A 57,671-nucleotide genomic window follows, 5' to 3' on the forward strand; every position below is an offset into this window, starting at 1 on the left:
AATGCATCAGCAGCGTTTTTAGCTTTAGTCATTGTAACACGTACGTATCTTGCTTTAATGACATTCGGAAGTTTATAATCCTGCCATTCAGCTTTAGTAGGGTCAAAAGTTAGGGCAGTACCAATAGTGGTAAAGTTAATACCATCCACAGAAGTTTCCAAATTGTACTCCACAAATCCATTTGTATTCGTCCCTCTTCTTATCATTCCAATCTTTGATAGGATTTCTTCTTTACCAAAATCTATTTTAAACCAATGAGGAAAAGATATAGAAGGTGAGTATTGAGAATGCCAAAAAGTAGTGATATTACCATCAATTAGAGCAGCGGCACCTCCTCCATCACCAGCCTGGTTATCTGAGACTGTAGCACTCCATCCTGATTTAATAATTTCTGAAAGTGGCTTTACCTGAATAATTTGAACTGGAGATGTCGTTCCGTCCGTAGTTAATGTAACGTTTAAAATCGTTATTTTTCCGCCAACATCAAAACTTAGTTTACCAACTGCATCGGTATTCCCCTTTAAGTCTACGATTTTATTGATTCCGTTTAACTGATAGTTCACCTGGATATCGAGAGGATCTCTAGTTGTATTCTTCCAAGTAAGAATTGCGTCATTACCATCCACATAGGCTAATAAGGTGGGTAAAATCAATTTGTAGATCATGAGTCCTGGAGCGATTTGTTTATCACCTTTAATATTTCTATTCCATTTATCATCTTTGAAATTAATAGAAAAGTCTATAGGCTTTGTTTCGTCGGTTAAACCATGTACTATTACAGTATCTTGGACATTTCCTTTGATTTCCTGATTATAATTTTTACCATTAAAGCTATAACTAATAGTACCATGAATCTCCCTAGTTGAAGTAGTTGGAAATATAAAAGTTACACCACCCGGTATAGGTTGAACGTTTACATTGGAAATCTTATAATCTGCTTCAAATGGTCTGGGGGTTAGGCTTACCATCGTAATTTTAGACGCTGTTCCCTCAGAAGTAAAATATTGCAAATTAATAAGGTATTCCTTCATTTGGTCCAACTGTAAAATAGTCGCTTGATCAAACTTAACAACTTCTATTTTCTTCAACTCAACACCCTCATTATAAGTGATTTGCGCTTTAACTACGCGATCACTAAGATCTGGCCAATAAATCTCAATAGATTGATTAAATGCTGAGACAAAAGTCAAATTTGTTGGTCTTGCTGTCGGTCTATTTTCAGAGACTTCAACCTCCGTATTTGCATTTTTTGGAAAAACCAATTCCTCTTCTTTACATCCGTGTATAGCCAACATCATTCCTCCTAAGAGTATGAAGTGACGGATTGTCAATTTATTTTTTATTTTCATCATGACGGATTAAAATTTATGGCTTTAAAAATTCGACCTCATACTTATTCAAAAATACTTGACCTTGAAGATTCCATTCTTTCTGTGTCTGTAATTCCAGCCAATAGAATATTTGAGTAAAATAGTCTTGTGGCTGTATTAGCGTTGCATTTTCATCTACATATGGTAAGTTGTTTCCTGAGAGAATTAGTCTAGATGTCCCTTGAGCAGCGATTGAAGGGTTACCATTTACCTTATTCACAAACTTATCATTAACCAACCCATCCATAGGCCAATAACCTATCAAGTTAGGATTTGACAATTCTGCATCTGGAATACCTATACGGTTCGCATTTTTCTTAATGGTTTCCTCATCCATCGCTTTGTTGTAAATATGCACGTCGCATATTTGCATATCATTCGGGAGTCCTGAGAAAATATAAGGATAATACCCAAAAGTCAATCCTGTGGCAGTGACAACATTCTTAAGATTAATATTCGCATTACTAACCTGCCCAGTTTTTAATCCATTTACATAGAGTACAGCAGTAGGCACATTGTTTACTTTTGATATTACTGCAGTAAGGTGTGCCCATTCACCTGAAGAAGAGACTGGTCCCATACTTGTTTCCATAGATGCAGCACCATCTGCCATAAAGAAGGTTACGTTATTACCTGCTTTATAAAAAGTCCAACCAGAAGTTTGACCCGTTCGGGCTGCATTCTTTCCTAAAAATGGTGTGTTTAAAGCATAATTAAATACTCCATTTGTTGCATTCATCTTGATTTTGGCATCTACAGTCAATTCACCTGTCTTACCAACATCATACATAGATTCATCTGCTAATACTGGATTATTTCTTCCTCTAAAAGCATTTGGACCATAATATGCATAACTTGTTTGACCAGCATCATAAAATCCGAAAAAACGTATTGATTTCATCAATTCTGTTTTTAATTCTAATTGCTTAAAGCTATCATTTTGAAAAATGGCAAATGTATTTCTTTCTTGAAAAGAACTACCTCCATATGATTGATCTATTCCACCATGATTACTGGTTAATATTAACAACCATTCTTCACTTTTATAGTGTTTACGAGCCTTTAAAGCTGTGACAATCTCACCAATATAGCCATCTACTTTTTTAATTGCATCTGTATAAGCTGAAGAGTTAGCAGAGAATTCAGAGGCTAAACCGGCCTCTAATACACCTTTAAATTGAACAATTGCTACATCTGGATTTTTCTTTTCCAATAGATCGATCATTTTCGATTTCACCTCTTCATCTGATTTGTTTTCGTAAGTCTCATCTGCACTTACTAACAATTTATTTGTTAATGATGCATCTCTAGCCACAACATAACTTTTTGTCGTAGGTGAAATAGTTCCTATTCGATATAGCATGGACGGATAACCGGCAACATTTTCATGAGGATGGTTCTCATCTGGTTTTGGAATATAGGAATCATCCTCAATTTGATGCATATCATAAGTGACACCACTCATCATCGACATCCACGATGCTGCATCTTTCGTATTGTCATTAGCTATTGCATCAAATGTATATTTACTTGTTTTCAATAATGCCGCAATATTGGTTGGCATTATTTTCTTAATCTCCTGACCTACTGCTCCATCGACAGAAATAAACAAAACCTTTCGTTTTATCTGCTGCACCCCTTCTTGATCATATTCTTCATAAATAGCAGGAGGATTTTCATATTTTGTACAACTGCTCCATAACATTAAGATTCCTAATGCACAGATCACGGTTTTTATTCGGTTAAAATTTCTTTTCATAACGATTGATTAAATATCATAAAATACTCCAAGTTCAGCTAAAGCGACATGATTCTCTCCCCCAAGATTTTTATCCGGAAAAACAAACTTGACATATTGCGCTTCTACGACTTCACTAAAAGTAAATTCTCGTAAAACATTTCTTTGAGCTGCGGTTTCAGACGCTTGTGCCAGAGTGTAGGTACCCATTTCAGTCCAGTTTTTATTGTCGCGACTAACCAGCACTTTCACTTTTGGTTGGTATGTATTTCCTTGTCTATTTTGAATATAGACGCCTTTGAAAGCATTTACTTCTTTCATGTTGATGAGGACTTCAACTGGTAAATTGGTTGGGACACTACATCCGGAGTAACAGGTATGCCAATACGTAGCAGGATTACCGTCTGTCATGGCCGAGAATTTACCTGTACTTTCTCCTGTAGCTGTAGCGACATTAGATGTAAATTCGAAGGTGCCTCCAGGTAAATAATATTTAGGAGCTAATGGCGCATTGCCTCCAGAAAATGTTAAAGGATTATATTCCCAAATGGCTGTTGTCATGGGGGCATATTTATTGCGCATTTCTCTTTTTGCAGATGCACTCACTGGAATACCCCATGAAATAAAGAAGCGAATATAATCGACTGCTGAAAATTCACATAATTGACGATAGAAATAATCTCTTTTAGCCTGTTCTAATGCAGTTGTAAAGTTTTCGTTTCTCGCTTTACTGTAAATGAATGGGAAAAAATCCCATCCTGATTCTCCATTTTTACCTTTTACTTTATCAAATATTTGTAAGAAAGGTGTAATACGAGCGAAAGCTGCATTATCCTCATTGATACCAAAACCTGCAGGAAAACTAGAGAAGTTTTTTCCTCCAGTAGATTTTGCATAGGCTAATGCATTTGGAATGGCTGTTTTCAATGCTGGGTGAAAATCAATGCGGTTGGTCTCTCCACGATTGCGTGCAGCATTAAAAATAAAAATGTTATTTGTCGTTTCTCCTAAATCTGTCCAGCTCCAAGAATTTCCAGCTTGATAATTATGTCCAACTTCATGATAACTTCCCCAAGATGTCCCTTTTTTTATGGTTACTGGATTAGTCAATTCATCTAACCAATATTCATCTTCCTGCATAATCCATGGATTACCACTATGTGCATAACCTGCTGATGGATGAATATCCATCACTCCGCGTTCCCATAGTGTTGGATAACGGTTTTTCTTATCACTTCCTGTTGGTGAAAGCCCCATCCAATTGTAATAATCTTGTTCATAAGATTTGTCCCATAAACGTAATGCTTCATCAATATGATCTGCTCGACCTGATTGTATAAATTTAAGAATCAATGAACGAGGTACGGAGAAAGCTGTACGTTCGCCAATTAGATCCATCCAAGGGACATCGTTGGCAAGAACATCTTTTTTCCACTGATTCACATTGTCTCTATCCAGCACAAAATCATTGGCTTTGACTACACCTGCAAATTTTAGATTTACGGGTGTCGAACTTGTATTCTGATTGATAATCCAAATGGTTCCTCCATAGAGATTCATCACATAATTATTGCCTGGAAAAAGTTCTCTTCTTGTGTATATAATATTGTCACGACGAGGTGCATCTTTACCTGTAATATTGTCGGTATGAACACCTACTTGTACCGTCATCCCGATCACTCCTTGCGGAACAGTAATACGAACTACTTCTCCAGCAGGAGCATATAAACCTGTACTGTAGATGGGAGGTGGTGTATAACTTACTTTATATTGAAATGGACTGACATATTCACGATCCATCAACATGGATAGCGTTGTATCTTTTATTCGGTTTACATTATCTCCTACTAGCCCTGGGTAAATTCTAGCACGATGATAGAGACTTTTATCTGCTTTTCCCATGGTTGTATCGGTCAGAATGGGACTCTCTGTGGAGTCTCCTTTCTGATAACCATCTTCAAAATCAAAGCCGTATTTGCCACAGGAAGAAGCCAGTGCCATGATCGCACAAAAAGCTCCAAGTGTTATATATCGAATTTTCATATTGGTTTTATTCTAGGATTAGTTTCTGATTTGTGTATAGTTAGGACTCCAACTTTTTCCATCCAGGTTCCAAGAGCTTTGAACGGTAACTCCTAACCATTGGTATATCATAAATGGTACATCGACTGCGTTGGGTACTTGACGAAAGAATGAATCACTAATTGGTGGTTGGAAAAATGGCACTAGCTCATTAAAACTCACCCAAGATGTAGATCCTTTAAGAACAAAATTACCAGCCCCTTTACCTGTTTTTTCAGTTAATAGAGTTGTATTTACATCATCATATCCAGGCCAATATCCTTGCAAATTATTCCAGAAAGGATATTTCTCATCGATATGTGTGACACCCCCATACTGTTTTATCTCATCAAAAGTAAATGCTCTGTTGTAGATCTGAAGATTACAAATGGAAATATCAGGATTACCCGAATCACCTGCTAGGTAACCTATAGTAAAAGGAGCATTATTATCCAGATTATTTGAATTAGCTGATACTTGAGAATTCGTTACTGAAGCCTTTGTGCCGTCTGTAAACACATATACTGAATCTTGACTACCACTACGTTTAATGACTGTAGTCAATGCATGCCACTCGCCATCATTAATATTAGGACCAAATGCCTGTCCTGCAATCGAACTGTTAATACCCCAGTATCCTGCTTCTAAAAACATGTTCCAACCAGCTCCACTAAAACCCGCAGCTCTTTTGGATAAGAAAGAAGGATAATAATACGTTGCATTCGCATTATTAAACTTTAAAAACAACGTAATGGTCCAATCTGAACCCGTCCCCATATTAAACTTCGTCACATCACTAAGTTTACTCGTAGCTTGATTATTAGCTGCATAATTAAATCTTGTGGCATTTCCTGCAAATGGTATATCTTTAGCGCTTGGTCTCGGTAAGATCTTACGAGAGAACTTAGGTGAATACATTAATGTATATGTATCTCTTTTGGCATCTCCAAAGGCTGTGAAATCTGTAACCGGATCCGTGGATGTAGCGCCCTTTCCAGAGGTGACTACTACTAACCAGTTTTCATGACTATAGGACTGACGTGCTTTTATACTTTCAACCAATTCTTTTACTTGCTTGTCCACCTCTGTTACTGCATCTACATACTGAGGAACTGTTTTTCCAAAACCATATTGACGGCCAACTTGCTCTACTTGTGCTAAATGAACAACATTAAAATCAGCAGAGTCTGTACTTAGATTTTTTACTGCACTAGCAATAACGGTTTTATCATCTGCTCCTTTTGCAACAACTGCATCTTTACCCAAATAATTTGCATAGTTATCAGATGTTGTAAAAAAAGTAGATTTTCTTCCTGTCCCTATATTTTTTAGCTGACTAAAAATTGTTGGGTATTCTGCGGTATTCAAAACAGATAGATCATCAGTATTTACTTTATTTTTGACACTATTGACACCTGTTAATAGTGTTGCTGCCACTGAAGTATTGGTGACTTCAAAATCTGTTGTGGGATCTGCTAAGCTACCATAAGTCACTAATCCATTTCTTGTATATGTGGTTAAATTAGCTGGTTCAATATCTTGCACTGCAGGTCCTGATAATCCATCGACGATCACTAACAATACTTTATCACGTATTTCAGGACTATCTTTAGCTTCATTGAAATTTTGCAACAAATTTGGAAAATCCTTATTGCAGGCACCAAATAGTACGAGTGTCACTATCCCAACAGCAATTTTATTATATAAATTAAAAGACTTTTTCATATTTAGTTTCATAAAGGATTATTCTTTAACTTCCAATCGGAAAAAATTTCCGACGGTTTTCGCACCATATTGAAATATACTGCCCCCAATCAATAATGCGGGTTCGCCTGTTGATGATCTTGTTTCTACGATCTTTGATATTGAACCTGAAAATGGTGCTTGTGCATTGAACTTCTGTAATAATGATCCATCTTTTTCCAGAATCAACATGTTTGTTCTGCCAATATTATTATAGCTGGTAAAAGAACCATCAACAACCACACGACCATTGTTTAAAACCTGTGCGTAACTTGCAATACCGGTTCCGACCTCTCCCAATACAAATTGTTTATCTACAGAACCATCTGTATTTAGCAATGCCACTCCTTTTATATTGGCATTACCGCCCAATCCATTAAATATTCCAGCAAGAGCAATCTTTTTCTGCGCCGCATTGTAGGTAACACTTATCAATCGTGTAATGGTTCCAGATAAATTAAAGGAAGGATCGACAGATCCATCTGCATTTAAACACACAATTCCTGGTGCTGGCTTACCATTGTAAGAGCTAAATGTTCCGATGACGACGATTCTTTCTTGATCAATCATAGTCGCATCCATGATCATCCCATTGGCTCCTGCATTTTTGATCATATAGGTTGAATCTAAAGATCCATCTGCACGTAAACGAATAACATGTTTAGCATCTGTAACAATAGTACGTCTGTTTTCACGTGATGAATAATCATAATCGATCTTAAAATATCGATCAAAATTGCCAACCACCATCACCTTATCATCTTTTACGGAAAATACACGTAATACAGATCCACCGAACAATCCGGCATTAAAACTCGAAACGGTATCTAAAGAATTTTTAGGATTGTTTGTCGTATTGATGACATCAACAACTGTAGAATCTAATTGACCATTGCTATATAGTTTTGCAATACCGTAAACTTGTTTATTATTGAACGTTGAAAAATTACCGCCAATAATGAAACTACCAGAGCTCAACTTCGCAATTGAATTAACCCCTCCTGAAGAACCAATTCCTCTACCAAAGCTCATCGAAGTTGATGTTTTTCCAGATGCATCAATAAAATGGATTCCTCTTCTATAAACACGATTATTACCGGTTTCTACGGCCTGGTTTTCAAAATTGTTAAAGAATCCTGTTACAATAAACCCACCTGCATTGGGTAAAATATCTGAAACAGATCCTCTAAATCCATTGATCATTTCATAATTTGCATCGAGACTTGCGTTGCCGTCAATCTCCAATCGAGGTCCATAAAAAACTTGTCCATCAACGACAATTTTGGCATCCCCGGAAGATATTTCCATCGGCACCTTTATCGTAACCAATGAATCTTGTGCGGTCACGACTTCTACTTTTGTATTATTGACAAAAAAATCAATTTTACCAATAAAGGGTTTTAATCCTTTTACATAAAAATCGACTAATTCTCCCGGTTTGGCGAAACTAGGGTTTGGATAATTTTTGATAAATCCGATGCCTAAAGATCCCTTGCCTCCGGCATACGGATCTTCCCCTGTTACAATGTCTTTATTACATGCTGTAAAAGCAATGGAAGCCAATGCGAACAACAGATAAAAAGATTTATATAATTTAATTTTCATAATTATTCAGCTTTATGGTTGTTTTGGTAAAATGCCTAAAGTGAATGCTTCATTGGCAAAAAGATAGGTTTGAAATCCAAAAGCATGTTTTGAAAACTGCAATACATGCAATACTCCATTTGTCGGCTGTATATCTGAAGTTGCGACAGGAGCGGTTAAAAACGGAATAAAATAATCCTTAATATCTTCTGGAATGACCACCGAATAAGGAAAGTTTAAGTACAGCTGTCTGTATCCTGCATACTTAATAATTTGAGTTCCTGTATTGGAGGTTGTTTTAATATCATTGTATAATACGCCAATGTTCATATCGGTATTTTCAAAGTTTTTGTATACCCCACCTGGAAATGTAGCCAAATTCAACGTGTCCATTTGATTAAAATCTTTAGCAAGGTATTTTCCTTTAATAATATACCGCGACAAAAACTTACGCCAAACTTCGGGACGGACCTGATCTAGGCTTGTTATTGTATCTTGTCCCATCCGAAACAAACTCTCATTAAGTGTCCATACCGATTTTAAAATAGATACATCAGGTGGTGCAAAAAAAGTAACTTCCTCATTTTTGATTACCTCATCTAACTTCGCTATTTTGAGTGCGACCATAAGTGTATCAAAAAGTTCGGGTCTTGATTCTAAATATTGCCAGATAGTACCATTAAACTTAGGGTTGTGTATTCCGGTATCAATATAATCTTCCTTTTTACAAGAAAACAAAATCACACTGGTTATCAGCATCATAAAGCTGATTTTCATCAAATTCTTCATATCGCTACTTGCTTAATTCCAATAATTATTTAAACGCATATAAGGATTATTGTTCAAAGCCGATTTATCTATTGGCCATGTCCAACCTCCCGAATTAAAAGCTCCTACAGACATTGGTGCGGAGGTGTACTTAGAATTGATCACTTTCTTGGTTCTTACTAGGTCATAGAAAAAATTACCTTCTCCAAATAATTCTCGTGCTCTTTCCCACCATATCGCATCTTTCAGATCATCTCCACTTTCTGTTATAATGGCTGCCTCTGCACGGTTACGAATAACATTGACTACATCTCTCGCCTCGCCATCTCTATTTAATTCTGCTAATGCTTCTGCACGAAGTAAAATTGGATCTGAATAACGGAAGATCATCTGGTTATCATCGGGATTATTATCTTCTCCCTCTTCCATAAACACATTTAGGAATTTTAAACATTGAAACTTACCATCGGTAGCATAAATATGGTCATCAAACCAATAAGTTTTACGTAAATCTCCTCCGATTGATGGATAAAGTTGTTCCATAAATTTAGGATCATAATAGATATAGGAGTTTGTCGTTACCTTATTTGGAGCGCGAAGCACATAATCGGAGAATGATGCTGCTAAAGAAAAGCTTTCTCCGTAATTGAAGTTTTGTACGATCTCAAACAAACCTTCCTTGGTCCGACCTTTAAAGATTTCTTTAGTTTTTGCTAAACTGAGTAATTGATAAGCTCCATCATTTTGCTCCATCAATTCTTTACCCATCAGTTCAACTTTTTCATAATATGGTGCTTTGTCTTCATTCGCAAATCCCGCAATCCACATATTGATGTGCATATTTAGAGCCAGTGCACTGCCACGCATTGCTTTTACCGCAACCACTGATGGATCATCATAGGTCCAGGGTAAATTTTTATAATTAGCATCTAAATCTGCGGATAGATTTTTCAATACCGTAATCATATTGGTTCTCGGTAATGGATCCGTATTCACATCGGTATAATAAGGCACATCTCCAAACAGGCGTACCATAAAAAAAATAGGCTAAAGAACGAAGAAAAACAGCTTCAGCTTTATAAGCTTTCTTTTTTTCTTCGGATAAAAATGGCATATCCTTGTTATCCAATTGGTAACATATGATATTGGCATTTTGAACCATCTTATAGAAGTCGTTCCATTTGGAGATTCTTGGAAATCCAAAGTAACTGAAGTCTCCCTCACGAGCAAAAATACTATTGAGGTTATTCTGCCTTAAATAAACCAAATAATCTCTACCTGAATTATTTGTGGCACTTGTTCTATTGATCGGTGCGCAACGTAGGTCTCCACTTGCAGGGAAAAAAATATTGGACATGGTGGCTTCTCTGAATGTCGAATAGATCCCTCCCATATATTGTTCCACATCATTTTCAGAAGTCCAATAATTATTACCGGTCAACTTATCAATTTGTGTAATATTCAAAAAATCTTTACCACATGAGCCCAGTACTAAACTAGCTCCTAATAAAATTGTATAAATAAACTTTCTTTTCATGATCATTTTCATTTTAGAACTGTACGTTAATACCCAATGAATAAGTTCTTTTACTTGGATAACCGTTTGACCCATCTCGACCCACACCTGTTACAATCTCTGGATCTGGTCCTGAATAATGACTGAATGTGTAAATATTGTTTGCCGTAAAATTGAGACGAGCGGAACTAATACCAAATCGTTGTATCCACTTGCGATCAAAATTGTATCCTAACGTTGCTGAGTTAAACTTAATGTAAGATCCATCTTCTAAAAACATCGTTGAGTTATAACGGTATGGATTATATAAGGATAAGCGAGTAAAGTCTGATACATTAGGATAATCAGCATTGTCTCCCAATTCACGCCAAACGTTATAGGCATCTAATGGCACATAAGCTCCTGGCTGATCGTTTGGATTAGCATAGATTCCTGTTGGATTTGAATAATTACGGAATCGATCTGCTAGGGCTGTATTCAGGATATCGCGATCTAAGGTGTAAGAAAACTGGGTACGTAATGACCAACCTTTGTGACGAACAAATAGGCTTAAACCTCCTGTCATCTTAGGCTGTGAATTACCAACATACACTAAATCGTTATCATCTAAGATATAATCTCCATTTAGATCCGTAAAGATTGGATCTCCTGCACGGAAAAATTTCCCATCGGCAAACTCTCCGCCTGCACGATAGCGCAATCCGGTGAGCGGATTGACAGGTACCTCATCATCCGATTTGTAAACTCCTTTGTAATCGTACAATACGAAAGTTTGTGAATTTCTTCCTAATCTATAATAAGTCGGAAGATTATATCCTGAGCCATCTGCCTCTAACAACTGACGAGCTCCATCTGGTAATGATGCCATATAATCTTTGTTCATCGCAAAAGTGGCAGTACCCGATAATTCCCATTCTCTGTTTTGTAGACGTGGTCTAAAATTAATCGTTAATTCATGTCCCATATTGACCATTGCAGACTCATTAGTCAATACATTCCCAAAGGCATTGTGATTGGCAATCGGTTTCTTACGTAAAATTTTGTCTGACTGCTTATAATAGGTTTCATATACCACATACAAAGCGCTGTTAAAAAATCCGAGCTCAGTACCGATAGACCATTGTGTCGTTGTTTGAGGTACAAGTTCCGTATTAGGGGCATTTGTCAAATCTAAAGAAGTAGTTGGTCTATTGTTATAGCGACCGTCATCAATTTTATACCATCCATACAGATCTGACAAAGTACCTGTTGGAGAGATCGTACGACCTACGGAACCACGGAAAAAACCAGTATCCCACCAATCAAATTTGTCCATGAATTTTTCCTTTTTGAAGTTCCAACGGAATCCTAAGGAAGGATTAGACGACCAAGGAGATTTACCACCTGTTACCGAAGTACCATCTAAGCGGTACGTTAAATCGATGATGTATTTAGAATCATAGTTGTAAGATGCATTACCGGCATATGCAACAGAACGGTAATTTGATAAATTGTTTAACAAACCACCTAAGGTTCTGCGGGTATCATAACTAATACCTGTTTGGAATTGATCATTTGCTGTACCACGGATTATATTGAGATCGGCTGAGGATTGAGAGATCTCCATCTCCGTGAAACCATAAAGATTGATCACATGCTTTTCCTTAATGGCTTTGACCCAAGAAAGCAAGTTTCGGTTATATACTTTGCTTTTATTATCGTAATAGCCATACACTTCGGAACTATTGCCCAATAACAACTCTGGAGTGTAACGATCTTTGGTAGAAGTTGTATAGTTATAATTGAATGTTGAGCTTGCTCTCAACCCCCTTATTGGTTCATATTGCAACTCTACTTGTGCAACGTAATTTCCAGTTTTATTTTGATCATCAACACTCAACGCTGATAATGCTCCCATACTTCCCGAGAACAGGGACGGGGCTGGATAAAGTGAGGTTGTATTTACGGATTTACCTACTCCTGTCTGCATCATCGCATTACCACTACCCATTTGATTTTCTGCAACATTGGCATTTACATTGGCCATCATCCGGAAACGATCATTGGGTTCGTACTGCATATTGGATTGAACAGTGTATCGCTTAAAACCCGTATTGGCAATAATACCATTCTCATCATAGTAGTTCATATTCACTTTATAGTTGAACACACGCTCACCTCCTGAAATATTAACATTGTGAGTTTGATTATAGGTATTTCTATAGAAATACGACTGCCAATCCGTGGAATTGTTATAATACGGATTTAGACTATCTGCCAGCATCGGCGAATCGTTGATTCGTTGAAATGCTCTTGCCAATGTGGTATCATTTCGCAAAATTTGCTCAACTCGCAGCATTCGTTCGTCACGTCCACCAATTACTTTTCTTAATGTAGGAACTGAACTTAAAAAGAATTGACCTTGATACTGTACGATCGGAACTTTTGAGTTTCCTCGCTTTGTTCTTACTAAGATAACACCATATGCTCCTCGAGAACCGTATAATGCTGTTGCTTGTGCATCTTTTAATACTGTAATATCTTCTACGTCCTCTGGTGGGATCATCGAAATTGGCGATACACCAGGTCCTGCAGACTCAAATCCATATTCGTAACCTGAGTTGTCGTCAATAGGGACTCCATCAATAACAAATAAAGGTGATGTGGGTGTTAAAAAAGCATTATCTCCACTTCCCGATACGTTGAAGTTGGAAATACCACGGACAGCTATTGTTCCGCGCATACCCGGGCTACCCGTATTATTCTGGATATTCATACCGGCTACTTTTCCTTGTAAGAGATCAACAAAGTTTCCTGCAGGTATATCTTGGATCTCTTTACCACTAATCGTCACGACCGATCCTGTTAAAGTCTCTCGTTTACGTTGTTGATAACCAACGACTACGACTTCATCAATTTCTTGATTCTTACTGTCCATCTCGATGTTATACTCATTCTTTGCGGCTGTTACTTTTGTTTTAACCGTTCCATAACCTTGGTAAGTAAAAATCATTACACCATCTACAGGTACAGAAATGACAAATCGACCATCACTTCCTGATTTTCCGAGATCTCGTTTTGGTGATTCTAATCGGATGGAAACTCCACTTATGGGTTTATTATCGGTACCCTTAACCGTCCCTTTCACCATTTTAGTTTGCGCCAGAAGCGTATTGCCTAACATGCAGGTAAAAAGAATTATCGTTATACAAAACTGTTTCATAATTGTTAGCTAAATCAATTGGTCTATTATCAATCAAACAAAGGAGATTCATTTGCGAATCGGAACTGAATTTCCCAATCACCAGCTTCATAAATGGCAAAATAAAATCCAAAATAACAATCTTCCAATTGTCCAAAATTTCCCATTCTCCGATATTTAAATTGCATATATGCTTCTCTTCCCGTTGGCGCATACTCGGTCTCTACAGGAGCCAAAGGAATAGGGTAGGCAACATCATAGACCACTTTTTTATTTTCGAAGCGATGATTAAATCCATGTACTAATTTTTCCCAATTGGTTGCACTAAACTTAGCGGCGTCAATAGGATTATTTAGAGAATCTAAGAAACTAATGGTTAGCGTATTAGAACCAGCCCCTTTACTTTCCAGTTTATTGAAATATACATGGATATCCGAATTGAACATGGGTTGTTTGGTTCGATCTCCTAGCATATTCCTCATATTCTGAGGCCAAGTGTAGGGAAGCATGGATAGTCCAGTAATGGGATCTATGATACTTGGCTCATAGGGTCTCTCGCGAAAAGGCTTTAATTTAAAATTACGGATGTAACGACGTCCACCACTATTACTTACCTCGATATCAAACACATATCCAGAATCGGGCTGTGCCTTGATAAAACCTGCATTTGCAGATTCTCCCCAAAAATTTATATTACCAGAATGTTCTAAGACTTCTAAAATTGGACGGTATTCTGTTTTCCTTTTAGCATTAATTTCTGCTATTGATTTTTCAAAACCATTGTAACTTTCCTTCCAGACTGTTACCGGTAATTTATCATCGAAAATTGTCGCTGGTTGCCCGTCAATATCTCGAATGTTTACCATTTTGAATGTTAAAGGCTGCGATGTATTTTGTCCTATAGTGACCAGGTTATTATAAAATGTATTTCTACCTAAAATAGGTGTTATCTCGTTATTACTATACACAATATCCTGCCCTAATGAATCAATATCATCTGGAATATTATTCTTACAAGATGCCAACACGAACAGCCCTAGACCGAACAATGCAACTTGTTTGAGTGGATTGTAAAATTTTATGTTCATGTTATTTATTTAATAATTTGGCTAGTTTACTGAACCCGAAGTTATGGCTGGGACTTAAAATATGAACTGTTCCATTGGTTGTCTTCACATTGACAACCGATGTATTACTTTCTTGCCAGTAACGTTGAAAAATAGAATTATTCATATCGCTCAATTTAATCTGCTGCTGTCCACCATTGGTGATTCCTGATGCAGATGTAACGGTATACATCATATTCATACGATAGTCATCAATACTTCGAATTTCCTTACCTTCTCTAAATTCTTTTAAGTAATTGGTGTTATAGTTACCATTAAAAGCGTAGTGATACAACAAACTATCCAACATCAATTGAGGAATATCTTCAATATAAAGGGGGGATCTATTTGCTGCCATTCTCACTGCATTCATGGCTTCTATCGCATTGGTAAAGCTGCTGTTGGTCATCGCAAAGAATGTCAATGTATCTGTTGTTCCGTTTAACTTGCTCCGCAAATTCGGAACACGCTCTAACGCTAATAATAACGAGTCGTAGCTCGTGCCCTGCGTTTCTAAAAAATTCAATGTGGTTCCTTTAAACTCAGTGTCTTTTAGCTGATAATCTTCATAATAGGTATTTCCTTTTTTACAGGAGGAAAAGCCCATTATCAGTATAAAAAAGGAAAATATGGTATATAAATGTCTTTTCATCTTGATATATTGCTAAGTTATTTCCAATAATTATTTTGTTGTAATTTTGAATTTCGGGACAACACATCTGCTGAAATAGGCCAATAAATTCCACCATTCGTAATCAAATCATTAATGGTTTGATTATTCTTTTTAATTTTTGCTAAACGAATTTGATCATACCATCTCCAACCTTCACCCATCAGTTCGCGACGACGCTCTAGGAAAATTTCTTCCAATAGATCATTTGGAGATGAAGAAATATAAGGTTTCAACCCACGTGCAGATTTGATCTGATTTAAATACTTGATTGCATCGTCACGTTGTCCTAAGACGACTTTAGCTTCTGCTTGTAATAGAATCATTTCTTCCAAACGTGTAAACACAAGGTTTGACCCAAAAATGGAGAAATCGGAATCACCACTACCGTCACGAATCACCTTAATTTTAGAGAAAATAGGAATATCGCCATTGTAATTGCTAAAATAATTGGTCCGAACTAGTCCAGATACTGAATCTATTCCAAATCGTGTGTCATTGACATCATCAAATACTTGATTAATGGTATCGCGAGAGATATAGATGTCTGGCTTAGCTTTTGTAACAATTGGATAACCTAATGTCAGGGATTCAATATGTCCGGTATTGGTGGCTTCGCCTAATTCATATGATGAGCGTATGGCTAAGATCTGCGCTCTTGTACTAGGCCCAAATAAGCCATTTGTAGGATTGACAATATTGGGAACAGAGAGAATATCTAATCCCCCTCTCGAATAGTTGTCAATAACAAATTTGGCATACACATCAGCATTAATATATTTGCCCTGCCAAGCAGCAACGTGTGCTAATAAGGAATATGCTGTCAATTTATTGACTAAAACACCTACCCATACACTGGAATTTTCACCATAATAAGATTGCGTTCCCGCACCATATACATAAGGTAATTCTTCAGCTGCTTTTAAAAGTTCTTCTTCAGCAAAAGCGAGTACTGTCGCCTCTGAAGATTTACCTACTTCGGCAAAACTTCCATTATCATATGAATCTTTTAGTAATGGAACTTCTCCCCAGATACGGACCATGTAGAAATACATGAACGCACGGATAGTTCTAGCTTGTGCAATATCAAATTTTAAATCGCGCTCTGTATATCGCCTATCTTTTTCCATTACTTGCGGCGCTCTTTCTATAAATAATGATGCTGCATTGATAACGGCATAGAAGCGTCTCCAATCGGTCAAATCTTTGACCAAGGGATAAGCTGCTTTTAACTTATTTTCTTGAACACTCCGCAAATCAGCTCGGGAATAGGCAGTGAAATCTCCGTATCGCATTTCGCCATAAACCCAATGTGCATAGCTATTGGATGTTGCAGCACGCATCAATCCATACATGCCCATCAGGTGTGCACGTGTGTCTGAAATGGAAGCCCATTCTTTGCTTTCGGAACCTAAACTGGATGATACAATATCCAATTTTTTATTACAGGAAGTTGCTGAAATTAGAACACTTAGTCCCAGTAACATGACAACACCCAATTGATTAAATCTTTTCATTTTTAACATCTTTTACAGCATAATGATATTATAGTTCCAATTTGATTCCCATAGAAATCATGGGAGACAATGGCAGACCATATCCCGTATAGTAGCCATTGAAGTCCACCAATTCAGGATCTTTTCCAGAAAATTTGGAAATGGTCAATAGGTTGGTTCCGGATACATAAACATAGGCTCTGCGTATCGTCTTGACCTTATCTTTAATGGAGTTAAGGTGCGCAAGATCATAACCTACACTGAGTGCTCTCAGCTTTAGGAAGGATGCGTTTTCTAAAAATAGATCTTGATCAACGCGGTAGGCTACGATCGAACTCCATGGATTATAAATAGGATATTTACTGATATCAACATCTTGTTGCCAATGGAATACTTCGCGAATACCTTCTAAAGAATTGGTATTTTCTGTATTGATGAAATCATATTTATTTGATGCTCGTTGATTCATTGCTTTATGTCCTAAAGCAAAATACCACTGGAAATTAAGGTCAAATCCTTTATAATTAAATTGATTCTGAAATGCTCCAACAATTTTTGGCATCGCATTGCCTTTCATGACACGATCTTCATCGTTTACTTGAAAATCACCATTTTGATCTTTCCAACGTGGATCGCCAACAGCAAAATTTACACCATCAAATTGTAGCTTTTGACCATTCTGTACTGGAATTTCTGATTCTTCGTTATAGATACCTTCATTTTCATACAACCAAAATTGATCAATCGCGTGACCAACTTTTAATAAGCGATCACCAACAACCAATTCCTCACGACCTTCAGGTAATGCCGTCAATTTATTTTGATTAAAGCTTAATGTTAATGAACTTTTCCACTGCAGTGATGCTGGATCTTGGAGTACTTGTGCGCCTAGGTTTAAATCAATTCCTCTATTTTGAACAGCCATACCATTAATAATCTGACCGCTATATCCATATTCTGCTGGTATTGGTGTATTGATCAACTGATTGACATCCTTCTTTTGATAAAGCGATAATGCAAAATCTAAGCGTTTATTAAGTAATGATCCATCAAAAGTCAACTCGGCATGATCGGTATAGGGCCAATTGATATCGTAACCTACCCATCCTTCGGAATAAGGGCGTGAAGCTACGGCAAAACCATTGTAGGAAACAAGTGATTTCTCAGAACCCCAATTTAGATCTGCAGTATAATTTGGACCAATGGCATATTTACTCGTAAAAATAGGTTTTCCGATTCTAGCCCATGATGCTTTTACATCAAAATGATTCCATAGTCCGTCATTGGCTTCTGGAATAAAGTGATATTTTGCTGCAAACGCAGGAGTTGCGATCCATCTCGAATCAGGCTGCATGGTGGAAGAGCCATCGTAACGTAAAACAGCATTTACATCTAACTTATTATTCCAGCTGTATTCTCCTGAAAGATACAAAGAATGTAATCTAAAGTCTTCGCGATTTGACCAGCGATTGACATATAAACCACCCACTGGTTTTAAATAACCAGCATTATTAGAATTTCCATCAACAACATTGACTTTGATGAAATCATTAGGACCATCGTATGCACGTGCATAACTGTAACGGTATAAATCTTGCGTATATGCAGACCCTAAAGTGAAATTGAATTTATGCTTTTCTTGAACGGTGAGATTATAATTGACAGAATTATTAAAAACCAAACGTTGATTAAATCCAAAATAACTTGACATATAATTATTCGTTTCCATCAAGGAACTTGGAAAAAATGCTTGTCGAGCCCCCTCGGAATAATCGACACCTAAGCTGGAATTAAATTTCAAATTAGGAAGTAGATACAGGTCCAAATTGACCAAGAGGTTAAGCATGTTTACAGAATTATTATCTAGGGCTTTGTCATACATAGATAAGTACTCAGTGTACATCGCTTTATTGGGAGAAATAGGGACAGATAAATCTGGAACATATGAGGCTTCTCCGAAACGGTCTCTTAAGCTTTTATTACGATCTCTTAGACTACGGCTGGCATTAATGGTGGTTCCAAAATTAAACCACTTAAACGGTGCCATATTGACGTTGAACAACGCATTATAACGCTCAAAATTTGTTTTATCTGCAGAACTGGCATTTTTAACGTATCCGCCCATAAAGGCAAAATTGGCGCGATCTCCACCACCACGGATCCCCAAGTTTCCGCCGTAAATGGGAGTTGTCTTATAATACTCTTCATTCCAATTTGCGGGACCGTAATAATTTACATTTGTCGAGTCACTTAAATAACCTGGATAAGCTAATCGATCAAATGTAGAAGCATATTTGCTATAGAATGAAGACCTAAATAGATTTTCATATTGCGCATTCACAGTTGTTACAGTTGGTTTTGTTGCCATCCCTACATAGGCATCAAAATTAATTTCACGCTTGCCTTCTTTACCTGGTTTAGTTAAAATCCAAATTGCTCCATTAGCAGCAAGAGGTCCTAATTTTGCTAATTCAATGGGGTCTTTAATCACTTGAATCGATTCAATAGCAGATAAATCTATACCAGCAAAATTATCTGTTGCTGGACCTATCCGATTAAATTGATATTGTTGAATAGAATACGTAAAGTTGTTCTCTCGAGCGATAGGAACACCATTGATGTACACTGCAGGCTGTACGTTAATAGCATCTTTAGTTTCAAAGAGCGGGCTTCCTAGTCCTCGGATAACCATGTTCTTGATAGAACCCGGTTCTCCACTGGACTCTTGAACATAAAGTCCAGAAACTTGACCTTTCAATACTTCGGAAATACTTACCAAAGGTAAGGTCTCCACCTGCTTGAAATTGAGGCTATCCTTGACCGATTTCTTTTGCAACAAGGATTTTAACCTCCCTCGCAAAAGCTGTTGATCCACTTCGCTTATTTCAGAAGTGTCTTGCTGCATCCGCCACATATCCCAAGAACGGGCATGTGTTTTTTGCAACATCGGGACAAGAAATAAAAAACAAAAAAGTCTTTTCATCCGATTTTAATTTAGGCTTAAAAATTAAAAATGCAACTCTTATGGTTAGTATAATAAGCTGCGGCTATTCGCTATTTAAAAGCGTTAATAATTGATAGTTAGTAACAATTATATAACATTATTTTAAATTCAAAAGCATCGCTATCAAACGAAATCGTTTGCGCAAACTACACAATCGATTGCAAAAGTTTATGTATAACATAAGTTGATTTGTTCTCAGGATAAATGCATTATAGCCCATTAAAATATCTTAAATGCTATTTTTACCACATTCTTTTGATCATTTTAAAGATTTTTAATCTTGAACGCCAAGGAAGATCCTAAGGATCAAAAGACTAACAAACGTGCTATGAAAGAAGGAATAATATATTTATTAGGACGATAATACTGGGAATTAGACTATCGATATTAAAAAAATCGTGATCGATTAGCATCTGAAAGGAATTGCTGAACAAACTCTAGTGTCGGAGACAATCAAGGAAGGAATTTAGTCCGAATCAGTCATGCAACAAAAAAAAGCGAAGCCCATGATGGTCTTCACTTTTCAATTACATAATATTTTGGAATAGATTTAGAATCCTACACTTTTTAAATTTAAGCCCATTCTTTCGTTTAAACCAAACATTAAGTTCATATTTTGTACCGCTTGGCCTGATGCTCCTTTTAACAAATTATCAGTTGCATTTAAGATTAACAATTTGTTGCCGTGTTTTTCTAAATGAATAATACTTTTATTTGTATTGACAACTTGTTTCAGATCGATATTTTCTCGGCTCACATGTGTGAATGAATGTCCTTCATAATAAGTCTCATACAACTCATAAGCCTGTTCTTCCGATAAGTCTGAATCGACATATATCACTGAAAATATTCCTCTTGTAAAATCACCTCGTTGTGGGACAAAGTTGATTTTCGCTGCCGCACGCTCTAATAATGTTTGATCGGACTGAGGAAGGAATCCATCTTGCAACTGTGCTAAAGATTCTGATATTTCCTGTACATGTTGGTGTTCAAATGATTTATAGGCTGATAGATTATTATTTCTCCATGAGAAGTGTGTAGTTGGTCCAGGTTTCTGACCCGCTCCTGTCGAACCTGTTGTTGCATTGATATGGATCTGCTCTGGTAATAATCCTTTGTATGCCAATGGTAGAAGCGCTAATTGAATATTGGTGGCAAAGCAGCCTGGATTGGCAACATATTGTGCCGATTTGATCACTTCTCTATTTAATTCTGGCAATCCATAAACAAATTGTTGACCTTGATAAGAAGTATTCGCTTTTAAGCGAAAATCCTGAGATAAATCAATAATTTTTACCGATGCATCTACTGGATTTGCGTCTAAAAATTTCTTTGCGTCGCCATGACCTACACACAAAAATAACACGTCAATATTGGAATGAAAATCTGAAGAAAAAGTTAATTCGGTATCGCCAAATAGGTCATTGTGCACTTCATAAATTTTATTTCCTGCATTGGAAGCGCTATTTGCAAATACAATTTCAACTTCTGGATGGTATATCAATATCCGTAATAACTCACCTCCTGTATACCCCGCTGATCCTACTATTCCTACTTTTATCATTTTTTAGTATTTAGATTATTAATTGGACTAGGCCATGTATGTACCTAATATCTGCTTTCATTCCATGATCTATCAGTGAAACCAATGGATGTTAAAAATGGATCCCTATCTCAAATGATGAGTTTGGGATCCATTACTTTTTTTAATAGAAAATTAATGACATCGAATAAATTGTATCTATATATCTTTATTTTCCGTTGACTTTATGCCAAATAATGGTTTGATTACCAAATATTTTAGAGAATCCTTTTACATCATCTCCAGTATATCCAGCATTCATCTCTCCATATGTTCCAAATTTATTAGACATCAAATCATGTTCCGATTCAATACCGATCACAATAAAACGATATGGATGCAACTCGACAATTACTTTTCCTGTAACTGCTTCTTGTGTTGATGTTAGGAATGCTTCGATATCACGCATAACGGGATCATGCATCTGTCCTTCGTGCATATAATTGCCATAGAATCCTGCAATCTGGTCTTTCCAAGATAGTTGCCATTTTGTCAAGGTATGCTTTTCTAAAGCATGATGTGCTTTGATCAATACTACTGATGCAGCAGCCTCAAATCCTACACGACCTTTGATACCAATAATGGTATCTCCTACATGGATATCACGGCCGATACCATAAGGCTGAGCCAATGCTTGCAATTCTTGAATAACACTTACGGCATCTAATGTTTTGCCGTTCAAGGCTGTTGGTTCACCTTTTACAAAATCAATAGTGATCTGTTGAGGTTCTGTCGCGGTAACAGGTGTTGGCCAAGCAGACTCTGGTAAATATTGATTAGAAGTCAATGTTTCTGCCCCTCCTACTGAAGTTCCCCAAAGACCTTTGTTAATGGAATATTTGGCTTTTTCAGCAGAATATTCAACTCCATGTTTATTCAAATATTCGATTTCATCTTCACGTGATAATTGTAAGTCACGTATCGGTGTTATGATCTCGACTCCTGGAATTAATGTATGGAAGATCATATCAAAACGTACTTGATCGTTACCTGCTCCTGTAGAACCGTGTGCTACGCATTCGGCTCCAATTTTCTTTGCATAATTGGCAATAGCTGTGGCCTGACAAACACGTTCTGCTGAAACGGATAATGGATAAGTTGCGTTTTTCAATACATTACCAAAAATTAAATATTTAATAGTTTCGCGGTAATAGTCTTGCGTTTCATCAATAGCTGTGTGCGATTTTACACCTAAAGCATAAGCTCTCGCTTCAATTTGTTTTAATTCCTCCTCTGAGAAACCACCTGTGTTAACTACTACTGAGTGAACTTCTAAACCTAAATCTTGTGTCAAATAAATACAGCAAAATGATGTATCTAACCCGCCACTAAATGCTAAAACTACTTTTTTCATCTTTTTGGATTAATTCGTTGATCAACCTCACACAGAGGTTAAATCAAAAATATAAAAAACTTAAAACTCCTTAACTACTTTTTTACTCTTATGGAAATTGACCGCAACGAACTTTTTTGCTGATTTCCATAATTTTGCTTCTATCCGCTTCAATAGGGATTGTTTTTGCGTAATACGCTCTAATCTTTCTTTTGCTTCTGCCTTTCGCTGAATTTTTTCTTTCAACTCACGTTCTTTATCAACAGGATCCCAAAGCATCGCTGTACACATGCAGTTCTTACGGTCCTTACTCAATAAAATATCGTAATTTACGCAGCTTTGGCAGCCTTTCCAAAACTCCTCATCTTGTGTCAATTCGGAATAGGTCACCGGCTCGTAACCAAGTTCTGAATTGATTTTCATCACCGCCAGACCTGTTGTTAAACCGAATATCTTAGCATGTGGATATTTTTCTCTAGATAATTCGAAAACTCTTTTTTTAATCGCTTTTGCCAAACCTACTTTTCGAAATTCGGGATTGACAATTAATCCGGAATTGGCAACATAGTCGCCATGTCCCCAGGTCTCGATATAGACAAACCCCGCCCATCGACCATCTTTATGTAAAGCAATAACAGCTTTACCTTCAACCATTTTATTGGCAACATACTCTGGTTTGCGACGAGCAATACCAGTCCCCCGAGCTTTTGCAGACTCGAACATTTCATTGCAAATCTGCTCAGCATATGCAACATGCTCAGGCTTTGCTGGAATAATTAAAAATTCTGAAATAGTCATTGACTTACGACCCAAATAATAAAACGAACAATCGAAATTGCGTTTTGCTATGAAAAAACAATTAATAAAATCGTGGAGCGCCATCATCGGACCTGATGATATTACTAAAAAGAAAGATCACTACCTCATATCAAGCCCGAGGTAGTATGGGTCGTCGAAAGCGAAGAACCGGAATCTCCATAAAAATAAAAGAACAATATCCCCTTACGGCAAACTTTTCAAAAGCATGCAGCTGAGAGAACTTATATATATTGTTATTCTTCATTTTCTAGTTATTGTCTTCCTATGTGACGCTGCAAATGTATAAAATAATTTTTTTCTTTTCGGCAATAATACTGCTCATTTTTTATAAAATGACAAAAAACAATAAAAAGAAGAAAATATTGGACATAAAAGCTATAAATCAACTACTTAAATCAATTTACTACAATGAATATCGGATAAATAAAAAAACCATTATCCTAATAAAAATGAATATTCTTTAATAACTTACCATCAATGTTTTAAAAAAATAAAGAAATAGAAACTTTTAGTATTCTCATTAAAATTAGATAATTTTGTACTTCATCGGTGAATATATAAAGTTTACCATTAGTACACAACGTCATATGAGCACACCTAGTATCATTTTCTATTGCATTTTTGGTATACCGTACTTTATTTTTATGTATTGGTTAGTTAAACAAGATAAACAAAAGTATGCTTGGGGAATAGCACTTATTACTGTAATCGCTGTCCTTGCTATATATGTATCGCAAAAAGCGAGTAAAGTGGCGATCGATAATTATCAACAGCATCAAATTGATTCTAGACAAATAGAACATGATGAAAAAATGGATAGTTTAAACCATAAATAAATCAAGCGCCAAGGGCGCTTGATTTATTTATGGTTTATTTTTCAATATGCTCCAAGGCAAACAAAAATGCATAGTTAAGCGCAATATCCTTGAGATAATCAAATCGTCCTGATGCTCCCCCATGACCATATTCCATATCTGTTTTCAGCAATAATACATGATTATCGGTTTTCATCTTTCTCAACTTTGCTACCCATTTTGCTGGTTCAAAGTATTGCACTTGACTATCGTGTAACCCAGTAGTGACTAGCATGTTGGGATATTCTTTTTCTTCTATATTTTCATAGGGAGAATAGCTCTTCATATATTGATAAGCTTCTTTATCATTTGGATTTCCCCATTCATCGTATTCATTAGTCGTCAGGGGGATACCTTCATCGAGCATAGTGTTGACTACATCCACAAAAGGAACTTGTGCAATGATGCCATTCCAAAGTTGGGGTTCCATATTGGCCACAGCTCCCATCAAAAGTCCTCCGGCACTTCCTCCTTGGGCATAAAGGTGCCCTATGCTGGTCAATTTTTGATCAATCAAATAATGACCACAGGCAATAAAATCGGTAAATGTATTGATCTTATTCATCATTTTTCCTTCCTCATACCATTTCCGTCCCATTTCCTCTCCTCCGCGGATGTGAGCGATGGCATAGATAAAACCACGATCTAATAGGCTTAATCTAGCGCTGCTGAATGTTGGGTCCATGGCATATCCATAAGAACCATACGCATATAATAGTAACGGTGCTGAACCATCTTTCTTGGTGCTATTTTTATAGACAAGTGAAATAGGAATACGTACACCATCTTTTGATATTGCATATAGGCGTTCTGTTGTATACGCACTTACATCATAACCTCCAACTACTTCTTGTTGCTTCAATAAGATTTTTTCCTTAGTTTCTAGATGATATTCATAGGTCGAGGAGGGTGTTACCAATGAAGTATAGCCGTAACGCAATTTATCGGTATGATATTCAACATTGGTACTTGGGTAGACAGTGTAGGCAACTTCTCCAAAATCAAGATAATGCTGCTCTTTGCTTGTCAAATGATGTACAGCAATATGAGATAACCCATCTTTTCGTTCGGAAATGACCAAATAGTTTTTGAATTCATCGACATCAGTTACCAGTACGTCTTCGCGGTGAGGAATAAATGTTGTCCACTGTGCTTTACTTGTTTTTTCGAGTGGGCATTGCATAACTTTAAAATTTATGGCATCATCATTTGTCACGATCAGAAAACGGTCTTCTAAAGCCGTAACTTGATAGAGTACATCTTTTATGCGGGGTTGAAATACTTGAAAATCTCCATTTGGATGATCAGACTTTAGGTATAAAACCTCTGATGAAAGTGTTCCTTCTGATTGAATAAATATATATTCACCATTCTTGGATTTGCTGACACCGATGTAATTGGTATTATCTATTTCAGTGTATACAGTGACGTCATCATCTGTCTGGCTTCCCAATGTATGCCTCTTAATTTTTTCACTTAAGAGTGTCACCGGATTTTTTGAGGTATAAAATAGCGTTTTATTATCCTTTGCCCAGATGGAACTCCCCGATGTTCTATGTAGTTCATCTTGATAGATCTCCCCTGTAATTAGATTTTTAATGTATATGGTATACTCTCTTCGTGATACAGTATCGACACCAAAAGACATCAGACTGTTGTCAGGGCTTATCGAGAATCCAGTAGCAGAATAATACGCATAACCCTCTGCCATGGCATCTATATCCAGCAGAATCTCTTCTCTGGCACCAGACTGATCTTTTTTTCTACAAAACTTAAAATATTGCTTACCTTCTTCTGTACGAGTATAATAATAATATCCATTTTTAAGATATGGAACTGATTCATCTTTTTCCTGAATGCGCGCTTTCATCTCCTGAAACAGCTGCTCTTGCAATCTTGCAGTAGGTTTTAGCAATGCATCTGTATAATCATTCTCTTTTTTTAAATAGTCAATGACCAATTCTGCATCTGGTCCTTTCTTAAAAAAATCATTCATCCAATAATATTCATCGACTGTCTGATCATGATGAATATCTCTTATGTGCGGTTTGACCGACGCTATAGGGGGGGATAACGACTCTTTTTTTGATTCTTTTGCTTCGGACTGTTCTGCTGAAACTGCTCCTATAATGCTATTTAAAATAATCATACCTAATATACTTTTACAGATGAGATAATCCTGAATAATTAAAAAAATTCAGAATTATATAAAAAGTAAAAATAAGGATGTATTCGCATTATTTAATAAAAATTAACATTTTAAGCCCCTTCCTAGCATTATATTTGCAGATCGTAATAAGATCAAAATATCAACAGATGAATTTAAGAAGATTACTTTATGTATTTGCTATAGGACTAATACCAGTTTTGGGATATACTCAAGATAATAAAAGCGTGCCTGAAAATTGGTTTAATTTAGATTATGAGAAAGATGGTGTTCTAGGCATCAGTACAGAGAAGACTTATGGAAGCCTTTTAAAAGGCAAAAAATCAACACCGGTTATTGTTGCGGTGCTGGATGGAGGGGTCGATGTCAATCATGAAGATCTGAAAAATGTGGTGTGGATCAATGTTAAGGATAGCTTATCTAATGGAATTGATAACGACAACAATGGATTTATCAATGATCGATATGGGTGGAATTTTATTGGTAATGCAAAAGGTGAAAATGTACAGTTTGATAATTTAGAGCTAACCAGATTAATTCGTAAGAATGCGCCGAAATATAGGGGGGTAACTGCCGCTACCATATTAACTGACCAGGAGAAACGAGCTTACAATGCCTACCTGAAAATGGTCGAAACCTATAATGAAAAATTAGATGATGCAAAGTATGGCGCGATGAACTATGTCGCGCTTAAAGAGAATATAGATAATCTGGTAAAAGGTATCAACAAAGATAAATCACAAATCACCACAGCAGATCTGGACAGCCTTAATCCTGCTGGCAATCGTCAAAAAATAGCAATTCGAATTGCTAAAGAAGAGATCGAAAAAGCTGGGGGATTTGCTAAATTTTATCAGGATTTAAAGGAGGGGGCTGATTATTTTGGTAATCAAATTGCTTATCACTTGAACAAAGATTATGATTCTCGTTCTATTGTTGGCGACAACTATGATGATACTAGTGAATATCACTATGGCAATCCAGATGTAACTGGACCCGATGCACTACACGGTACTCATGTTGCTGGTATCATTGCTGCCGATCGTACAAATAGTATTGGTATTAAAGGCGTGGCCGATAATGTCAAGATTTTATCCGTACGTCTTGTTCCTGATGGTGATGAACGTGATAAGGATGTTGCTAATGGTATTCGTTATGCGGTGGATAACGGTGCAAAAGTAATTAATATGAGTTTTGGCAAGAGCTATATATATAATAAAAAAACAGTTGATCAGGCTGTACAATACGCAATGTCAAAAGATGTTTTGCTCGTGCATGCTGCTGGTAATGATAGTGAGAATAATGATTTATCACCTAACTATCCCAATAAGTTTTTCACGGATAGTCTTGGCGCAATAACTGGAGTTGCTGATGCTTGGATCACCGTCGGTGCAACTGGTCCTCGTAAAGATGAGGAACTTCTAGCTAGTTTTTCTAATTACGGCAAGACGTCGGTGGATGTGTTTGCTCCTGGGCTATACATCAATTCGACTGCACCGCACTCGGAGTATAAAGAGGAACAAGGTACAAGTATGGCCGCTCCCGTTGTAGCGGGACTAGCTGCCATGCTGCGATCTTACTATCCACAATTAACGGCTTTGGAAACTAAAGAAATTATCATGAATTCTGTTACAAAACTAGAAGATACCGTACGTATTAAATTGGAAGATGGATCTTTTAAGACCGTAAATTTATCTGATATATCCCTTTCTGGTGGTATTGTAAACGCATATACGGCAGTGGAAAAAGCAAATGAATATATCACAAAAAAGAAAAAATAAAATATTGACATAATATTTGCATCTTGTTTTACGTTTTACTTATAAATTTAACGATAACAACAAGGATTGCGTATGGTCGAAAACTTTACAACTGAACATGAAGTTAAGAACATCGAAACAGAAGCAAAATTTTCTGATGAAGATGTGGAGCAACAATTAAAACTTCAGCTACCGAATATGATGATGAATCCAAGTGATTCATGCATTGAACATATTTTGAATTATTCAAAATTGGTAGTTACTAAAAAGGCTTAGTCGGGAGATTAAGCTTTTTTATTTTTTAAAAACTTGACTATCTTTGGTAGATATGTTGAAAAAAGATAGATATAAAGCTTTTGTAGAATACTTTTCTAAAAATAGTCCAGATGCGCAAACAGAATTGAACTATAGTAATCCGTATGAATTATTAGTTGCTGTTATCTTATCTGCACAATGCACCGATAAACGAATCAATCTGGTAACTCCTAAACTTTTTCAACAGTTTCCTAATGCTGAAGCTTTGGCCAATAGCAGTGTGGATGAAGTATTTACTTATATCCGTTCGGTCAGTTACCCTAATAATAAAGCGAAACATTTAGTTGGTATGGCTAAAATGCTGGTCGATGTATTTGACTCAGTAGTTCCAGAAAAAATTGAGGACCTGATCAAACTGCCTGGTGTAGGTAGGAAAACAGCAAACGTAATCTCATCAGTGGTGTATAACAAGCCTGCTATGGCTGTCGACACACACGTGTTTCGTGTGAGTAATAGACTTGGATTAACGAGCCGTGCCACCACACCTCTTGCAGTAGAAAAGCAATTAGTCAAATATTTACCCGAACATACTATTGCAATCGCGCACCATTGGTTAATATTACATGGACGATACATTTGCTTGGCTCGAAAACCACAATGTGATAAATGTGCCATTACTTATATGTGTAAATACTTTGAAAAGACGCATCAAGTAAAAGAAATCAAGGAAAGCGTCAATTAAAAAATATAGACTAATTTTTTTAGTAAAAATATTTTGTGAATTAAAAACTATTGTGTACTTTTGAATCAACAATACTAAAAATATGAGCAACCCAGATAAATTAAAAGCGTTACAGCTTACATTAGATAAATTAGAAAAATCATATGGCAAAGGTGCCATTATGAAATTAGGAGATACTACTGTTGAGGCTATCGAATCTATCTCTACAGGTTCTTTAGGTCTAGATATCGCATTAGGCATCGGTGGTGTACCTAAAGGACGTATCATTGAAATATATGGTCCTGAATCTTCTGGTAAAACAACCCTAGCGACCCATATCATTGCTGAAGCTCAAAAGACAGGCGGGATTGCAGCGTTCATCGATGCGGAACATGCTTTTGACAAATATTACGCTCAGAAATTAGGGGTTGATGTAGAAAATTTATTAATTGCACAACCTGATAATGGGGAGCAGGCTTTAGAAATTGCAGATAACTTAATTCGTTCTGGAGCTATTGACATTATCGTTATTGACTCGGTAGCTGCTTTAGTACCAAAAGCGGAGATTGAAGGTGAAATGGGTGATTCAAAAATGGGTCTTCAAGCACGTTTAATGTCTCAAGCTTTACGTAAGTTAACGGGTACCATTTCAAAAACAAACTGCTGTTGTATTTTTATCAATCAACTTCGTGAAAAAATTGGAGTTATGTTTGGTAATCCTGAAACGACTACTGGTGGTAACGCATTGAAATTCTATGCATCTGTCCGTTTAGACATTCGCCGTACTTCTCAAATCAAAGATTCTGATGAAGTATCGGGTAATCGTATAAAAGTAAAAATTGTTAAGAACAAAGTAGCTCCTCCGTTTCGTATAGCAGAATTTGATATCATGTTTGGAGAAGGTATTTCTAAAGTTGGTGAAATCATCGATTTAGGTGTTGAATATAATATCATCAAAAAAGCGGGTTCATGGTTTAGCTATGGCGAAACGAAATTAGGTCAAGGTCGCGATGCTGTAAAAAACCTATTGCATGATAATCCAGATTTAGCAGATGAGTTAGAAGCTAAGATCAGAGCTGAAGTTTCGGGTGTAGATCCTAACCTCGTTTTAGAAGAAGGTTAATTTTATATAATATAAATAATTTAGGTATAGCCATTCCCAAAAGAATGGCTATATTTATTTTTAAAACCTTTGCCAATGAAAAATCATATTTTTCCTTATTTCATTCTTTCCATTTTATGTTGTAGTTCGTTCGGACTTGCAGCACAGCAATTAAAGATATTGACTTATAATATCCATCACGCGAATCCTCCTAGTGAAAATGAAACTGTTATCAATTTAGATACTATTGCTGCTATTATCAAAAGAACACATGCTGACCTAGTGGGCTTACAAGAAATTGATGTTAACTTAGATCGTTCTCAAAATATCGATCAAGCGAAAAAATTAGCTGAACTTACGGGTATGCATTACTTTTTCTCTAAAGGAATTAACCTTGATGCAGGTGAATATGGCACTGTCATCCTTTCGAAATATCCTATTGTAAAAACCGAACGCTTGGAGCTTCCCTCTCCTATTACGAGTGAAAAAAGAAGTTTAGGCATCATCCATATTAAATTAAATGGAAGGACAATCAAATTTGCGAATACACATCTTGATCTCAAAAACGAAAATAGACTGGCACAAACGGCTTTTATCATCGATAAGTTTAAAAATGATCAGGAACTTGTTATTTTAGTTGGAGATCTCAATGCACGACCTGAAGAGCAACCTATCCGCAACTTAGAAAAAGTATTTACACGAAGTGAAATCAAAAACGGATTTACAATACCTGAAGTAAATCCTGATCGTGAAATTGATTTTATCATGATAAATAAAGGAAATCAATTTAAATTTAAAAATCATCATGTTTTATCCGAAACCTACGCCAGTGATCACAGACCTGTGTATGTTGAAATTAATGCCCAATAATAGCTCATGAGTATCAACCGAAGAAAATTTTTAGAAGCCTTAACTATTGCAGGTATAACATTACCAAACATAAGCTTTGCAAATAAAAAAATTGAGGCTAGTAATAGCGTAAAATTTGATTTTATCGTCCCCGCATATTTACAGAATCAGATCAATAATAATATAAGCGTATTTTCGATTCTCAATAAACCTGCATTTGCTTGGCTAGAAATCTTAGATGACAACAATCAGATCAAGAGCAAAATATATCAAAGTGAAGATGGTATGTTGGAAGCAAATACTGACTTGTTTAAGTTTACCATAATTGATGCTCCAAGAAGATTTAAATATAGAATTGTAGCTAAGGAAGTTCTTAAATTTGAGGCTTATAAAATTGTTTATGGCGAGGAAATTAAATCGGATATTTTTTCTGCAAAATTAGCGAAAAAAGACCAAGATCAAATCAGTTGCTTGATATACAACGATGTTCATGAAACAAAGAATACATACAAAGATCTGGTGCCTAATCAAAATCTAGATAGATATGATTTTGCGATTCTTAATGGAGATTCTTTTCATTATGTAAGCAACCAAAATGATATCACCGAAAAACTGCTACAACCCTTTTCATTTTTTGAAACGAGTAAACCTTTTATCATGAATCGGGGAAATCATGAAACTAGAGGCTCATTTTCGCGTATTTTCAAGAAGTATTTCGGTTATCCCGAAAATAAATTTTATCAATCTTTCAAATTGGGACCTATTTATTGGATTCTACTAGACAGTGGAGAGGATAAGCCCGATACCCATAAAGTATATGGTGGGACTGTAGATTATGATCATTATCGCAAAGAACAGGCGGTTTGGTTAGAACAAGTATTGCAATCAAAAGAAAGAAAATCAGCTCAACATACGGTAGTGGTCAGCCACATTCCTATTTTCCACGCTGATGATTGGCACGGCACATTACATAACCGATCCACCTTTCATCCATTGTTTCAAAAATATAAAATTGATGTGATGATTACAGGTCATACACACCACTATGGTTATCACCCCCCTGACCAAGACCATAACTATACACTGTTTATTGGCGGTGGACCCAAGACAGGTGAAAGAACGGTGATCGATGTACATGGTGATAAAAGATCTCTGGACATAAAAATGATCAAAGATAATGGCGATATCGTGGGACATCTCAAAAAATAAAAATTCTATTTTATCATAAACAAGACAAGGCGTTTACTATGTAAACGCCTTGTCTTGTTTATGAGTCCTACTCGATTATTCGCCTTCTTCTAAAAATGGATATTTGTAATTTGTATCCGGATTAAAGGTTTCTTTGATCGTACGTGGAGATACCCAACGTAATAGGTTGATCATAGAACCGGCTTTATCATTTGTACCTGAACCACGAGCTCCACCGAATGGCTGTTGACCTACTACAGCTCCAGTACATTTGTCATTGACATAGAAGTTACCAGCTGCATTGCGCAATGCATGTGTTGCTTGTGCTATTGCATAACGATCTTTTGCGATAACTGAACCTGTTAATGCATAGATAGATGTTTTATCAACAATTTCTAACGTCTCTTCCCATTTGTCATCTTCATAAACAAAAATCGTCAAAACTGGCCCGAATAATTCTTCTGACATGGTTTCATAATCTGACTTTTTAGCTAAGATAACTGTTGGTGAAACAAAATATCCTTTAGATTTGTCATACGTACCACCGATTACCACTTCTGCATTATCGGAAGCTTTAGCACGGTCAATATATTTGGCTAATTTATCAAATGATTTTTCGTCAATAACTGCATTGATAAAGTTTGTAAAATCTTCTGTTCCACCAATTTTGAATGAATTTACATCTGCTGTCATTGCATCTTTCAATGCCGGCCACATCGATGCTGGAACATATGCACGGGAAGCTGCCGAGCATTTCTGTCCTTGGTATTCAAATGCACCACGCACTAATGCTGTATTGGTAACTTGTAGATCTGCTGATGGATGTACCACGATAAAATCTTTACCACCTGTTTCACCAACTATTCTAGGGTATGTTTTATAACGGTGAATGTTTTCTCCAATTGTCTTCCAAATATCTTGGAAAACACCTGTAGAACCAGTAAAGTGAATACCTGCAAAATCTGGGTGTTTAAAGATTACCTCACCTGCATCAGGTCCTGATACATATACTAAGTTGATCACACCAGCTGGCAAACCTGCTTCGATAAAGATCTCCATCAACACTTGGGCAGAATAAATCTGTGCATTCGATGGTTTCCATACGACCACATTGCCCATCATAGCAACACATGATGGCAAGTTTCCTGCAATGGCTGTAAAATTAAAAGGTGTCAAAGCAAATACAAAGCCCTCTAATGGACGTTGTTCTAAACGATTCCATACTCCTTTTCCAGATACAGGGGGTTGTTGTGCATAGATTTCGGTCATGTACTGTACGTTGAAACGTAAAAAGTCAGTGAACTCACATGCCGAATCAATTTCTGCTTGATAAGGATTTTTTGATTGCGCCAACATCGTTGCTGCATTCAATTTGTAACGGTATTTTGTAGATGCTAATTCTGCTGCTTTCAAAAAGATAGCTGCACGATCTTCCCATGGTAAGTTTTCCCAATCGCTTTTAGCTGCTAAAGCTGCATTGATAGCGTCTGTTACATGATTTTTTGTACCTTGGTTATAGTGTCCTAAAAGGTGTTGGTGATCGTGTGGTGGGTTGATCGATACTTTATTTTCTGTACGTACTTCTTCTCCGCCAATATACATCGGAACGTCAATTTGCCTAGCACGGGCTTCATCGATAGCTGCTTTTAATAATTTACGTTCCTTAGTACCAACAGCATATGAGTAAACTGGCTCATTTGTGGGTGTAGGTACATTAAAAAATCCTTTTATCATAGTAATAATTTTATGTTTTCAAAAACCTGAATTTCAATGAGTTTATCAAAATTCAGAATAAATTTACAAGATTTTAATCCGAGTTCCAATTATTCAATTAGTCTTTGGCCGTACTGGTAAAAATATGTTTAAACTTTTCCAATTTTGGTTTAATCACATATTGACAATAACGGTCATCTTGGTTATTTGCATAATAATCCTGATGATAATCTTCTTCTTTGTAGAACGTACTGTAAGGAACGACTTCTGTTACAATCGGACGCTCATAAAGATGTTCTTCTTTCATCTTCTGTAAGTAATAATTGACTTTTGATAATTGTTGTTTATCATGAACAAATATGGCTGAGCGATATTGAGTTCCTACATCATTTCCTTGTCTATTTAGCTGTGTTGGATCATGCGCTATAAAAAATGCTTTCAATAAGGTGTCAAACTTAATTTTCTGAGGATCATATAAGACATTGACAGCTTCGGCATGTCCAGTTGCTCCTGTACTTACCTGGACATAAGTCGGGTTATTTGTTTTTCCTCCGGTATATCCCGAAATCACTTGTTGTACTCCTTCCAGTGTTTTGAATTGTGCCTCTACACACCAAAAACAACCTGCTGCAAAAGTAGCGGTATCCAGTTTTCCGGACTGCATATCGGGTAAGTGGTCAAAAGATAGTGCTTGATTTTTTGTAGCGGAGGGCTGGCATGATGACCATAAGCTGCAAATCGCAAATAATGCAAAAAGATGGATGTAACGATTACTGATATTCATACGATTACAAATTAAAAAAGCGGTAAAATGTGATCATTTTACCGCCTTATATGTTTATACAAAAGCTAAAAAATTATTTAGCCGCAGCATAATTTTTTGCTACTGCATCCCAGTTAATCACATTGAAAATTTCTTCTAAGTAAGCTGGGCGTTTATTTTGAAATTTTAAATAATATGCATGTTCCCAAACATCAATTCCTAAAATAGGTGTACCTTTTACTTCAGCAACGTCCATCAATGGATTATCTTGATTTGGAGTAGAAGTAACTTGTAATTTACCTTCAGCATTGACAATTAACCAAGACCAGCCAGATCCAAAACGAGTAGCACCAGCATTTTGCAATTGTGTTTTCAATTCTGAAAAAGATCCAAAAGTTTCATTGATAGCTGTTGCTAATTCTCCTGTAGGTTCGCCGCCAGCATTTGGACCTAATACGGTCCAAAATAATTTGTGATTATAATGTCCACCACCGTTATTACGAACTGCTGCAGGGTATTTACTAATATTTTTAATGATATCTTCTAAAGACAAGTTTTCTGCTTCTGTGCCAGCAATTGCTTTATTTAAGTTATCTACATATGCTTGATGATGTCTATCATGGTGGATTTCCATAGTAGCTTTATCAATATGTGGTTCTAATGCGTCTGACGCGTATGGTAACGCTTCTAATACAAATGCCATAATTATTTATTTTTGTGTTTATTTAAAAGATTGTTATATGCAAATATAACGTTTAATATAGTTTTATGTTTCGTTTCGGGATGAAATAATCTGATGTTTAGTAGCGTTTTTGACGAAAAAATGATTTAACCAGCTCTGCACATTCTTCACCAAGCTTTCCTGATTCAACAATGGTTTTGGGATGCAAAATTTTATCATGAAATTGCGAGTAGCCTCTTTTGTCGTCCTTCGCTCCAAACACAATTCTTGTTATATGTGTCCAATATGCAGCACCAGCGCACATAACACAGGGCTCTACAGTTACATAAAGTGTACAATCTACCAAATACTTGCCTCCTAAATGATTTGCTGCTGCAGTAAATGCCTGCATCTCTGCATGGGCGGTTACATCATTAAGACGTTGTGTCAAATTGTGACCTCTTCCTATTATATTTCCTTTATGAACGATAACAGCACCAATCGGAACCTCCCCCTCTGCCATTGCTATGTGTGCTTCTTTCAATGCTTGTTTCATAAAAAAATCATCTGCATTGTCTACAGAAGTTCCTTCAAAATCGATATATCGCATATTACATTAATCTAGCGCCATTGGGCACTTTCTTTTCTACTGTTGTTAAAATGATATTTCCATCCTCATCAGCAAATCCTGTTACTAAACATTCTGAATAGAAGTTTGCTATTTGTTTTTTTGGAAAATTAACAACTGCTACTACTTGTCTTCCAATTAATTCATCTTTACTATAATGTACGGTTATTTGGGCACTACTTTGTTTAACACCTATTGTTGAACCAAAATCAATGGTCAATTGATAGGCTGGTTTTCGAGCTTTCGGAAAATCTGCTACGGTAAGGATTGTACCTACACGTAAATCAACTTTTTCAAAATCACTCCAAGATATTTCTTCCATTATAAACGATTACTTTCAATATTACTTAATGACTTGGATAGCGTAAATATAATATATTCTCGATCTCTGTTGAGACGAATCATCAGGTGCTTAATCAGTTTTTCTTCATCTCCCTCTTCAAAGGATAAATCTGCATCATGGAGATGATTATATTTTCTTTTTATTTTTTCTTTCGCTATATTCCAATCAGATGTTGTTATTTTGAGCCTTGTCATTTTTTAGGTATAAAATTTGCTTATATTTTTGAAACTTGATGAAAGTTTAGTTAAAGATACAATTTATATAGAAAATAACAGTTATGAAGAAAATTTTACCTGCATTACTATTAATTTGCGGAAGTGTTGCTACTGCTAATGCACAATTGTTGCCTGGATTTGAAATTGGTTTAAAGGGTGCCTTAAACTTTTCTAAATTTAAAAGTGATGGTAAGTATTTCAATTCAGACAACAAAGCTGGATATCAGGCGGGTCTGTATGGACGTGTCGGTGTATTAGGTTTCCATGTACAACCTGAGATTTACATTACTGGCAAAAACACCACTGTCTCAACAGATGGCGGGGAAACAACAGATGTAAAATTTACTTCGGTTGATATCCCTGTGCTATTGGGAAAACGTTTTGGTTTAGGACCTATTGGTGCAAGGATCCAAACTGGACCTATATTTTCTTTTAAGGTTGATGATAAACAAGATAAAATAATTGCTAATCTGGATCCAAATAGTTATAAAAAAACAAATACGGCATGGGCTTTTGGTGTTGGTGCTGATGTTTCTAGTTTACGTGTGGATCTACGTTATGAAATGGGATTGAATAAAGTCAACGATAGTCAAGCAAATCCAAAAATCAACATGTGGAGTATTGGTCTAGGTTATCGTTTATTTAGTCTATAGACTTTTAAAAAACAATTTATAAGGGGCTCGCTATCATAATTAGCGGGCCTTTTTTGCAAAAGATTTAGAATAGTTCTAAATTACTTCTTTTTCTTGTCAAAATTGTATCATATTTAATATCAAATAGTAGATTTGCCTAATTAAATTAAATTACAAAGGATAATGAGTAAATCAAAGCCAGTTTTAAGTTCTTCAATCGGGAAGAAGCTAATCATGAGCTTAACGGGACTTTTTTTATGTATGTTCCTAATCGTTCACTTGATTGGAAACTTGCAGTTATTTAAAGATGACGCGGGTTTAGCGTTCAACAAGTACGCTTATTTCATGACGCATTTTACCCCTATTAAGGTTGTGTCTTATTTATTGTATGCATCAGTAATCATTCACGTGATCTATGCAATCGTGATTTCATTAAAAAATAAGGCTGCACGTCCGATTGGGTATGCATCTTATGATGGAAGCGCAAACAGCAAGTGGAATTCACGTAACATGGGGATTTTAGGTACTGTTATTTTGGTATTCTTGGCGACGCACATGTCAAATTTTTGGTGGAAATACCATAATGACAAAACACCTTACATCGAGTATCGTACAGATCTATCGACAGGTGTTACTACACATCAAGAAATCCAAGCTGCAGATTTTCATGATTATTCTATCGTTTCTGAAAATGGTGTTGAAATTGTGAAAGCACGTGACTTGTATAAACAAGTTGATTATGCTTTCAAGAATGTTGGTTTGGTTGCTTTGTATGTCATTGCGATGGCTGCTTTAGCATTCCACTTAATCCACGGTTTTCAATCTGCTTTCCAAACAGTTGGATTCAATCACAAAAGATACATTGGATTGGTTCAATTTATTGGTGTATGGGTTTTTGGTGTAATTATTCCAATCCTATTTGCAGCAATGCCATTATATTTCTATTTCCGTTAACAATATTTTAGGATAGTGCTATAAGGCACGATCTAATAAATAAAATATAAGATATGTTAGATTCAAAAGTACCTGCGGGGCCATTGGCTCAAAAATGGTCAAAACATAAATTTGAAATGAAGCTGGTTAACCCTGCTAACAAACGTAAATTTACAATTATCGTTGTTGGTACAGGATTGGCAGGAGCTTCTGCAGCTGCCTCTTTAGCAGAATTGGGTTACAATGTAAAAACTTTCTGTTATCAAGATTCACCTCGTCGCGCGCACTCTATCGCAGCTCAAGGTGGTATCAATGCGGCAAAAGATTATCAGAATGACGGTGACTCTGTTTTCCGTTTATTCTATGATACGATCAAAGGGGGTGATTACCGTGCTCGCGAAGCAAATGTGTACCGCTTAGCTGAGGTATCTACTAATATCATCGATCAATGTGTTGCGCAGGGTGTTCCTTTCGCTCGCGAATACGGTGGTTTATTGGATAATCGTTCCTTTGGTGGTGCACAAGTATCGCGTACTTTCTACGCTCGTGGTCAAACTGGACAACAATTATTATTAGGTGCATATTCGGCTTTAAACCGTCAGATACATAAAGGTAAAGTGAAATCATACACTCGTCATGAGATGCTTGACCTTGTTAAAATTGATGGACAGGCTCGTGGTATCGTAACTCGTGACTTAGTTACTGGTAAAATCGAATCACATGAAGGTCATGCAGTATTATTATGTACTGGTGGATACGGTAACGTATTCTTCCTTTCTACTAATGCTATGGGATGTAATGTAACGGCTGCTTGGAGAGCGCACAAACGTGGTGCTTTATTTGCAAATCCATGTTATACCCAAATTCACCCAACATGTATTCCTGTTACTGGTGATCACCAGTCCAAATTAACGTTGATGTCAGAATCATTGCGTAATGATGGTCGTGTGTGGGTTCCTAGAACAGTTGAATTGGCACAAAAACTTCAAAAAGGAGAATTAAAGGCTGTTGATATCAAAGAAGAAGATAGAGATTACTTCTTAGAACGTAAGTATCCATCATTTGGTAACTTAGTCCCTCGTGACGTTGCTTCTCGTAATGCTAAAGAAGCAGTTGATGAAGGACGTGGTGTTGGTAAAACAGGTGTTGCTGTATTCTTAGACTTTGCCGAAGCAATCGGCCGTTTGGGAGAAGATACTGTACGTGAAAAATATGGTAACTTATTTGATATGTACTATCAAATTACAGATGAGAATCCTTACAAACAACCGATGCGTATCTACCCTGCTGTTCACTATACAATGGGTGGTGTATGGGTTGATTATAATTTAATGACTACTGTCCCTGGATTATATGCATTAGGAGAGTGTAATTTCTCTGATCACGGAGCTAACCGTTTAGGTGCTTCTGCTTTAATGCAAGGATTATCGGATGGCTACTTTGTGATTCCTTATACTGTTGGAGATTATCTTGCAAACTTAGGTTCTTTTGCTCCTGTTGATAAAAATCATCCTGCATTTGAAGAAACTCGCAAAGAGGTTGAAACACGAATCAATGCATTATTAGCCTTAAATGGTACTAAAACTGTAGATGATCTTCATAAAGAATTAGGTTTGATCATGTGGGAATACTGTGGTATGGCCCGTACTGCTGAAGGTTTAACTAAAGCTAAAGGATTGATTCAAAACTTGAAAAAAGAATTCTGGTCAAATGCAAAGGTACTAGGTGAAAATGAAGAGTTAAACATGTCGCTGGAAAAAGCTGGTCGTGTTGCTGATTTCATCGAATTGGGTGAGTTAATGGTTGATGATGCATTAAACCGCAGAGAATCTTGTGGTGGTCACTTCCGTTTAGAGTCGCAAACAGAAGAGGGTGAGGCTCTACGTATTGACGAAGAGTTTACTTATGTGTCTGCTTGGGAATTTAAAGGTGAAAATCAACCGGAGGTTCTTCATAAAGAAGAGTTAGTTTTCGAAAACGTTAAATTAACACAAAGAAGTTATAAATAATATCATTGACTACTATTATAGTAGTCAATTGATAGACTCAATATTATTATTATGAGTGCACATATGAATTTAACGCTAAAAGTTTGGCGTCAAAAAAACGATAAATCAAAAGGTCAATTCGTAACTGTACAAGCAAATGATATCGCCGATGATATGTCATTCTTAGAAATGCTTGATATCGTAAATGATGAATTGACTCGTAAAGGCGAAGATCCTATTTACTTTGATCATGACTGTCGTGAAGGGATTTGCGGAATGTGTTCATTAGTGATCAACGGACGTCCTCACGGACCGAAATATGGTATCACTACTTGTCAATTGCACATGCGTTCATTCCATGATGGACAAACAATTGTTATTGAACCTTGGAGAGCTGCTGCGTTCCCTGTATTGAAAGATTTAGCGGTAGATCGTACTGCATTTGACCGTATTCAACAAGCTGGTGGTTATACCAATGTAAATACGGGAGGTGCACAGGATGCTAATAACATTTTGATTCCAAAACGTATTGCAGATGAGGCTTTCGAATCAGCGACTTGTATCGGTTGTGGTGCTTGTGTTGCTGCTTGTAAGAATGCATCAGCGATGTTATTCGTTTCAGCAAAGATATCTCAATTCGCTTTATTACCACAAGGTCAAACGGAACGTTATGAGCGTGCTCAGGCGATGGTTGATCAAATGGATGCAGAAGGTTTTGGTAACTGTACTAATACTGGTGCTTGTGAAGCAGAATGTCCTAAAGGTATCAAATTAACAAATATTGCTCGAATGAATCGTGAGTACTTGGGTGCAAAACTTTTCAGAGAGGAAGATATCCACGGATAATAAAATATCCTTTTATAGATAAGTCCTTACAAATCTTTTTGTAAGGACTTTTTTTATATATTTATATATTCATTCATTCTCAATTTACAGATTATATAGTGCCAGTATCCTCTAAAATAAGACTTTTACTTATACTGCTGACGTTAAGCTTTATCGTTACTGCTATTACTTTACAACAATCGATCTCGAGTAAGGATATTCTAAACTTTGAAACAGCAAACCTTGAATCAAAAATTCATGAAAAGGAAGATTTGATTAAACACTTATTTGCAGATCCTATTGTTTTAAAAACGTTTAAAAATGCGGAGAAATATCCAGAACAATCTTACCATATCCTTGAAAAATATGATAAGGAGGAAGGGATCGCGCTCTTTATATTTAAAAATCATGAATTATTGCTGTGGAGTTCTAATATATTCGTACCGCTCACAGATGGTGGATTAAAAAATACCGTTAATTATATTACAACAAATGATCGAACATTCATTGTTAAGAAAAAGGAGATTGGCAATACGACCGTCTTGGCTTATGTGACGATCAAGAAATATTTTAATATCAATAATGAATATTTCACAAAAGCATTTTCACCCTTGATTTCTAAAAGTAATAATATTGAAATTGCAGATTATAACGATAGTGGAAATATTAAAAATATATACAGCAAGGATAAAACGTATCTGTTTTCGATTAAATTAAAATCGGGACAGGTTCAGAATTTATTTAGTGTCTTAAAAACGTTATCGTGGATTCTGGCAGCCATATGCTTTATAACGCTCATCCATAATATTGCGAATCTACTGGTTAATAATGGTAAAGTAATACTTGGAGTAATTTTATACTTTACAGCACTGGTGACATTACGTTTTATAGATCTTAACTCTGATTGGCTCAGTATTCATGCTAATCTAGGGATTTTCAATCCAAAAAATTATGCCTATAACTATTTGTTTCCCAATATCTGGGGTTTACTGGTTACAACTTTCTTTATTTTTCTTTTTACCTTATTTTTATACAATATAAAAAGTAAATTTCTTTTTGCTGAATATATCAAAAGTAAATTTTTAAAGGTATGTTTTACCTTGTTTTCCATACTGAGCATATACTTCTTCTTTACTCTTCTTTATAGAACATTAGGTACGCTGGTTACACATTCTCCCACTACGGCTGTTGATTTTACTAAACTGGTTGAATTAAATACATTCACTTGGATTGATCTTTTTATCATGTGTTTCAGTTTGATGACGCTAACATTGTATATTGATATTGTGATTTCTACGATTAGAAAGCTTAAAATATCAGATACAGTACTTCTCAATATCCATCTGATTTCCCTTATCATATTTATTATCGTAGGCACTGTATTGAGAGAAAATAATGGATTGGTCAATATTTTACTTGCTGTAATTATACTGATACGCTCTTTCAATTCCTTATTAAAATCAAAATTCAAATTAGCAACTCATATCATCGTTATCATCCTTTTATCGATCATCTGTTCCGTTTATCATGGTCACTATTTTAAAATGAAAAAAGTGGATAATATGAAGCTTTTTATTAGTAATCTAGAAGCGGAGGATGACATTAATGCTATATCACTCTATACAGAAATTGAAAAAGATATACTGAAAGATGAACAGTTAAAACATTTATTCAAAATCAGTTTACCTAATACCAATACTCAAACCATAAATGAATATATCGAGCAAAAATATCTTGGTGGATACCTTTCAAGATATGAATTTATGGGATTCTACTATAATAATAATAAAGAACTTGCTCAGTATAAGAATAATAAAGTAGAAGAGTACAGGGAAAAGGTTATAAAAAATTCATTAAAAATAAGTAATAACTTCTATCGCTTGAATAGTGAGTTAGGAACACATGAGTATTTTTCAATCATAAACCTTCCTATAGATGCTCACAATACAGTCTCTCTCTACCTCAATCTAAAAAACAGGTCGTTTAATTATGCGTTACCTTATCCCGAAATACTGGTTGATTCGAGATTAAATAATATGGAGGTCGAATCATTTAGTAATAGCTCTATAGCACTCTATAAAGATGGAAATCTAGTCACCCAATATGGAAAATACAATTATCCAAGTCATGATCATGATTATCCTAAAAAAGTTGGTGAATATATTAATATGGATGGTAAGGACAACTATTTTCATGTGCTGTATAGACCTAATAGTCATACAACATTTTTGGTTAGCAATCCAAAAGAGACAGCTTGGGAATATTTGGCGACCGCTTCATTTTTATTTTTGGTCATATTTATCTTTTTTTCAATCTTTAATACGATCACTTATGGTTCAAATATTTTTAAAAACAAGTCGTTTAAAATTCGAAGTATTAAATATCATTATTTATATTTAGTCAATAGCATACAATATAGCTCTAGAATTCAAACGCTATTTATTTCTTCAATTATATTGGCAATTCTGATATCTGGTATCATATCGTTTGTCAGTATTAATATGCAATTAGCCTATAACAATACTTTGGAAAGAGAAAAAACGGTTACAGATATTAGTAAAAGGCTAGAAAGTATCATTAGTACCACAAATTCTGCTGAAGAAAGGGAGAATCGACTAATTTATTATTTGAAGTTATTATCCGAATCGCTATCAAAAGACTTCTCTCTGTACTCTAAATCGGGTCGTTTATTATACAGTTCGCAACCCAAGATTTATGACCTTAATATCTTATCAACCTTCATGAATCCGAATGCATTTAGAAAATTATCACTTTTAAAAAAATCAGAGACGATAGAGAAAGAAGGTGTAGGTGACTTTAGATATGAATCCAGTTATGCCACTATTAGAGATGAAAATTATGCGACTATTGCATACCTGGCTATTCCAAATTTCAATGCTCAAAAGGATGATAACTTAAATAAAAATCTTCTTTTAAATACACTTATCAATATTTATTCGCTGATTATTATTGGTTTTGGATTTTATGCAGCTTTCGTTGCTAATAAAATCACTGAACCACTAAGTTTAATTAGTAAAAAATTGGCGCAAACAAATTTGGGACAACAGAATGAACCTTTATTTTGGCAGCGAAATGATGAAATCGGCGCTCTCATCAAAGAATATAATCTCATGATATTAAAACTAGAGGATTATGCGAATAAAATAAAGGATAATGAAAGGGAATCTACTTGGAGAGAAATGGCACAACAGGTGGCTCATGAAATCAAAAATCCGCTAACTCCTATGAAGCTTGGTATTCAACAGCTAACCAAATCATACTATGACAATGATCCGAAATTTGAAGAACGATTTAAACGTATTTCAGCATCATTCATTGAGCAAATAAATAGTTTGACACATATTGCTAAAGAATTCTCGGCTTTTGCGAAACTGCCAGACACGAAATATGAGAAGATCAATTTATTGGAAAAAATAAATAAATCAATTGGAGTTTATATACAGAATCCGCAAGCTCAAATTAGATTAATGAATCAAACAAATGATGCCTATCTCTTTGTAGAAGGAGATCGAGATCAAATGATGAGAACTTTTAATAATCTTCTGAAAAATGCCATTGAAGCGGGTTTTGGTAAGAGAAAAATAAAAATTGATATTAGTATTACTGATGGTGATCGGGATGATTACATCATTAAAATAAAAGATAATGGATCAGGAATTCCTCAAGAAATGCGTTCTAAAATATTTGAGATTAATTTTACGACCAAGAGTTCTGGTACTGGACTAGGATTGGTGTTTGTTAAAAAAACAATTGAGGCAATGGGGGGAACAGTTCAATTTGAATCTATAGAGGAACATGGAACAACATTTCAAATTTCAATACCTAAATTTAAGCATATCTAATAAGAGGAAGTAAATGTGCGCACTCGCTATTACCCTAGTTCAGATAAGCTATGGTTAGAAACAAAAGAGGAGCTCTTGTATGCAGTGCCCCCAAAAAGTTAGACACTTTCTGGGGGCATTTTTATGAATAAGAAAAACAAGCACAGTTTTGAATTTAAGTTGAGCTGTGTTAGACAAATGGATGAGCATTATCGTTCTGCAAAGTCTTTGGGAGAAGAATTCGGGATTACGTATTCTTTGTTTGAGACGTGGTACAAAATATATAAGTATCAGGGGGAATCGGGGCTACTTCCCAGGAAAGGGAAAAGACACTTTAGTGCTTCTTTTAAGCTTTCTGTCCTTACTGCAATCCGAGAAGAAAGTTTATCTTTGAAAGAAGCCCGTGTACGCTTTGACCTTTCCTCGGATGCCCATATCATTGAATGGCAGAAAAGGCTGGACAAGTTTGGTCCAGAAGGATTGGAGGCACGGCCAAAAGGGAGACCCTTGATGACAAAGAAAGCAAATCCGCAGATCAAGCGAAAAGTTAGAAAAACGAATAAAGCGCTCACGCGTGAAGAGGAACTTTTGCAGGAGAATGAGTATTTACGTGCAGAAAATGCCCTGCTAAAAAAGCTCAGCGCCTTAGCTCAAGCCGAAAACAAGCGAAAGCCATAATGGAGCTAAGGCATCAATTTGATCTTGATATCCTGCTGAGTTGCGTTAAAATGGCAAGAAGTACTTTCTATTATCATTCCAAGAAGGAGGGACAAGCAGATAAATACGAACAGGTGAAAGCGCAAATCAACAAAGTTTACCATGTACATAAGGGCCGCTTTGGCTATCGCCGCATTACCCTGCAGCTCAAACGGGATGGAGTGGATATGAATCATAAGACCATTCTTAGATTAATGAGGGAAATGGGTTTGAAGAGTCTGATCAGGATAAAGAAATACAGGTCATACCGGGGTGAACTGGGCAAGATCGCCCCCAATATCCTCAACAGGAAATTCCAGGCTGAGGGGCCTTTGCAAAAATGGGCCACGGATATTACTGAGTTCAAAGTCAAGGAAAAAAAGCTGTATCTCTCCCCAATAATTGATCTGTTTAATCAGGAAGTTATAAGTTATGAAATTACTGACAGGCCGGTCTTTAAAGGGGTAATGGATATGCTCAAAAAGGCACTGCCCAAAGCAAGGGGGGCATCACAACTGCTTTTACATTCAGATCAGGGCTGGCAATACCAAATGCCTAAATATCAACAGTGGCTCAAAGAAAACGGAATCACTCAAAGCATGTCCAGAAAAGGAAATTGCCTTGATAATGCCGTAATTGAAAATTTCTTCGGAATTTTAAAATCAGAACTGTTTTATCTAAAACAATACGAATCAACAGAGAAGTTAAAAAGCGAAATAGAAGATTATATCTCCTATTACAATAATCAACGGATAAAACTAAATTTAAATGGAATGAGCCCGACAGAATATCGAGCTCATTATTACAAATCTAATTAACTAAATTTGTCCAATATTTTGGGGGCAGTCCAGTATTTGAGCTCCTCTTTTATTTCTGACCATATACCATCAAGGTACATCCTTAGATGGTATCTTTATTTTAGCCTATTTTAAGACCACTGTAGACCTTCCCATGATAGCGTTATCACAATATAAGAGTACTGTATAAGCTCCTTTTACAAACTTCTTATCATCATTCCAATACAACGCATATTCTTCTCCATGATTTGTAAATTCTAAATTGTGCTTAAAAGTATATTGAAGTTTCTCACCATGGGCAAAAAAGGTATTATTCTCATCATTAACAATTAAGTTTCCTTGTGGATCGATAACACGGACAAAAACATCTTTATTTCCAATCTTTGCAAGCGTATTGTCTGCAATTGTAAAATTGATGCTTAACTTATCTACTCTCTTTGCACGTTCTTCTACTTCTACTTTATTATTACGCTTTTCTTGAAGGCCAGATACTGAAATATTAGAAACCTTGAGAGCAGCAGCTACATTAACCTTTGAGGCTAATTTGCTATTTGAACTTTCTAGATTTGTAATTTTAGTCGAGGAGGCAGAAACTTCTTTTTGCAATAAACTGTTCTTTTCTGCCAAAATCTTATTTTCTTGGATTAAGCGATTGACATCTAATGTAAAATAGGCAACATCGCTTTTAAGTGATGTAATTGTTGACTGAGCAAAATCAATATCTGATTGAGATAATTCTTTTCTAGCTAATTTGGCTCGTAAATCAACAATTTTATTTCTTGCATCTTGCTCTTTTGCTATTAAAGGTGGAGATAACTGAACATTTTCAATTTTCATTTTATCTAGCTCTGCCTCGATACGATCAATTTCAACCTCAAGATTTTCCTTTTCAACGGTTAGTGCGTACACTTTTTCTCCTGAAGATTTAAACTTAACATAGAAATAAACGTTGGTAACAATAAGCGCAGCTATTGCTATTATAAAAAAATAAACTTTTGAGGTATTTTTCTTTATTTCTTCCTGTTTATTTCCCTTTACTAATTCAGTTTCCATTACACTTGAATTCCATTTTTTATTAGACTTATTGTATCGTCCTGTAGATACTATTGTACCACAAATATTATTCCAATTTCAAATTATGTAGCTATTAAAAAAATAATATGTTCTATTGCGATAGGTAGATAACAAGATCATAAAAATGACAGATGACATTTATCCATTATCTTTATTTCTTCATGATTTCTAAATCTATCATTACCAAGTTTTTAATCAATGTTTCCACATCGTTTTTTTTGGGATCATGAATTGTATAATGTCCTTTTTTAATGTCATTTTTTACTGGGCTTTGAGTAGGAGGTTCAGCATTTCTGTCATAAACTTTAACAACCGTGTGTCCAAATTTGATATTGTCCTTATCCAGCTTCAACAAACTCAACTGTTCCTCATCGATATCAATTACAACACCCTTTTCTAACTGTCCCTTACCACAAAATTCTACTTCTATTCCCAATGCGGCAAAGGTAAGTCTAATAAATTCCCGCACTGTAATGATAGACTCGGTCGCAACGACATCCTTGGTCTCCGTATCGTGCTGAATATGTGGCTTCATTCTCTCCAGACTTAGATGAGATGTTAAATCGTATACATACAGTCGATTTTCTAAACCTAGGGCTATTCGAATAGCATCCCTTATAATTCCGTGAAATATAGATATTTTACTTGAATTGCTACTATTAAAATACATAAGATATACTATTTCAAACAAATAAAGCTATAGTTTCCTATAGCTTTAGCAATTTATATAAAAAAATCTTTTAATTAACTCTAGAAAAAGTGAATACCAAGTAAGCTTCACCACTAGAAATGGTAACTGGCATACGCATCACTAATTTATTTGCATCTGAATAAGATAAATCCAAACGATAACCAGTGACTACATTTTTAGCTTTATCTCCAGCATAGATTTTTTTGAATTGAAATTGTGGTTCTCCATTATTCTTACCGGGATTGTAGATTGACCAAACTATATCTCTAGAAGCTCCTGGAGCACATAATTTACCATCTGCAGAGAAAGAAATATTTCCTTTCCCGTTACTTGGTAAAACCCATGTACTACCGATAAAACATTCTGCCGGTGCCTCTTCAAATACGCTTTTAATCGTATAAGAAGCAGGTAAATTTTCGCGGTCAATAGTATTTAATATCCAAGTTCCTTTAACAGCGCCTTTCCAGTCTGAAGCACTAGGACCTGAAGACATTGCAGTTGATGAAGAACTAGATGTTGCTCCTTTTGGCTGCATACTACAAGCCGAAAAAACAAACAAACTCAGCATAAGAGTTGTGATAGATAAAAGAACTTGATTCATATTCATTAATTTTATAGTTACTTATTGTATTTTTGCTGTAAATATAACAACAAATCATGATTGAGACATCCAAAAATCATACCATTAGTAAGATTGTAGCAAAATCACTATTACGTATCTTTGTTTTGCTTTTAGCTCTTGCATCTGTTCCTATCTTGTCAAATAAAGGAGCTCAATCTAGTTTAGATGCTAAACATATTGCTTTTCCCAATGAAATGGCTATTGTTGCGCCTGCACTACTTTTTATAATTTTCGTCGTACTACTTATATTCATGCTAAAAAACAAATATTTAAGAGTTGATATCAATTGGCAATTCTCTTTATGTACGATATTTCTACTGATATACTTAATTCTTTTATACTCCCGTATATACCCATTAGTAGCTTAATATAAATAATACGATAAGTTTAACCAAATTAATATCTTTGACAACTAATTTAGAAAGTCATTGCGTAGACTTCATAGCTAATGAATAAAAAATTACTCTGGAAAATAGTTAAGAATATCCTTAAAGTTGTTGTCACTATTGCTGCACTTTATTGGGTATTTAGTAAGGTTTCTATTGATGACTTAAAGGATGCAGTGGTCAATTCTAATCCGATTTTTCTTCTCCTCGCATTTTTAGCCTATGGAGCTTCAATTTTAATATCTTCTTCTCGATTACTTAGTTTCCTTAAAGCAATTGGACTAAATGTTTCGGAAAGATATAACCTCAAGCTCTATCAATTAGGCTTATTTTACAACCTGTTTTTACCTGGAGGTGTCGGAGGAGATGGTTATAAAATATATTTTCTTCGTAAAAAATATAATATTAAGGGCCGAAAGCTATTAGGAGCATTATTCTTTGATCGTTTAAGTGGTCTTTGGGCGTTATGTCTTATTATTGCTGCACTGGTTATTTTTATGCCACAGCTAAATATCCCTAATTATTTAACGATTTCTGGATTTATCGCGGGTACAATACTCTACTATTTTATTGTTGGGAAATTTTTTCCTGATTTTAAATCAAATTTTATCAAAACGCACTGCAAAGCAATAGGTGTGCAGTCTATGCAGGTGTTGTCTGCGATAATGATTTTATATGCTTTGGGTTTTGAAGGCAAATTTTCGCCCTATTTGTTTCTCTTTCTTGCTTCGTCCTTAGTAGCAATCATCCCATTCTCTGTCGGAGGATTAGGTATGCGGGAGCTTGTATATATGTGGGGAGCCAATTTCTTTCATCTCGACTCGCATTTGGCCGTTTTGATTAGTTTATTGTTTTATATTATATCGGCAATTATGGCCTTTACAGGTTCATATTATATTTTTCATCCCTCGGCTTTAGGAACTGACAAACTGCCGTCTGTTAAAGAGGTAGAAGAATCTCAAAGTGAAGATTAAATTAAGAAATTATGGCAAATATTGTAATAACTGGCGCAAGCAGTGGTATTGGATTTGAAGCAGTATTAGATCTTACAGCTAAAAAAGAAAACAATGTCATCGCCCTAGCTAGATCGGCTGATAAATTAAAGCGATTGCACGAGATTGCATCGGATTTAAACTTTGATGGGGGCAATTTATATCCTGCTCAATTCGATATCGTATTTGATGATTACCAAACTTTGGTACCATTTATCAAATCAAAGTTTGACCTTGTTGATATTCTGATCAACAATGCAGGTATATTGATCAATAAACCTTTTATGGATAGTTCACTGGAGGATATTGCATCTATGTTTCAAACGAATGTTCTGGCTCATGCCAATATGATTCAAAACATCGTTCCTTTAATGCCTGCAGGTTCCCATATCCTTAATATTGGAAGTATGGGTGGATTTCAGGGCTCATCCAAATTCAGCGGTTTGGCGGCCTACTCTTCTAGCAAAGCGGCATTGGCGGTATTAACAGAGTGTCTAGCAGAAGAATTTAAGACCATGGGTATCCGAGTCAATTGTCTTGCATTGGGTTCTGCACAAACAGAGATGTTTGAAACCGCTTTTCCTGGCGTAGAGGCGGGAAAACTGGCTTTTGAAATGGGCAGATATATTGCAGAGTTTGCTCAAAATGGACACCAATACTATAATGGTAAAATTTTGCCGGTGTCGTTAATGACGCCTTAAAATAATAAAAGGGTTTTGAAAGCCCTTTTATTATAATCCTATATGTTCATTTTTATTGTCAGTTGGGCCGTCTTTACTAATTGCCTTAGGATTTTGCTTCAAATAATGCCATGTGATTTTATCTTCCAATTGCGCCTCCCCTTTTGATGCCTTCACTTGAACGATATTGTCTCCCTCCCTTAATTTAACATTTTGAAAGATATAATGCACATCTGTTTCTCCCATAACATAGTTTTTGATCTCTACACCATTTACCCATAGCGTTGGTGTTCCGATATTGGAATAAACAGTTATGGGTGTAACCTCATTGGCTCTTTCCACAACACGACGTTGAGTCAGGTAAAGTACCGGTTGTTTGCTCCAGTTAGCTTTATACCAATAAAATGGATCTTTTTTTAATTTTCTATCGAATGTAACTAATCCTTTATAGTTTCTCGGTTCAACATTTAACGCGGTTATTGGTGTAGCAAAATCAAATGTATTCCAGAGATAGGAAGCTAGAAAGATGGGATGCCTCTTTATCGTTCCCCAATGTATTTCATGAAACTTGGTTGAAAATTCTTCAGGAAAAAATGCAGGATTTGCCCATTGGTTACCGACATCTCCAACAACCTCTTGCTGGTGGTTGGGATTTGCTTCAGCTCCATATTCTGAAAAAATTATTTTATAATCTTTAAAATCTTTTGAAATTTGATCCGCCCACTTATTTACATCACGGATAACACCATTGTACCATCCAAAATAATGGTTGATACCCTGTACATCTGCGTTATTGTTTACAGCATGATTAATGACATTATAACCACTCACTTGAACCGTATAGCGATATGGATCTTCTGTTTTAGCCAAGTCATTCAATTTTGTTGTTAATTCTATGGTATAAGCATTGGGTGTATAAACTTCGTTGTGTAATCCCCAGATATAAATAGAGGGATGATTATAATTTTGCCTAATAAGTTCTGTCAACTGCTGCTTAGCATTTGCTTCTTCTAATGTTGTTACACGATTGACAAATGGAATTTCTGCCCAAACAATAAAACCTATACTATCGCATTTTGCATAAAAATAATCCGATTGTTGATAATGAGCTAATCGAATAGTGGTTGCTCCCATTTCTTTTATAATAGCCAAATCTTCATCATGATCTGCATTTGATAGAGCAGAGCCCTTTCCCCATCGATCTTGATGACGTGTCACACCATACATCGGATATTTAACACCGTTTAAAAAGAAGCCTTCTCCTGTACGCAGTTCAAATTTGCGAATTCCCAATGGCTGAACCACTTCATCAAGAATAATATTTCCATCCATAATCTGTGTGACTACCTTATACAAATAGGGATCGTCTAAGCCTTGCCATACGTGTGGATTTGTTATTCTAATATCTTGAACGACCTCTTGTCTTCCCTGCGGAAGTAAGCGATGTTTTTTTACACCTTTTACTTTTACTGCTCCACCCTGCTCAAAAATCGTTGATACGATTTGCACATCTCGCATTTCTGGAGTTTTATTTTCTAATTTAACCTTTAAAGTGATATCAGCACTTTTCTTATTTACTTCCTTTTGACTGATATATATCCCGGAAGAAGCATAATCTGAAACTGCAATATTGATTTTGTCTGTTACAATCAGTTGTACAGGTCTATAGATACCTCCATACATAGGAAATAAAGTATGATTAACAGGAATTACTTGTGGAGTCGCTTCATTGCTTACTTTAACAAGAATCTCATTCTCCACTCCGAATTTCAGCATATTGGTCAACTCCAACACAAAGGCCGAATAACCACCTTGATGTCTACCAACAATTTGATAATTGCCATTAATCACTGAACCATCATACACCATATTACCTTTCTCCTTCTTTACGGGTAATGGTGAATTATTAAGATAAACTTCGGTATTGGTATTGACACCTTCAAATTTTATAAAAACTCGCTTTCCATCCCATGAGGATTCAGGAACAAAAGTTTTGCGATAATAAGCATCTCCCACATAAAATTTTTCATTAGATGTAAATCGATCATTGCGAACCTGCATGTCTTTTGCATTCCATGTATGTGGCACGGTAATAGATTGCCAAGGGCCTGAGAAAATAGTCCCATATTGTAATACATCGCTAGTGAAGGGACCTTTTTTAAAAGCCCATTCCTGATTAAAAGGTATGATTTCTCTTGCAGAAACTATAGCGGCTAAAATTGTTAAGAAAGTTAAAGTAATAACTGCCTTGAAATTCATAATATATTATTAAAGGTTTTTATTAAATCTTTTTCCATCTTATATGGAGCAAGTGTATAGACAAAGATATAAACCTAATTGAATTGCAAAGAAAAGTTATAGAGGCGGAAATATACTAAAATGTATTGTAGAGACCACATAAAGGGGCTTCTATATTCGAAAATAGCAATTTACAACGTTATCGTATTTTTAATAAATTTGATGGGATGTCACTCAAATAATACATTCAGTCGTCCATTAACCTAAACCGTGAATCCATTTTACAATATCTAATAAAACTTCATTATTTATCGTTTCACTGATTTGTTCATATTCAGACACTGCGCCAGTATTTGCTTTTTGAAATAAGTGATTTAAACCTTCATACTCTTTTAAAACAGTTTTCGGATTAGCGGGTAAGTTCGATTTCAAACTCTTTAAATTTTGTTCAGCTGGTACTTGCACATCAAGACTGCCAAATGCGGCATAAACAGGTACTGTGATCTTCTTAATAAAAGGAACCGGATCTATGCGCATGAAATACCGATAAGATGGTAACAAAAGTGTCTCAAGCTCGAATTTGCTCGCGGAGTTCAATTGTGCGGGATCAATTTTCATGTTATCAAGAATCATTGCCATCGCTTCATGGTGAGGTTTCTTACTCTTAACAATTTCAAAATTCTTTCTATTGATTTCCTGCGCATGAGCTAAAGCGAGATCTGTCATACCAGCGACCTTGCCTATACGATATAATTGGGAAATCATCAACGAATCAATTGGTATCGCTGGTCCTGCTAAAGAAACTATAAATGAAAGCGATGGAAGCTTTTGCCCTGCTAATAACTCGGCTATTAAACCTCCTTCACTATGTCCAATAATACCAATTTTACTGGGATCGACATTAGGTCTCTTCTTTAAAAAATCTATCGCAGCCATAGCATCTTTACTGAAATTCTCGATGGTCCCATTTATAAAACTTCCTTTTGAAAGTCCAACACCACGATCATCATATCGAAGTACAACAATATTGTTTTTTGTTAAAAAATCCGATAATATACGAAATGGTTCATGTCCCATTAGCGTCTCATTCCGATCTTGAGGACCACTTCCTGTCACTAAAACAACTGCCGCAAACTTACCTTTCTGCCTTGGAGAGGTTAAAGTACCGCTAAGAAGCACATCATCATATTTATTCCTAAAATTGACATCTACAGTATCATAATCGTAAGGGGGTATTACGCGTTGTGATTTAATTACCTGAGTAACCGTGGGAGTTTTTCCTGTTTTGGAAAGATCTAATTTGGCTCGAAATGCCCCTTGTTGAAATTCTCCGCCTATCAAATCATCCTTTTCCATTTTACCAATATACGTGATACCGCCTTGAATAATAACTTCGATGCCAGTGCCACTTATATGAGCTTGTGCAGGGATTCCAAAGGCTCCTTGATCGGGACTATCTGCTTTAGCTTTCCATAGACCTCCTTCTTGCGACAAATGAATAACAAAATTCAAATTTGAATTGCCAACTTTTAGAATTCCTGTCCAACTTCCAGCAAAATTTTGAGAATAAACAGTTATTGTACTCAACAATAAAAGCAATAAACTAATTATATTTTTAACCATTCTTTGTAATAAAATATGAATAAAGTAGATGAAACTACTTTTACTAACAGAACTAATACCAAAATCAAGCCATGATAATGCTTTATTAAAATATACGATCAATATGAAATGCTGGGACGGTGAAACGCAAGACCTTTATGAAATAAAAACCACCAATATCAGCGAATTTGGTATAAAATTTATTATGTCGATATACGATCTTCCACGAATCTAAACTGAATATTGACAATCAAATGAGCGAATAGCAATAAGCTCTCCTAGAACAAATAAGCAGCCGGATATAGTAAAATGTTATTCACTGGGATTTTTAAGAAACTCTTGATTTACTTGGATGGCAATACGGATTAATTCATCTTTTTTTTGAGTACCAATTAAAAGTCTAGATCCATCTTTAAATATTAATTGTAAACCGACTGACCCTTTTGTATTGTAAGCTTTGCCCTGGCTACCATTTCGATATCCCCAGCCGCCATAATCGGCGATGGGATTATAATCCTTAACATACAAATCATCTAGTTGTGACCACAGAATCAATTTGGTTTTTAGTAGAAATGGGAAAAACTGGATAGCTATTCCCTCTTCATTTATAGTCGTTTTTAAGTTTATAAAAGAAAAGAAAATAATGATACCTACTACGATCCAAAATGCTGGATTGAAATTCATTTTACTAAAATCACCTTTGAATATATTGACTACATCATAATTTACTGTAGATAGTAGCAAAAAAATCATTAAGACGATCATCCACCAACTCCAAAATGTTTGTTTCTCTTGAAATTTCATATCATTCAATACAGTTATAGCGAAAAAATTTACGATAAGATTATCTCCTTCATTGCGAAAAGTTGGATCACTGTTAGTCATTTGATTGGCCTGTTTGCCAAAGGAAGATAGATTTAAATAAAATAGATCAATATAATTCCTTTTACTTTAAACTAAATGTGTTCAATATATTCCAAATCAACTTCTGTGATAATCTGTATAGCAAGAAGTACAGATTACTTTCACAAATACGGTATTTATTAAAATGTTTTAATCTGACCTCCCTAAATATAAACATTATTAAATCAAAAATATATTTTACGAAAGTGAACTTGAATAATATTAAGAACATCTAACCGCAATAATTATTTGTAAACTATATTAATAATTATATTTGCTGTAAATAATAATTAGATTGAAACATGAAGAAGATTATTGGATTTATTCTGACACCTATATTTTATTTCTTTTTTGGCTTATGCCTTTTAATTTTTCATCCCATTCAATGGTTAAGTCTTAAATTAGGAGGATATAATATGCATAAGAAGAGTGTCGATCTACTCAATTTCTTTCTTACTTATTGCAATTGTCTCCTTTTCAATAGCGTAACTTTTATTGATAATAAAAATATCCCTACGGGGCAACCCATAATTTTTGTTGCGAATCATCAAAGTACATTTGATATACCGGCTATGATCTATTTTTTAAGAAGATTTCATGGCAAGTTCATCTCCAAAATAGAATTAGCCAAAGGCATACCCAGTATATCTTTTAATCTAAAACATGGAGGAGCAGCGAATATTGATCGTAAAGATTCAAAACAGTCCATAGGAGAGATTTTAAAACTTGCGAATAATATGAAAACTAAAAATTGGTCTGCTTTTATTTTTCCTGAAGGGACACGTACAAGAAATGGTAAAATGAAATCTTTTCACGTGGGTGGAATCGCTACCATATTGAAAAAAAATCCAGATGCACTTATTGTTCCAATAGCCATTAATGGTTCTTATGAAATGACTAAAAGTGGTTTATTTCCGCTAACACCTTTTGTAAAGATGAGTTGGGAAGTATTGGATCCAATTGATAAAACCGATAAAACTTTAGAAGAAATAGTTTTAGAAGCGGAACAAAAAATTCGTATGAGAGTCAAAAATGGTTAATTATTTGACTTGCCTTCCTTTCCAATCATATTTCCCAATATTACCCAACACCCCTATATACACGAGATAAATAATATGTAGAGAAGACAGAATCGGTAAGTACTTCATTAATTCCTCTCTATTGGAAAATCGCGTCAAAGGTTGTATAAACAAATATTCAACTATTATCTTAGCAACAAGGACGACCAGAAAAGTAAAAAGATAGGTATAATGATAAAATAGACCCGCTAAAAGACAGGCTAGCATACAAAAATTAAATAGCCAAATCGTAATTCCTAGTAAGACGATTGCTTTGTTTTTATATTTAGTACTTTTTGATGCCCAACGCTTGCGTTGGCTGATAAATGATTTCAATGTGGGTTTAGCATCAGTATATACAATTGCGTCAGTAGATTTACAAAAACCTATCTTATGGGGATATTTAGCAGCAACTTTATGTAAAAATAGTTCGTCATCACCCGAAGCCAACTCATCAATTCCTGAAAATCCACCCATTTCATAGAATACATCTTTACGATAAGCTAAATTTGCACCATTACA

General features: G+C 35.7%; 45 protein-coding genes and 1 pseudogene (2 of these 46 running past the window's edge). 16 read left to right on the forward strand and 30 right to left on the reverse strand.

The window, feature by feature from the left end:
* The 16 genes from MUB18_RS02620 to MUB18_RS02695 all read right to left on the reverse strand — a co-directional run.
* Positions 1-1,352 carry the 5' portion of a discoidin domain-containing protein gene (locus MUB18_RS02620; RefSeq protein ID WP_248754893.1) on the reverse strand. The gene continues 37 nt to the left of window position 1, outside the view, so 1,352 of the gene's 1,389 nt are visible here — the first part of the coding sequence; the start codon lies at positions 1,350-1,352; its stop codon lies beyond the left edge, outside the window.
* Between the two features lie 13 nt (positions 1,353-1,365).
* On the reverse strand, positions 1,366-3,129 hold the full coding sequence (locus MUB18_RS02625; RefSeq protein ID WP_248754894.1) for an alkaline phosphatase family protein: 1,764 nt from the start codon (positions 3,127-3,129) through the stop codon (positions 1,366-1,368).
* A 9-nt stretch (positions 3,130-3,138) separates the two neighbouring features.
* On the reverse strand, positions 3,139-5,151 hold the full coding sequence (locus tag MUB18_RS02630; RefSeq protein WP_248754895.1) for a M60 family metallopeptidase: 2,013 nt from the start codon (positions 5,149-5,151) through the stop codon (positions 3,139-3,141).
* Positions 5,152-5,169: 18 nt separating this feature from the next.
* Positions 5,170-6,894: a DUF4983 domain-containing protein gene (locus MUB18_RS02635; protein ID WP_248754896.1), complete on the reverse strand. Its 1,725-nt coding sequence runs from the start codon at positions 6,892-6,894 to the stop codon at positions 5,170-5,172.
* 18 nt (positions 6,895-6,912) lie between these two features.
* Positions 6,913-8,517 carry a DUF5008 domain-containing protein gene (locus MUB18_RS02640; RefSeq protein ID WP_248754897.1) on the reverse strand — a complete coding sequence of 535 codons (1,605 nt, stop codon included), beginning with the start codon at positions 8,515-8,517 and terminating at the stop codon, positions 6,913-6,915.
* A gap of 12 nt (positions 8,518-8,529) precedes the next feature.
* On the reverse strand, positions 8,530-9,258 hold the full coding sequence (locus MUB18_RS02645) for a fasciclin domain-containing protein (RefSeq protein WP_248754898.1): 729 nt from the start codon (positions 9,256-9,258) through the stop codon (positions 8,530-8,532).
* A gap of 39 nt (positions 9,259-9,297) precedes the next feature.
* On the reverse strand, positions 9,298-10,299 hold the full coding sequence (locus MUB18_RS02650) for a RagB/SusD family nutrient uptake outer membrane protein (RefSeq protein ID WP_248754899.1): 1,002 nt from the start codon (positions 10,297-10,299) through the stop codon (positions 9,298-9,300).
* Entirely contained in the window at positions 10,187-10,801 is a 615-nt protein-coding gene (locus MUB18_RS02655) for a hypothetical protein (protein WP_248754900.1), read from the reverse strand. The genes MUB18_RS02650 and MUB18_RS02655 overlap by 113 nt, the downstream gene beginning before the upstream one ends.
* 13 nt (positions 10,802-10,814) lie before the next feature.
* A complete protein-coding gene (locus tag MUB18_RS02660; RefSeq protein WP_248754901.1) occupies positions 10,815-13,982 on the reverse strand; it encodes a SusC/RagA family TonB-linked outer membrane protein in 3,168 nt (1,055 codons plus the stop codon).
* Between the two features lie 29 nt (positions 13,983-14,011).
* A complete protein-coding gene (locus MUB18_RS02665; RefSeq protein WP_045752465.1) occupies positions 14,012-15,049 on the reverse strand; it encodes a DUF5007 domain-containing protein in 1,038 nt (345 codons plus the stop codon).
* Between the two features lies 1 nt (position 15,050).
* Positions 15,051-15,719, reverse strand: coding sequence for a fasciclin domain-containing protein (locus MUB18_RS02670; protein WP_045752466.1), 669 nt, complete (start codon positions 15,717-15,719; stop codon positions 15,051-15,053).
* A 17-nt stretch (positions 15,720-15,736) separates the two neighbouring features.
* The gene (locus MUB18_RS02675) at positions 15,737-17,254 is read right to left on the reverse strand and encodes a RagB/SusD family nutrient uptake outer membrane protein (RefSeq protein ID WP_045755227.1); all 1,518 of its coding nucleotides are present in this window, start codon (positions 17,252-17,254) and stop codon (positions 15,737-15,739) included.
* A gap of 28 nt (positions 17,255-17,282) precedes the next feature.
* Positions 17,283-20,216, reverse strand: coding sequence for a SusC/RagA family TonB-linked outer membrane protein (locus tag MUB18_RS02680; RefSeq protein WP_248754902.1), 2,934 nt, complete (start codon positions 20,214-20,216; stop codon positions 17,283-17,285).
* Positions 20,217-20,787: 571 nt separating this feature from the next.
* Positions 20,788-21,801, reverse strand: a complete 1,014-nt coding sequence (gene argC, locus MUB18_RS02685) for an N-acetyl-gamma-glutamyl-phosphate reductase (RefSeq protein WP_248754903.1) — start codon at positions 21,799-21,801, stop codon at positions 20,788-20,790.
* 187 nt (positions 21,802-21,988) lie between these two features.
* Positions 21,989-23,173 carry an argininosuccinate synthase gene (argG, locus tag MUB18_RS02690; RefSeq protein ID WP_094771508.1) on the reverse strand — a complete coding sequence of 395 codons (1,185 nt, stop codon included), beginning with the start codon at positions 23,171-23,173 and terminating at the stop codon, positions 21,989-21,991.
* 60 nt (positions 23,174-23,233) lie between these two features.
* A complete protein-coding gene (locus MUB18_RS02695) occupies positions 23,234-23,950 on the reverse strand; it encodes a GNAT family N-acetyltransferase (RefSeq protein WP_045754610.1) in 717 nt (238 codons plus the stop codon).
* A 665-nt stretch (positions 23,951-24,615) separates the two neighbouring features.
* On the opposite strand from MUB18_RS02695, the gene MUB18_RS02700 reads away from it, so the two are divergent.
* Complete coding sequence (locus MUB18_RS02700) at positions 24,616-24,807, forward strand: hypothetical protein (protein ID WP_248754904.1); 192 nt, start codon at positions 24,616-24,618, stop codon at positions 24,805-24,807.
* A gap of 34 nt (positions 24,808-24,841) precedes the next feature.
* Here the strand turns inward: MUB18_RS02700 and MUB18_RS02705 are convergent, their stop codons facing one another.
* Complete coding sequence (locus MUB18_RS02705) at positions 24,842-26,974, reverse strand: S9 family peptidase (protein ID WP_248754905.1); 2,133 nt, start codon at positions 26,972-26,974, stop codon at positions 24,842-24,844.
* 167 nt (positions 26,975-27,141) lie between these two features.
* On the opposite strand from MUB18_RS02705, the gene MUB18_RS02710 reads away from it, so the two are divergent.
* The 6 genes from MUB18_RS02710 (at position 27,142) to MUB18_RS02735 (ending at position 32,888) form a co-directional block, all read left to right on the forward strand.
* Entirely contained in the window at positions 27,142-28,773 is a 1,632-nt protein-coding gene (locus tag MUB18_RS02710; RefSeq protein WP_248754906.1) for a S8 family serine peptidase, read from the forward strand.
* A 72-nt stretch (positions 28,774-28,845) separates the two neighbouring features.
* Positions 28,846-29,028: a hypothetical protein gene (locus MUB18_RS02715; RefSeq protein WP_045754615.1), complete on the forward strand. Its 183-nt coding sequence runs from the start codon at positions 28,846-28,848 to the stop codon at positions 29,026-29,028.
* Between the two features lie 52 nt (positions 29,029-29,080).
* A complete protein-coding gene (gene nth / locus MUB18_RS02720; protein ID WP_045754616.1) occupies positions 29,081-29,749 on the forward strand; it encodes an endonuclease III in 669 nt (222 codons plus the stop codon).
* Between the two features lie 82 nt (positions 29,750-29,831).
* Positions 29,832-30,851 (forward strand): recombinase RecA, encoded by a 1,020-nt coding sequence (gene recA, locus MUB18_RS02725; RefSeq protein WP_045754617.1) that lies wholly within the window; start codon positions 29,832-29,834, stop codon positions 30,849-30,851.
* A 75-nt stretch (positions 30,852-30,926) separates the two neighbouring features.
* Positions 30,927-31,700 (forward strand): endonuclease/exonuclease/phosphatase family protein, encoded by a 774-nt coding sequence (locus MUB18_RS02730; RefSeq protein ID WP_052627657.1) that lies wholly within the window; start codon positions 30,927-30,929, stop codon positions 31,698-31,700.
* Between the two features lie 6 nt (positions 31,701-31,706).
* A complete protein-coding gene (locus MUB18_RS02735) occupies positions 31,707-32,888 on the forward strand; it encodes a metallophosphoesterase family protein (RefSeq protein ID WP_248754907.1) in 1,182 nt (393 codons plus the stop codon).
* A gap of 75 nt (positions 32,889-32,963) precedes the next feature.
* Here MUB18_RS02735 and pruA read toward each other — a convergent pair whose 3' ends face one another.
* From pruA to MUB18_RS02765, 6 genes are all read right to left on the reverse strand, one after another.
* Positions 32,964-34,601 (reverse strand): L-glutamate gamma-semialdehyde dehydrogenase, encoded by a 1,638-nt coding sequence (pruA, locus tag MUB18_RS02740; RefSeq protein ID WP_248754908.1) that lies wholly within the window; start codon positions 34,599-34,601, stop codon positions 32,964-32,966.
* Positions 34,602-34,698: 97 nt separating this feature from the next.
* Positions 34,699-35,364, reverse strand: a complete 666-nt coding sequence (gene msrA / locus MUB18_RS02745) for a peptide-methionine (S)-S-oxide reductase MsrA (RefSeq protein WP_248754909.1) — start codon at positions 35,362-35,364, stop codon at positions 34,699-34,701.
* Between the two features lie 73 nt (positions 35,365-35,437).
* The gene (locus tag MUB18_RS02750; RefSeq protein ID WP_045754620.1) at positions 35,438-36,046 is read right to left on the reverse strand and encodes a superoxide dismutase; all 609 of its coding nucleotides are present in this window, start codon (positions 36,044-36,046) and stop codon (positions 35,438-35,440) included.
* 97 nt (positions 36,047-36,143) lie between these two features.
* Complete coding sequence (locus MUB18_RS02755; RefSeq protein ID WP_045754621.1) at positions 36,144-36,614, reverse strand: nucleoside deaminase; 471 nt, start codon at positions 36,612-36,614, stop codon at positions 36,144-36,146.
* 1 nt (position 36,615) lies between these two features.
* Positions 36,616-36,954, reverse strand: a complete 339-nt coding sequence (locus MUB18_RS02760; protein ID WP_045754622.1) for a tRNA-binding protein — start codon at positions 36,952-36,954, stop codon at positions 36,616-36,618.
* Positions 36,954-37,169: a hypothetical protein gene (locus tag MUB18_RS02765; protein ID WP_045754623.1), complete on the reverse strand. Its 216-nt coding sequence runs from the start codon at positions 37,167-37,169 to the stop codon at positions 36,954-36,956. The genes MUB18_RS02760 and MUB18_RS02765 overlap by 1 nt, the downstream gene beginning before the upstream one ends.
* Before the next feature lie 83 nt (positions 37,170-37,252).
* Between MUB18_RS02765 and MUB18_RS02770 the strand changes: the two genes are divergently transcribed.
* From MUB18_RS02770 to MUB18_RS21930, 6 genes and pseudogenes are all read left to right on the forward strand, one after another.
* Positions 37,253-37,843 (forward strand): porin family protein, encoded by a 591-nt coding sequence (locus tag MUB18_RS02770; protein ID WP_045754624.1) that lies wholly within the window; start codon positions 37,253-37,255, stop codon positions 37,841-37,843.
* A gap of 162 nt (positions 37,844-38,005) precedes the next feature.
* Positions 38,006-38,776, forward strand: a complete 771-nt coding sequence (locus tag MUB18_RS02775; RefSeq protein ID WP_248754910.1) for a succinate dehydrogenase cytochrome b subunit — start codon at positions 38,006-38,008, stop codon at positions 38,774-38,776.
* Between the two features lie 53 nt (positions 38,777-38,829).
* Entirely contained in the window at positions 38,830-40,764 is a 1,935-nt protein-coding gene (locus MUB18_RS02780) for a fumarate reductase/succinate dehydrogenase flavoprotein subunit (RefSeq protein ID WP_045754626.1), read from the forward strand.
* 51 nt (positions 40,765-40,815) lie between these two features.
* A complete protein-coding gene (locus tag MUB18_RS02785) occupies positions 40,816-41,589 on the forward strand; it encodes a succinate dehydrogenase/fumarate reductase iron-sulfur subunit (protein WP_248754911.1) in 774 nt (257 codons plus the stop codon).
* Positions 41,590-41,687: 98 nt separating this feature from the next.
* A complete protein-coding gene (locus MUB18_RS02790) occupies positions 41,688-45,431 on the forward strand; it encodes a sensor histidine kinase (protein ID WP_248754912.1) in 3,744 nt (1,247 codons plus the stop codon).
* A gap of 123 nt (positions 45,432-45,554) precedes the next feature.
* Positions 45,555-46,924: pseudogene (locus MUB18_RS21930) on the forward strand (IS3 family transposase).
* 105 nt (positions 46,925-47,029) lie between these two features.
* Here MUB18_RS21930 and MUB18_RS02805 read toward each other — a convergent pair.
* The 3 genes from MUB18_RS02805 to MUB18_RS02815 form a co-directional block, all read right to left on the reverse strand.
* Entirely contained in the window at positions 47,030-47,956 is a 927-nt protein-coding gene (locus MUB18_RS02805) for a hypothetical protein (protein ID WP_045755612.1), read from the reverse strand.
* A gap of 172 nt (positions 47,957-48,128) precedes the next feature.
* Positions 48,129-48,512: a hypothetical protein gene (locus MUB18_RS02810; RefSeq protein WP_248754913.1), complete on the reverse strand. Its 384-nt coding sequence runs from the start codon at positions 48,510-48,512 to the stop codon at positions 48,129-48,131.
* Between the two features lie 205 nt (positions 48,513-48,717).
* Positions 48,718-49,269 (reverse strand): lipocalin family protein, encoded by a 552-nt coding sequence (locus tag MUB18_RS02815; RefSeq protein WP_248754914.1) that lies wholly within the window; start codon positions 49,267-49,269, stop codon positions 48,718-48,720.
* Between the two features lie 469 nt (positions 49,270-49,738).
* Here MUB18_RS02815 and MUB18_RS02820 point away from each other — a divergent pair, with 469 nt between their 5' ends.
* Both MUB18_RS02820 and MUB18_RS02825 read left to right on the forward strand, forming a co-directional pair.
* The gene (locus MUB18_RS02820; protein WP_045754629.1) at positions 49,739-50,650 is read left to right on the forward strand and encodes a lysylphosphatidylglycerol synthase transmembrane domain-containing protein; all 912 of its coding nucleotides are present in this window, start codon (positions 49,739-49,741) and stop codon (positions 50,648-50,650) included.
* A gap of 11 nt (positions 50,651-50,661) precedes the next feature.
* Positions 50,662-51,369: an SDR family NAD(P)-dependent oxidoreductase gene (locus MUB18_RS02825; RefSeq protein WP_248754915.1), complete on the forward strand. Its 708-nt coding sequence runs from the start codon at positions 50,662-50,664 to the stop codon at positions 51,367-51,369.
* Between the two features lie 30 nt (positions 51,370-51,399).
* Here the strand turns inward: MUB18_RS02825 and MUB18_RS02830 are convergent, their stop codons facing one another.
* The 3 genes from MUB18_RS02830 to MUB18_RS02840 form a co-directional block, all read right to left on the reverse strand.
* Positions 51,400-53,607 (reverse strand): glycoside hydrolase family 2 protein, encoded by a 2,208-nt coding sequence (locus tag MUB18_RS02830; RefSeq protein ID WP_248754916.1) that lies wholly within the window; start codon positions 53,605-53,607, stop codon positions 51,400-51,402.
* Positions 53,608-53,844: 237 nt separating this feature from the next.
* Complete coding sequence (locus MUB18_RS02835) at positions 53,845-55,209, reverse strand: alpha/beta hydrolase family protein (protein ID WP_248754917.1); 1,365 nt, start codon at positions 55,207-55,209, stop codon at positions 53,845-53,847.
* A 291-nt stretch (positions 55,210-55,500) separates the two neighbouring features.
* Entirely contained in the window at positions 55,501-56,073 is a 573-nt protein-coding gene (locus MUB18_RS02840) for a hypothetical protein (RefSeq protein WP_094771525.1), read from the reverse strand.
* Positions 56,074-56,393: 320 nt separating this feature from the next.
* Here MUB18_RS02840 and MUB18_RS02845 point away from each other — a divergent pair, with 320 nt between their 5' ends.
* Positions 56,394-57,131, forward strand: a complete 738-nt coding sequence (locus MUB18_RS02845; RefSeq protein WP_094771526.1) for a lysophospholipid acyltransferase family protein — start codon at positions 56,394-56,396, stop codon at positions 57,129-57,131.
* Here MUB18_RS02845 and MUB18_RS02850 read toward each other — a convergent pair whose 3' ends face one another.
* Positions 57,132-57,671, reverse strand: the 3' end of a protein-coding gene (locus tag MUB18_RS02850; protein WP_248754918.1) for a glycosyltransferase family 2 protein. Its footprint extends 591 nt past the window's final position; 540 of the gene's 1,131 nt are visible here — the last part of the coding sequence; its start codon lies beyond the right edge, outside the window — the gene reads right to left on this strand; it ends in the stop codon at positions 57,132-57,134.

This window comes from Sphingobacterium sp. PCS056 (genome assembly GCF_023273895.1).
In the GTDB taxonomy this organism is placed as follows: Bacteria; Bacteroidota; Bacteroidia; order Sphingobacteriales; family Sphingobacteriaceae; genus Sphingobacterium.

Excerpts from the sequence above, each read along its gene's own strand:
- MUB18_RS02675 (WP_045755227.1), bottom strand. The coding sequence starts at position 17,254 with ATGAAAAGATTTAATCAATTGGGTGTTGTCATGTTACTGGGACTAAGT.
- MUB18_RS02840 (WP_094771525.1), bottom strand. The coding sequence starts at position 56,073 with ATGACTAACAGTGATCCAACTTTTCGCAATGAAGGAGATAATCTTATC.
- MUB18_RS02715 (WP_045754615.1), top strand. The coding sequence starts at position 28,846 with ATGGTCGAAAACTTTACAACTGAACATGAAGTTAAGAACATCGAAACA.
- MUB18_RS02780 (WP_045754626.1), top strand. The coding sequence starts at position 38,830 with ATGTTAGATTCAAAAGTACCTGCGGGGCCATTGGCTCAAAAATGGTCA.
- MUB18_RS02775 (WP_248754910.1), top strand. The coding sequence starts at position 38,006 with ATGAGTAAATCAAAGCCAGTTTTAAGTTCTTCAATCGGGAAGAAGCTA.
- MUB18_RS02660 (WP_248754901.1), bottom strand. The coding sequence starts at position 13,982 with ATGAAACAGTTTTGTATAACGATAATTCTTTTTACCTGCATGTTAGGC.
- MUB18_RS02785 (WP_248754911.1), top strand. The coding sequence starts at position 40,816 with ATGAGTGCACATATGAATTTAACGCTAAAAGTTTGGCGTCAAAAAAAC.
- msrA (WP_248754909.1), bottom strand. The coding sequence starts at position 35,364 with ATGAATATCAGTAATCGTTACATCCATCTTTTTGCATTATTTGCGATT.
- MUB18_RS02815 (WP_248754914.1), bottom strand. The coding sequence starts at position 49,269 with ATGAATCAAGTTCTTTTATCTATCACAACTCTTATGCTGAGTTTGTTT.
- MUB18_RS02805 (WP_045755612.1), bottom strand. The coding sequence starts at position 47,956 with ATGGAAACTGAATTAGTAAAGGGAAATAAACAGGAAGAAATAAAGAAA.
- MUB18_RS02810 (WP_248754913.1), bottom strand. The coding sequence starts at position 48,512 with ATGAAGCCACATATTCAGCACGATACGGAGACCAAGGATGTCGTTGCG.
- MUB18_RS02705 (WP_248754905.1), bottom strand. The coding sequence starts at position 26,974 with ATGATTATTTTAAATAGCATTATAGGAGCAGTTTCAGCAGAACAGTCC.
- MUB18_RS02640 (WP_248754897.1), bottom strand. The coding sequence starts at position 8,517 with ATGAAAATTAAATTATATAAATCTTTTTATCTGTTGTTCGCATTGGCT.
- MUB18_RS02750 (WP_045754620.1), bottom strand. The coding sequence starts at position 36,046 with ATGGCATTTGTATTAGAAGCGTTACCATACGCGTCAGACGCATTAGAA.
- MUB18_RS02670 (WP_045752466.1), bottom strand. The coding sequence starts at position 15,719 with ATGAAAAGACATTTATATACCATATTTTCCTTTTTTATACTGATAATG.
- MUB18_RS02735 (WP_248754907.1), top strand. The coding sequence starts at position 31,707 with ATGAGTATCAACCGAAGAAAATTTTTAGAAGCCTTAACTATTGCAGGT.
- nth (WP_045754616.1), top strand. The coding sequence starts at position 29,081 with ATGTTGAAAAAAGATAGATATAAAGCTTTTGTAGAATACTTTTCTAAA.
- argC (WP_248754903.1), bottom strand. The coding sequence starts at position 21,801 with ATGATAAAAGTAGGAATAGTAGGATCAGCGGGGTATACAGGAGGTGAG.
- MUB18_RS02820 (WP_045754629.1), top strand. The coding sequence starts at position 49,739 with ATGAATAAAAAATTACTCTGGAAAATAGTTAAGAATATCCTTAAAGTT.
- MUB18_RS02645 (WP_248754898.1), bottom strand. The coding sequence starts at position 9,258 with ATGATGCTGATAACCAGTGTGATTTTGTTTTCTTGTAAAAAGGAAGAT.
- MUB18_RS02830 (WP_248754916.1), bottom strand. The coding sequence starts at position 53,607 with ATGAATTTCAAGGCAGTTATTACTTTAACTTTCTTAACAATTTTAGCC.
- MUB18_RS02650 (WP_248754899.1), bottom strand. The coding sequence starts at position 10,299 with ATGGTACGCCTGTTTGGAGATGTGCCTTATTATACCGATGTGAATACG.
- MUB18_RS02825 (WP_248754915.1), top strand. The coding sequence starts at position 50,662 with ATGGCAAATATTGTAATAACTGGCGCAAGCAGTGGTATTGGATTTGAA.
- MUB18_RS02635 (WP_248754896.1), bottom strand. The coding sequence starts at position 6,894 with ATGAAAAAGTCTTTTAATTTATATAATAAAATTGCTGTTGGGATAGTG.
- MUB18_RS02680 (WP_248754902.1), bottom strand. The coding sequence starts at position 20,216 with ATGAAAAGACTTTTTTGTTTTTTATTTCTTGTCCCGATGTTGCAAAAA.
- MUB18_RS02770 (WP_045754624.1), top strand. The coding sequence starts at position 37,253 with ATGAAGAAAATTTTACCTGCATTACTATTAATTTGCGGAAGTGTTGCT.
- pruA (WP_248754908.1), bottom strand. The coding sequence starts at position 34,601 with ATGATAAAAGGATTTTTTAATGTACCTACACCCACAAATGAGCCAGTT.
- MUB18_RS02760 (WP_045754622.1), bottom strand. The coding sequence starts at position 36,954 with ATGGAAGAAATATCTTGGAGTGATTTTGAAAAAGTTGATTTACGTGTA.
- MUB18_RS02630 (WP_248754895.1), bottom strand. The coding sequence starts at position 5,151 with ATGAAAATTCGATATATAACACTTGGAGCTTTTTGTGCGATCATGGCA.
- MUB18_RS02765 (WP_045754623.1), bottom strand. The coding sequence starts at position 37,169 with ATGACAAGGCTCAAAATAACAACATCTGATTGGAATATAGCGAAAGAA.
- MUB18_RS02835 (WP_248754917.1), bottom strand. The coding sequence starts at position 55,209 with ATGGTTAAAAATATAATTAGTTTATTGCTTTTATTGTTGAGTACAATA.
- MUB18_RS02695 (WP_045754610.1), bottom strand. The coding sequence starts at position 23,950 with ATGACTATTTCAGAATTTTTAATTATTCCAGCAAAGCCTGAGCATGTT.
- MUB18_RS02665 (WP_045752465.1), bottom strand. The coding sequence starts at position 15,049 with ATGAACATAAAATTTTACAATCCACTCAAACAAGTTGCATTGTTCGGT.
- MUB18_RS02655 (WP_248754900.1), bottom strand. The coding sequence starts at position 10,801 with ATGAAAAGAAAGTTTATTTATACAATTTTATTAGGAGCTAGTTTAGTA.
- MUB18_RS02625 (WP_248754894.1), bottom strand. The coding sequence starts at position 3,129 with ATGAAAAGAAATTTTAACCGAATAAAAACCGTGATCTGTGCATTAGGA.
- MUB18_RS02730 (WP_052627657.1), top strand. The coding sequence starts at position 30,927 with ATGAAAAATCATATTTTTCCTTATTTCATTCTTTCCATTTTATGTTGT.
- MUB18_RS02710 (WP_248754906.1), top strand. The coding sequence starts at position 27,142 with ATGAATTTAAGAAGATTACTTTATGTATTTGCTATAGGACTAATACCA.
- MUB18_RS02755 (WP_045754621.1), bottom strand. The coding sequence starts at position 36,614 with ATGCGATATATCGATTTTGAAGGAACTTCTGTAGACAATGCAGATGAT.
- MUB18_RS02845 (WP_094771526.1), top strand. The coding sequence starts at position 56,394 with ATGAAGAAGATTATTGGATTTATTCTGACACCTATATTTTATTTCTTT.
- argG (WP_094771508.1), bottom strand. The coding sequence starts at position 23,173 with ATGAAAAAAGTAGTTTTAGCATTTAGTGGCGGGTTAGATACATCATTT.
- recA (WP_045754617.1), top strand. The coding sequence starts at position 29,832 with ATGAGCAACCCAGATAAATTAAAAGCGTTACAGCTTACATTAGATAAA.
- MUB18_RS02700 (WP_248754904.1), top strand. The coding sequence starts at position 24,616 with ATGTATTGGTTAGTTAAACAAGATAAACAAAAGTATGCTTGGGGAATA.